Source organism: Reichenbachiella sp. (genome assembly GCF_965223055.1).
Taxonomy (GTDB): Bacteria; Bacteroidota; Bacteroidia; order Cytophagales; family Cyclobacteriaceae; genus Reichenbachiella.
This window is the reverse complement of sequence record NZ_CBDCVM010000006.1, coordinates 345,141-402,811: the sequence shown is the minus strand read 5'-3', so window position 1 is coordinate 402,811 and position 57,671 is coordinate 345,141. Positions and strand designations below refer to the sequence as shown.

The 57,671-nt window shown below is 40.6% G+C and carries 37 protein-coding genes (2 of these 37 cut by a window edge); 19 read left to right on the top strand and 18 right to left on the bottom strand.

Features of this window, described 5'->3' with window-relative positions; all coding sequences use genetic code 11:
- Both ACOQO5_RS06755 and ACOQO5_RS06750 read right to left on the bottom strand, forming a co-directional pair.
- Positions 1-3,363 carry the start of a T9SS type A sorting domain-containing protein gene (locus ACOQO5_RS06755; RefSeq protein ID WP_420580931.1) on the bottom strand. It extends 6,264 nt beyond the left edge of the window, so only the first 3,363 of its 9,627 coding nucleotides appear in the window; its start codon is at positions 3,361-3,363; the stop codon falls past the left edge of the window.
- A 276-nt stretch (positions 3,364-3,639) separates the two neighbouring features.
- Positions 3,640-12,597, bottom strand: a complete 8,958-nt coding sequence (locus ACOQO5_RS06750; protein ID WP_420580930.1) for a T9SS type A sorting domain-containing protein — start codon at positions 12,595-12,597, stop codon at positions 3,640-3,642.
- 979 nt (positions 12,598-13,576) lie between these two features.
- On the opposite strand from ACOQO5_RS06750, the gene ACOQO5_RS06745 reads away from it, so the two are divergent.
- On the top strand, positions 13,577-14,812 hold the full coding sequence (locus ACOQO5_RS06745) for a pyridoxal-dependent decarboxylase (protein WP_420580929.1): 1,236 nt from the start codon (positions 13,577-13,579) through the stop codon (positions 14,810-14,812).
- Complete coding sequence (locus ACOQO5_RS06740) at positions 14,805-15,179, top strand: DUF423 domain-containing protein (protein ID WP_420580928.1); 375 nt, start codon at positions 14,805-14,807, stop codon at positions 15,177-15,179. The genes ACOQO5_RS06745 and ACOQO5_RS06740 overlap by 8 nt, the downstream gene beginning before the upstream one ends.
- A gap of 62 nt (positions 15,180-15,241) precedes the next feature.
- On the opposite strand, the gene gyrB is transcribed toward ACOQO5_RS06740, so the two are convergent.
- Complete coding sequence (gene gyrB, locus ACOQO5_RS06735) at positions 15,242-17,212, bottom strand: DNA topoisomerase (ATP-hydrolyzing) subunit B (RefSeq protein WP_420580927.1); 1,971 nt, start codon at positions 17,210-17,212, stop codon at positions 15,242-15,244.
- Positions 17,213-17,452: 240 nt separating this feature from the next.
- On the opposite strand from gyrB, the gene murB reads away from it, so the two are divergent.
- The 3 genes from murB (at position 17,453) to ACOQO5_RS06720 (ending at position 21,710) form a co-directional block, all read left to right on the top strand.
- Complete coding sequence (murB, locus tag ACOQO5_RS06730; protein ID WP_420580926.1) at positions 17,453-18,472, top strand: UDP-N-acetylmuramate dehydrogenase; 1,020 nt, start codon at positions 17,453-17,455, stop codon at positions 18,470-18,472.
- Positions 18,473-18,494: 22 nt separating this feature from the next.
- Positions 18,495-19,631, top strand: a complete 1,137-nt coding sequence (locus tag ACOQO5_RS06725; protein ID WP_420580925.1) for an MBL fold metallo-hydrolase — start codon at positions 18,495-18,497, stop codon at positions 19,629-19,631.
- A 114-nt stretch (positions 19,632-19,745) separates the two neighbouring features.
- A complete protein-coding gene (locus tag ACOQO5_RS06720; RefSeq protein WP_420580924.1) occupies positions 19,746-21,710 on the top strand; it encodes a tetratricopeptide repeat-containing sensor histidine kinase in 1,965 nt (654 codons plus the stop codon).
- A gap of 12 nt (positions 21,711-21,722) precedes the next feature.
- On the opposite strand, the gene ACOQO5_RS06715 is transcribed toward ACOQO5_RS06720, so the two are convergent.
- From ACOQO5_RS06715 to ACOQO5_RS06705, 3 genes are read right to left on the bottom strand one after another with little or no spacing between them, the layout of a single operon-like run.
- Positions 21,723-22,775: a vWA domain-containing protein gene (locus ACOQO5_RS06715; RefSeq protein WP_420580923.1), complete on the bottom strand. Its 1,053-nt coding sequence runs from the start codon at positions 22,773-22,775 to the stop codon at positions 21,723-21,725.
- Complete coding sequence (locus ACOQO5_RS06710; RefSeq protein WP_420580922.1) at positions 22,768-23,661, bottom strand: hypothetical protein; 894 nt, start codon at positions 23,659-23,661, stop codon at positions 22,768-22,770. Before ACOQO5_RS06710 ends, ACOQO5_RS06715 begins: the two co-directional genes overlap by 8 nt.
- The gene (locus ACOQO5_RS06705; RefSeq protein ID WP_420580921.1) at positions 23,654-24,532 is read right to left on the bottom strand and encodes a DUF58 domain-containing protein; all 879 of its coding nucleotides are present in this window, start codon (positions 24,530-24,532) and stop codon (positions 23,654-23,656) included. Before ACOQO5_RS06705 ends, ACOQO5_RS06710 begins: the two co-directional genes overlap by 8 nt.
- 53 nt (positions 24,533-24,585) lie before the next feature.
- Between ACOQO5_RS06705 and ACOQO5_RS06700 the strand changes: the two genes are divergently transcribed.
- The 3 genes from ACOQO5_RS06700 to ACOQO5_RS06690 are packed head-to-tail and all read left to right on the top strand — an operon-like array spanning position 24,586 to position 27,659.
- Entirely contained in the window at positions 24,586-25,035 is a 450-nt protein-coding gene (locus ACOQO5_RS06700; protein ID WP_420580920.1) for a DUF4296 domain-containing protein, read from the top strand.
- A 3-nt stretch (positions 25,036-25,038) separates the two neighbouring features.
- Positions 25,039-27,426, top strand: coding sequence for an endonuclease MutS2 (locus ACOQO5_RS06695; protein WP_420580919.1), 2,388 nt, complete (start codon positions 25,039-25,041; stop codon positions 27,424-27,426).
- Positions 27,426-27,659 (top strand): cytochrome b5 domain-containing protein, encoded by a 234-nt coding sequence (locus ACOQO5_RS06690; protein WP_420580918.1) that lies wholly within the window; start codon positions 27,426-27,428, stop codon positions 27,657-27,659. The genes ACOQO5_RS06695 and ACOQO5_RS06690 overlap by 1 nt, the downstream gene beginning before the upstream one ends.
- On the opposite strand, the gene ACOQO5_RS06685 is transcribed toward ACOQO5_RS06690, so the two are convergent.
- Positions 27,660-28,223, bottom strand: a complete 564-nt coding sequence (locus tag ACOQO5_RS06685; RefSeq protein WP_420580917.1) for a hypothetical protein — start codon at positions 28,221-28,223, stop codon at positions 27,660-27,662. It abuts the gene before it with no gap.
- A gap of 289 nt (positions 28,224-28,512) precedes the next feature.
- Between ACOQO5_RS06685 and ACOQO5_RS06680 the strand changes: the two genes are divergently transcribed.
- The 3 genes from ACOQO5_RS06680 to ACOQO5_RS06670 all read left to right on the top strand — a co-directional run bounded on the left by ACOQO5_RS06680 (position 28,513) and on the right by ACOQO5_RS06670 (position 30,968).
- Complete coding sequence (locus ACOQO5_RS06680; protein WP_420580916.1) at positions 28,513-29,355, top strand: N-acetylglucosamine kinase; 843 nt, start codon at positions 28,513-28,515, stop codon at positions 29,353-29,355.
- Positions 29,356-29,590: 235 nt separating this feature from the next.
- A complete protein-coding gene (murQ, locus tag ACOQO5_RS06675; RefSeq protein ID WP_420580915.1) occupies positions 29,591-30,406 on the top strand; it encodes an N-acetylmuramic acid 6-phosphate etherase in 816 nt (271 codons plus the stop codon).
- Positions 30,399-30,968: a hypothetical protein gene (locus ACOQO5_RS06670; protein WP_420580914.1), complete on the top strand. Its 570-nt coding sequence runs from the start codon at positions 30,399-30,401 to the stop codon at positions 30,966-30,968. Before murQ ends, ACOQO5_RS06670 begins: the two co-directional genes overlap by 8 nt.
- Before the next feature lie 267 nt (positions 30,969-31,235).
- On the opposite strand, the gene ACOQO5_RS06665 is transcribed toward ACOQO5_RS06670, so the two are convergent.
- Both ACOQO5_RS06665 and ACOQO5_RS06660 read right to left on the bottom strand, forming a co-directional pair.
- On the bottom strand, positions 31,236-31,541 hold the full coding sequence (locus tag ACOQO5_RS06665) for a GIY-YIG nuclease family protein (RefSeq protein ID WP_420580913.1): 306 nt from the start codon (positions 31,539-31,541) through the stop codon (positions 31,236-31,238).
- Positions 31,542-31,827: 286 nt separating this feature from the next.
- Positions 31,828-32,073, bottom strand: a complete 246-nt coding sequence (locus tag ACOQO5_RS06660; protein WP_420580912.1) for a GIY-YIG nuclease family protein — start codon at positions 32,071-32,073, stop codon at positions 31,828-31,830.
- A 284-nt stretch (positions 32,074-32,357) separates the two neighbouring features.
- Here ACOQO5_RS06660 and ACOQO5_RS06655 point away from each other — a divergent pair, with 284 nt between their 5' ends.
- On the top strand, positions 32,358-34,055 hold the full coding sequence (locus ACOQO5_RS06655; protein WP_420580911.1) for a pseudouridine synthase: 1,698 nt from the start codon (positions 32,358-32,360) through the stop codon (positions 34,053-34,055).
- A gap of 5 nt (positions 34,056-34,060) precedes the next feature.
- On the opposite strand, the gene ACOQO5_RS06650 is transcribed toward ACOQO5_RS06655, so the two are convergent.
- From ACOQO5_RS06650 to ACOQO5_RS06635, 4 genes are all read right to left on the bottom strand, one after another.
- On the bottom strand, positions 34,061-34,546 hold the full coding sequence (locus ACOQO5_RS06650; RefSeq protein WP_420580910.1) for a hypothetical protein: 486 nt from the start codon (positions 34,544-34,546) through the stop codon (positions 34,061-34,063).
- A 118-nt stretch (positions 34,547-34,664) separates the two neighbouring features.
- Positions 34,665-35,249 carry a porin family protein gene (locus ACOQO5_RS06645; protein ID WP_420580909.1) on the bottom strand — a complete coding sequence of 195 codons (585 nt, stop codon included), beginning with the start codon at positions 35,247-35,249 and terminating at the stop codon, positions 34,665-34,667.
- Between the two features lie 224 nt (positions 35,250-35,473).
- Positions 35,474-36,661, bottom strand: coding sequence for a phosphoglycerate kinase (locus ACOQO5_RS06640; protein ID WP_420580908.1), 1,188 nt, complete (start codon positions 36,659-36,661; stop codon positions 35,474-35,476).
- 94 nt (positions 36,662-36,755) lie between these two features.
- Complete coding sequence (locus ACOQO5_RS06635) at positions 36,756-37,385, bottom strand: L-threonylcarbamoyladenylate synthase (protein WP_420580907.1); 630 nt, start codon at positions 37,383-37,385, stop codon at positions 36,756-36,758.
- Between the two features lie 211 nt (positions 37,386-37,596).
- Here ACOQO5_RS06635 and ACOQO5_RS06630 point away from each other — a divergent pair, with 211 nt between their 5' ends.
- The 6 genes from ACOQO5_RS06630 (at position 37,597) to ACOQO5_RS06605 (ending at position 51,959) form a co-directional block, all read left to right on the top strand.
- The gene (locus ACOQO5_RS06630; protein ID WP_420580906.1) at positions 37,597-38,196 is read left to right on the top strand and encodes a ribonuclease HII; all 600 of its coding nucleotides are present in this window, start codon (positions 37,597-37,599) and stop codon (positions 38,194-38,196) included.
- Between the two features lie 221 nt (positions 38,197-38,417).
- The gene (locus ACOQO5_RS06625; RefSeq protein ID WP_420580905.1) at positions 38,418-41,636 is read left to right on the top strand and encodes a tail fiber domain-containing protein; all 3,219 of its coding nucleotides are present in this window, start codon (positions 38,418-38,420) and stop codon (positions 41,634-41,636) included.
- A 36-nt stretch (positions 41,637-41,672) separates the two neighbouring features.
- Positions 41,673-45,584 (top strand): Ig-like domain-containing protein, encoded by a 3,912-nt coding sequence (locus tag ACOQO5_RS06620; protein WP_420580904.1) that lies wholly within the window; start codon positions 41,673-41,675, stop codon positions 45,582-45,584.
- A 204-nt stretch (positions 45,585-45,788) separates the two neighbouring features.
- Entirely contained in the window at positions 45,789-48,857 is a 3,069-nt protein-coding gene (locus ACOQO5_RS06615) for an ATP-binding protein (protein WP_420580903.1), read from the top strand.
- 115 nt (positions 48,858-48,972) lie between these two features.
- Positions 48,973-49,323 carry a PadR family transcriptional regulator gene (locus tag ACOQO5_RS06610; RefSeq protein ID WP_420580902.1) on the top strand — a complete coding sequence of 117 codons (351 nt, stop codon included), beginning with the start codon at positions 48,973-48,975 and terminating at the stop codon, positions 49,321-49,323.
- On the top strand, positions 49,311-51,959 hold the full coding sequence (locus ACOQO5_RS06605; protein ID WP_420580901.1) for an ABC transporter permease: 2,649 nt from the start codon (positions 49,311-49,313) through the stop codon (positions 51,957-51,959). The genes ACOQO5_RS06610 and ACOQO5_RS06605 overlap by 13 nt, the downstream gene beginning before the upstream one ends.
- 67 nt (positions 51,960-52,026) lie before the next feature.
- Here ACOQO5_RS06605 and ACOQO5_RS06600 read toward each other — a convergent pair whose 3' ends face one another.
- From ACOQO5_RS06600 to ACOQO5_RS06580, 5 genes are all read right to left on the bottom strand, one after another.
- Positions 52,027-52,806: a helix-turn-helix domain-containing protein gene (locus ACOQO5_RS06600; protein ID WP_420580900.1), complete on the bottom strand. Its 780-nt coding sequence runs from the start codon at positions 52,804-52,806 to the stop codon at positions 52,027-52,029.
- A 99-nt stretch (positions 52,807-52,905) separates the two neighbouring features.
- Complete coding sequence (locus tag ACOQO5_RS06595) at positions 52,906-53,343, bottom strand: hypothetical protein (RefSeq protein WP_420580899.1); 438 nt, start codon at positions 53,341-53,343, stop codon at positions 52,906-52,908.
- A 359-nt stretch (positions 53,344-53,702) separates the two neighbouring features.
- On the bottom strand, positions 53,703-54,377 hold the full coding sequence (locus tag ACOQO5_RS06590; RefSeq protein WP_420580898.1) for a bifunctional 4-hydroxy-2-oxoglutarate aldolase/2-dehydro-3-deoxy-phosphogluconate aldolase: 675 nt from the start codon (positions 54,375-54,377) through the stop codon (positions 53,703-53,705).
- Between the two features lie 4 nt (positions 54,378-54,381).
- Positions 54,382-55,602, bottom strand: a complete 1,221-nt coding sequence (locus tag ACOQO5_RS06585) for a 6-phosphofructokinase (protein WP_420580897.1) — start codon at positions 55,600-55,602, stop codon at positions 54,382-54,384.
- A 94-nt stretch (positions 55,603-55,696) separates the two neighbouring features.
- Positions 55,697-56,743, bottom strand: a complete 1,047-nt coding sequence (locus ACOQO5_RS06580) for a PfkB family carbohydrate kinase (protein WP_420580896.1) — start codon at positions 56,741-56,743, stop codon at positions 55,697-55,699.
- 168 nt (positions 56,744-56,911) lie between these two features.
- Between ACOQO5_RS06580 and ACOQO5_RS06575 the strand changes: the two genes are divergently transcribed.
- A protein-coding gene (locus ACOQO5_RS06575) for a LacI family DNA-binding transcriptional regulator (RefSeq protein ID WP_420580895.1) crosses the window boundary here: on the top strand, positions 56,912-57,671 show its 5' portion. Its footprint extends 275 nt past the window's final position; only the first 760 of its 1,035 coding nucleotides appear in the window; the start codon lies at positions 56,912-56,914; its stop codon lies beyond the right edge, outside the window.

Below are 57,671 nucleotides of genomic sequence, written 5' to 3'. Positions count from 1 at the left end.
TCCTGCTGCATTTGACGGCAACAAATCTTCATCTCCAAAATAATACTGTCCATTGGGTTCAATAGTAAAATGTCTACCAATAGTCACGTCTTGTCCTAAGTGATCAAACCGGACCGGATTCATGCCATCACCGATAGTAAGGTCATTTAGAACAACCAGTGGCTGAGCTGTCATCACTTTGTCGGCTCCTGAGCCATCTCCTGACTGGCCGCCTGCCAAAAAGATAATGTTGTCATCCGTTGTTTGAATATTGACGGTAGTTTGTCCATCGCCATCGCTAATTGCAGCACCACCAGAATTGGTCATGATCACATCGAAGAATGGCGCCTTAGATGTGATTTTGAATGGGACAGTGTTGTCCATATTCATAATTACTGTTCCTCCTGTAACTTCAATGTTTTGTGGGTCGGAATTAATGAAAATTCCACCACCTAAATCGTCGGTTGCATCATTATCGTTGGGTGTACCGGATGAGCTAGTGGTGTTGTAGTTGGAGCGTTGAATCTCCAATGTTCCACCTGACATTCGGAATACGTTTTCTTCTTCTGGTAAACAGAATACAAAATAATCTTGTTGTGTACCAGTAGAAAAGGTACCGCTCGGGCCTGTACCACTACCACCATTCACATATACATGTCCTCCAGTCTGGATGTAACTTCCTATATCGTCCGTGGCTTGGATTGATGTCCGGATTTGATTGGCATAGAGACTGCCTCCGCTTACTTCTATTACACCAGCATCACGGATGGTGATTCCACTTGGTACCAAAAACTCAGCGGTACCTGAAGATATTTTGAAGGTTCCATAAGGTACTAATGCTGAGCCATTGGATTTAATGATTTCTCCTCCATCAACCCATAATTGCGCATTGGATGAAATAGAGTAATTTCCACCTTGATTTAGCGTAAAATTCACGTTGTTTCCTAATTGAGCCGTTCCAGTTACCAATGCAAATGCATTTTGATTGGTACCACCATAGGATAAATCTGAATCAATACTATAATCTGCTCGCCCATAAAGGTTGAAATTACCGTCAGCATTGGCTATGATAGATAGAGTATAAGCTGAGGATTGTTTGTCAATTTTAATTCTATAAAAATTGCCTTGCGCATTACAGTTCAGCACTTGGTCTGCTGCTGTATTTAAAAAGTTGAGATCAATGACACCATCAGTGGCATCGGTAGTTAGGTTTGCACTTGAACGTTGTGTGAAACTAGCTGTACCATTGATGGTAAAATCACCATAGCTATTGAATTGGTGTCTTTGGTTGGCGGTGCCAGTTGTTAGACTGGCAATGGCCGAAACAGTTACATTATTGACTACTTCCAAGGTTAAATCAGTATCTGAAAAGGTGATGTCATTATAGGTCTCGCCGGAATTTCTATGAACTTGCATTTGACCTTGTGTAATATTCAGGTTCCTGGTGAGATACAAGTCTCTTTGGAGAATCACTAGGTCATCTGAATCTCCCATGTTGATCGTCAGATTTCTAGAAACAGCGCCATTTGGATCAGTAGTGACTCCACTGCTTAAATCTTGATTCAAAACTAGAGGTATGTCGTTTGTAGCCGTATTCAATGTAATGGTACCACCCAACAATTGGTCCGCAAATTCTGAATAATCTCCGTCGGGGAGATTCTCGATATAGGCCGTACTTCCTGTATTGGAGTATCCTTGAATAGCCATGACTCCCGAACCAGAAATAAATCCCATGTCATGACCAGTGGAAGTTAATATATTGAGTCTACCTGATGAACGAATCGTTAAATCTTGAACTGTTACGTTGTCTAAAATGGTAGAACCATCTGATTGGTACATATTCAAGGTTCTTCCTGAAGTTATTACTACTAGATCGCCAGATCCCGGAATTTCGTTGTCATCATTGTCCAAGATTGGAGTGGTGGCTCCATCAAGCGTCCATGTAGTTGGGTTACCCCACGATCCAGATTGAAAGGAATACCAGGTTTGTTGAATATCGCCAAGAGGACTTACAGTATTATCCGTAGTCGCTAGCGTATAAAATTCTCCATCAGCAATAGAAATATTAGAAAATGAAATGGTGTTTTCGGTATCGTTAATGGTAGGGACTATGGCTTCAACTGTCCAGGTTCCATTACTGGAAGACGACCTTCTGATTAATTTGTAATTGGAAGCTGTGGATAAAATCACTTCTTGAAAACCGGCCTCGTCCAGATCAAATGTGATATTAGTCGTAAGGGAAGTGGCTGCATCTGTTTGATCAAGATACCACATGCGTTTCATTCTGGCAGGGGCGGTGCCAGTGATCCCATTGATGTCATTGTCAATCAATGCGTTGTTATTAATTCTATGACCAGCGAATAGATAGTCTCCATCATCTAATCCTGTGTTTGCTTCTAGTTGCAGTCCTTGGTTGTTAGCTGTAGTCACAAGTTCGGAAGCGGAGTGCCTGCCAATTCCGAATACTCCTTCCACATGATTTTGGTTGGCATCCAGGTCGCCAGCATAATGATCATTTGGTGTACTCAAGCCATATCTGGCATTGAAATAATTTTGAATAATTATGTATTGTGCACTATCAATTTCTTCACTAAACACAAACATCTCAGCAATTTCTCCATCGTAGAATTGACTAGAGCCATTACTTCCAAGTCTTGATACTTCATTACCAGTATTACCTTGATAGGAGATTTGATTTACTAGTGTAGCTGATTCAATTTCTTCATTATTATTAAATAGCCAAATGTGTTCGGTCGTAGGGTTGAATCCAAAACGTGCTAAATGAAAATTGTTGACTGTGAAAACATTAGGATTAGCTATTTCTGAAGACAATACTGACCAGCCAGGAGCATCCTGTCTCACAAAAAATTGCACATCATCTAATTTGTTGTTGTCAGCAGGCGTATCAGCACCTGCATTAGATACTATAGTTAGGAAAGAACCTCCGCCAGTTGTTCGAGGGAACTGGACTACATATCCTGAATTTGTCAGTGGCTGTTTGAAGACGACGAATATATCTCCAATGTTAGTTGGAGCATTTGAGGAGTTTCCGAATAAGTTTTGTGTAGTTGCTCCTTCTAAGAAAGTACTAGATGCTGAAACAAAATCAACGGTTGGCTGTTCGTTTAATTCAGTCTGTGCAGTATTAAACGATGGTCTATAGTTAGAATTGGATTGAGACATATCTCGGCCATTTCCACTAAGGTCGGACCAAGTTTGTACTTTACCATCAATAGTGGAAATTCCCTGATCAGCTCGGAGCCATAACTCGAGAGTAGAGCTGCCGTCTGTTGAGCCAATACCTGCAGGTCCATTTTGTGCACTTACGCTGCATGCATAACAAATTATTGCCCACAAAAAGGGAATAATTTTCAAATTCTTCATCAAAATAATTTTATCAAGTAAACTTAGGTACAAAGAGATACTACAATTAGTTCGTTTGCATCCGTAATTTGAATGAATTGTAAAAAACATGGAATCCCCTAGTCATATAGGGGGATTTCCTAATAATGGACGTGACTTCGGGTCAACTCATTGGAAATTGTATTATAAAAAGAGTAATTAGCTGTAAACATCATTTGAGTAGGACTATTTTATATAGTCATTCAATTGTACCAAATGATTATATTTTAATTTCTTGAAATTATAATAAAACTGCAGCTATCTAATACTCAATCTTTTGATCTGCTTGTTGTTCCCTTGTTGAACAGCTACAATGTAGATGCCAGCTTGAAGTTCTTCTCGGATATTTAAATGAATGTCCGAAATACCCAGATCAGGAGTGATTTCCTCCATGTGGATCAGATTACCAGATAGATCAAACATGGATACTTGAACCAGTGCATTTTCTTCTGCACTTACAAATCTGATATTTACATTGTTAGAGTGAGTTGGATTAGGAAATACAGACACTTCGATGCTAGATTTAAATCCTTCATTTAAAACAGTTATAGGCGAATGAATATTTCTAGTTCCATCATAGTCTACTTGAATTAATCTGTAATATGACAATCCGTAATATGGGCTGTGGTCTGTGAATGCATAGTTGGTAAACTCGTTGGTCGTTCCGTTCCCATCTATTTCACCAATAGATGAGTAATTTTCTCCATCTGTCGATCTTTGGATTTCAAAGTATTCATTGTTTAATTCTGAAGAAGTGGTCCATTTCAGTTTGACTTGATTTTCTACTAAATCTGCAGTGAATCTTACGAGTTCTACAGGGAGGGCAACAGTAGTTATTCCTCCGAATGAGTAGGTGTTAGAAATAGCAGCTGAGAAGTTTGATGAAGTTTGAGAAGTGATAGAACCATTGGATTCATCACCTGCAGGAGAACCACCTAAGTTTACCCATTCACTAGCAGTAGGTCCATCATAAATGGCCACTCTGACGTCTTCTATTACTTGAACGCCCATTCCGTCAATGACACCCAGTTCGATATTAGCATCGTTCACTCCGCTGGACGTAATGGTCCAAAGGCTAATTGGGCTAATTTCAACCATTGCGCCATATCCGGCATTGGTTGTGATATCAATTGTCTGACCGCTGTTGCCATTACTCCCAGAATATTCTGCCGTCCAGTTGTCTCCGCCATTGGTGACGTTTTCAATTCTTGTGTATCCGAATGTTGAGCTGTTTCCTATTGGGAATGTGAAATTACTACTAGCAGCCACTGCGTTTTTGGTTAAAGGACCATCAACATAGCTCGCTGAACTTCCTCCCGAAATTGATGCGGCAGATGTCAATGTCAATGTATTACTTACATCTGTTTGGATATTTTGTGAAGTAAGTGTCAACACACCATCCACTTCTACAGCATTACCTCCATCGATAATACTGAGGTTACCCGAAGGTTTGTTTACTGCAAGTCTATTGAATGCTTCTGCTCCGGTAAAGTCACCCGAAATGGTTTGATTGCCTGTTCCATCTGCGGTGAACGTTGTGGTAGTTGCGTCTACACTAAAAGTGCCTGAAGTTTTTGTGATGTCCTGTGCAAAATTCACGTTGCTGGAATTGGCTCCGGATACTGTGCTAGTTCCACCGATGGTCAAATCACCTTCAAGGTCAATGCTTCCATTCGTGCCCAAAGCTAACGTGCCTCCGTTGAGGATCAAATCACCGAGAATAATGAGATTATTGTTGCCTAAATCCAATGTGCCGGCTGTGAGTGTAACATTACCATTTACTGTAAATGTGGTATTTGTTCCTAAATTCAATGTACCATTAGTAAGTGTCAAATTTCCAAGGACATCTACATTTACATTAAAATCATTGTTGAGCGTTGTGCCACCTCGAAGTTCCAGATCATTACAAATGGTAATATCTGTATTAGGAAATGATTTTGTTCCAGTGCCGTCTATCAATAGGTTTCGAAGGTTTGCAATTTGATCCGGCAGTGTGTAATCATCGTTGTCATTGAAGGCCAATGTACCACCAGTTGAACAGTTGAAGAAGTCATCATATATTCCGGCGGGCAAGTTGCCACCTCCAGAAATCACTAATGTGCCGGACCCGGATACTCGTCCAAGCCTTGCGTTAGTAGCTGAAGCCGAAACAGTCAAAGTCCCATCGATTACCGTTTTGTAAGCCAATAAGTCTGGACCATCCATGATGATTTCATCACCGGCCAGAATATCTACAATGGCACCTCTCGGGGCAGAATTAGTGTCCCATGAACCATCCGTAGTCCAGTTTCCTGAACCACCGGCTACATTGGAAGTTACAGTCTGCACCTGATTAGGTATAGCTCCATCTACACCTGCTGTATAATCACCACCGATTCCTGAATCTCCGGTAGCGCTGATTACGTCAAAAGAAAGTGTGTTGCTCAAATCTCGAGATTGGTAATTGAAACCTGTCTCCAATTTATTCCAAGTATCTGAAGCATCTGGAAGGAGTCGAGCGGTATTGTAGTCATTCAGGGTAAAGGGAGAAGTGACATAGGCATCCGAACCGAAGTAGGTGAAAGTCAAATTTCCAATAAAATCGGTCATGCCGGATGAAGTTACCTCCCAATAGTATTGAAGTACATTGTCCTGATCCACAAACTCGGGTGAGTCAACATCTTCTTGTACGTTTGGATGAGGCTCATCTGCTGCTCTAATGGCTATGGTAGCGTTGGTTTCACTGTTTTGTGTTAGAGAAACAACAACTGGCGTATACTTGTTTCCAGAACCTATGGGGTAAGTGAAGGCACTAGCGGCTGTCCCGTTGTAGACTTTGATTACCCCTGCATCAGTAAAACTTCTTCTGGTTTGTACCATTTTCGAGGAAGAAAAACCTCCGCCGCTGGCATCGAAGAAAATCGCATCTTCGTTCATCGTCAATTGAAATCCTTGAATATCTAATGATCCTGTGTGTAATCTTACTTGTTCGGTTATGATTACATCATTATTGAGTGTTACATCTGATGAATTTTGAACTTGGATCCTACTGAACGTGCCTGCACCTACTATATCCTGCGGAGAAGATCCAGCCAACACAATTCCACTATTGCTTTTTGTGCCGTTGGTATTTGTGTGTATGGCTGTATTTGTAACAGTGCCAGAAACAGTAATATCGTTGTTGTTGTCGTCTAGTGTTCCTGTAGCAATATTAAGATTGTTTTGGATGGTAAGGTCACTTGATCCTGCTAGCTGAACCGTATTACTACTTGTTTTGTCCAAATTGTAAAATGTTGTAGTTCCAGTAATGACTTGGGTACCAGATCCATTGAAAGTTGTAGTGTTGGAACTCGGAGTGAACGTGCCATTATTGGTAAAATCTCCAGCAATTGTCAGTTCTAAGCCTGAGGCATCCATCGTAGTGTTAGCTTCAATGGTTAGATCATTGGTTATTGTCAATGGAGTGTTTAATAAACTCAATGTAGGATAATCAGATGTTCCTGAAGAATTGTCAACGATGATGTCATTCAAGGCAATAAGACTTTTTATAGATAGTGACTCAGTGCCGGAAGCGGTTGAAACATCACCGAATTGAAGTGAAGTTCCTGTGCCTACTGTAAAGGAGTCTGGATCCAGGTATACAGAAGCAATTGACGCAGTTGAAAGATGATTTGAAATTGTAATCGTTCCGCCTGTAAAGCCAAATGAACTACCAGAGCCGTAGACGGCAAACATCGGCTTCCCTGTGCTAGGTGATCCGCCGGTGTTAGTTCCAATGAGGGCAGTTCCTCCGGATTGAGTATAGTCTAGTATTCCACCAGAAGTATAGATGGACTCTCTGATTTGTGAACCTACCAAAAGCTGAGCAGTACCACTCAGGTCTATGCTGGCAGAGCCTGAACTTGAGTATTGAATATAGTTATTGTTGCCTCCATCCATATCCAGTATTCCTGTACCATCTAAAATTATTGCCCCATCCAAGGTTATACCCAAATCATCACCCAAAAGTGTGATCGTTCCTGCGCTTATTTGCAAGGCTGCCGAAGATGGAATGTTGAAATCCGCATCATTAGTTTCGTTTGTCAATATGATGTCATTCGCATCTCCGATGTTAGTGTCATTTATGACCAATGTCCCGTTTTGCAGCTCAATAGGTTGAATGGTAGCTGTAGGAGTGCTAAGTGTAAAATCGTCATTGAATGTAAAGGAATAGGTTTGATCAGTTCCCTTATTCTGAACAATTCTGTATAGGTCAGGGTTGGAGGTTGAGGTTCTTGAGTAGTTATTATTGCTTTCTCCTTGAAGCTCTAGAATAGCTCTAGGTCTGGCATTGTCTGCATTATAAAGATCAAAACTGTGACCATTTTCAGCGCCATGAATAATGTCCCCTTTAAGAATCAAAGTATGTTCTAGATCTACTGCCGCATCCGCGACAATCAAATCTCGATCCTGTGGATTTGTAAATGGATCTTCGGTGAAATCGATATCTCCATTTACAGTTACAGTTACAGCAGATCCACTATTTGGAAATTGGAATGTTCCACCTACCCAAGTGCCAATTCTTAAATCTTCGCCGATGGTCATATCCTGAGCAGGAATAATTGTTCCGTTTCCTTGTACTACTACATTGGCATTGGTAGTAATGTTTTGATCGATGGTATAAGTAAAAGACTCCACCATGAGGTTGGGTATTGGGGTGGGGATACTATTTAGTGTAGTAGTGGCACCAAAATAGAGATAGTAGGAATCTAGATTGGTCCCAAAATCTCCAAAGTCTCCATTCACTGTTGGGTTATCAGCTGCATCAAAAGAAACCATACCTGTTCCTGAAACCAATCCTACATTAAAGGTACCAGCAACTAAAAATTGCAATCTTGGTAGATCCTCTGAGGCGGCATCGGGGTAGGTAGTATAATCATGATCGAAAATCACGGCGCCCAAGTCGTTGATTGCTGCCTGAACGTTTACTCTATGAGAGTCTCCTGCACCATCAGATTGAATAATTACAACGCTACCTTCAGTAGGCACTTCTTGTGTCCCAGTTCCATCTTGTTCGTTTCTTGACCAAGTAGACGCCGTGTTGAAGTTCCCATCTTGTCTGGAATAATAAATTGTTGGGTTGCTATTGAATCGATTATTATGGCCTGCACTATAAAATGCTTGGTCTAGCGCAGCGGTGGCGTCATCAAAAGTGATTTCATTGGTGCTGGCGTTGTAGTCGTTTTCTGTAGAGCGGGTGAATGGCAGCACTGCTAATCCTTTTCCGCACCTCCAGCTTCCTGTGCCAGAGCCATCCAAATCGACTTCATCATGAATGAAGACTTGAGAACTTACTTGCGGTAAAACTGTAAAGTCTGAATGGTTGACCCGCCAGTAAAAACTCAATATACCACCAGCTCCCGGGTCGTTAGATGGAATTTCATCATCAGCTACACTTACCTGAATATAACCGTCATCAGTTAGAGTAGACACATTTATTCTAGCTGGTGTGTACCTGGAACCGTCGGTTGCATCTTGATTATTAGCATCCGTTCCTATAGGAAAGACCACTATTCCAGTCGCATCTACATACATCTCAATCCCTCCATCGGAAGCATTTCCGTCTGTTTGAACGAACCTGTTAGTGCCATATCCACTGATGGTTGCAGCGGATTCTTGCATACGAAGTTTGCTGCTGTGAATATCGAGTAATTGATCTTGACTAAATGTTAACGTACCAGTAATAGCCTGATCTGCTGTCATATCTACATCATTGGAGGCATCATTCAAATTGACATTGCCGAGTACGCCATTGCCATCTCCATCCAGACTGTAGTTGGCTGAACCTCCGCTAAATTCTAACGCTCCTGTACCTGTGCTTTGGTGAATTCCTGAGTTGGTTATGGTATTTTGAATAATAATGTCCTGATTACCATTGTCAAATGATGCACCAGATTGAATAGTAAGAGAGTTGCTTGCTGTAAGGTCTCCGCTATTGATAGTTTTAAGTCCGGTCCCGGAAGCTACCAAATCGTAAAAATCACCATATGTTCCTGCCAGGGAAATAGTTTGGCTAGCATCTCCTGAGAAAGTCGTTGTATTATTTCCTCCTTGAGTATAGGTCGAACCAGCAGATATATTAAAATTTCGTCCTACTGTCAAATCGTTGCCGTTCATTCTCACTTCGGTACCACTCGATAAGATAAAGTCATTGCTTACTACAATGTCTGATTCAAAATCTACGTATTCATCAAAATCTTCAGTAATTGTTAGGTTATAAAAATTAGGAGTAAATGATATTTCAAAACCTTCTCCAAGGAGCTGATTGGTATCAACATCAATTTCGATAGTCCCTCCGGTAACGCTGTAGTTTCCTTCGGGCACGTTGATATTTATACCATTGATGAATCCGGCGGTGGTTCTTTCATTTATATCTTTAAAAACCATACTTCCACCGGACATTACGAAGACAGCATTGTTAGACTCATAATCAAAAATGCCCAAATCCGTTTCCCAAGTGTTACCCCCTTGAGTAGTACCAGTAAAAGTTAGCACGCCCCCTGTCTGTTTGTAAACAATGTTTGCATTTGCGCCCCCCAGGTTTCTTAGCTGAGGGACATCCATGGTGCCTCCTTCTATGATCATTTCCGGGGATCCGTATTGAGAATAGAAAGTACCCGGGCCATTTCTGGTTTCATAGGTTCCTTCAGTCAATCTGAATTTTCCAATAATGTTGAGCGATTGCTGTTGACCGGTTGGGCCTTGAACCCCTGATATATCTCCAGCAGTCAAATCTGTGTCAATGGCAATGATATCGAGTTCATCGTCGCATGTTCCCCATACGAGCACGTTAGGTCCATTTATCCATAATGCTCCTCCGGCAGGGATGAACCAAGAGCCGTTTCCGCCGCCACCTATATTCGTATTACCTTCAGACATTGAAGGGATGAAAGTTTCTCCTGTTAATTCAAGGGTTCCATTCTTAATGTAAATAGGCTTCCCAATATAATTGCTAGCCTGGGCTGGGGCAGAGCCTGTCTCATTTCTACCAAATACTCTAAAATGACCAACTGCAGTCGGGTTTACTGTGAGTGCATAGGTCTGATCACTCCCCTTGTCTAGAATGAAGTCATAGAAGTTGGTAGTATTATTACAGGTTAAAGTATTGTCAGTTTGGCCAGTAAATCGAACGGTCACAGCATCTCCATTTGTGGGAAAACTATCAAACGCGTAACCAGTCAAGTTTGAAAAATTGACGATGCCATTGTTTGTAAAGTTTCCATATAAATTCAACCTGTGGAATGTGTCGTGGTAATTAATCGAACTCGTCGGCACACCAATATTTCCAGTTCCAACCGATATTTCGCCAGTTGCTGCTACCGCCAAATTTCCATATACATCAATGACCAATCTAGTTGTGCTGGCGTCATTTATTTGAAAATCACCTTGAGTGATGGTCAAGTTGTTATTAATAGCAATATCACTGGTAACAATGAGGTGTTGCGTATTAGAATTGAAATTTAATACCAAATTATAAAAGGATGTAAGGCCTGATGCTGAAGTTAAGTTAACATCACCGGCTCCATAGTACTCAATAGTTCCGGCGCCAGCGCCAGCACTTGTGAATACACTGGCATCAGTGAAGGTAGGAAGAATGTCGTCACTCAAACGAATAGTTCCTGAGCCCTCAAGCGTTGTAACCGTGCCATGGCCTGTACTACTTCCAAAATCTAAAGTTCCATTCACTACAAGTCTGGTCAATGTACCAGACATATCTCCGTTTCCAACAGTTACCGTTTTGCCAGATAGGATGGTTACAATGTCCGTGTCAGCAGTAGGTGAGGTATCTGGTGTAAGCCCATCAGGATTGTTGTAGATGGCACCTGCAGGGTCTAGAGTCCAGGTATTAGCATCTGACCAGTCGCCCGAATTGATGACATACCATTTTTTTGATGTTGAAGGTATTCCTAGCGTAAAATAGGCACTTGCCATTTCTGAATTAGTAAGGGTAAATCGAATTCTGTTGCCATTAAAGACGGGTGAAGTGGCCATTCCAGCCTGAAAAAAGTCTCCAGTAGTACCAAATCGAGCCAAAATGCTAAAGTCAGTAGCTGTGAGTCCACTGACATCTGTAAATAATCCTGATTCCACAACATCAAATTCAATAATAGCTCCGGATGTACCCGTTTTTTCTAAATACCAAATACGATTGTATCGTTCAGTGTCAGAAATGCCCGTTAAGTCAGCGGAAGTTGTGCTTAGGTTGCTGTTGTTGTGTCCAACATAGATATGATCATCATCAGCTAATGGGGCAGCTCCATTTTCTGAAAGGTATACGGAGCCACCTTCTCCGGTGGTGGCATCATGAGCTTCCGTGCTGAGTTGACCAATACCAACAAGATTGTACCTGTAATTTGGCGATGCTCCACTATAATGATCATTGGCTCCAATCGTAATTCCAAACTTTTCTGAATAGTAGTTTTCTACTACTCGATTTTTACCATTATTTAAAACGATATCGTAATAAATAAACTCTCCAAGATATCCATTAAAGTAATTCGAACTGGAAGCGTCACTGCCAATTTTTATCTGAACTGCATTGTGATCGCCTATGGTTGTAGGGATAGAAGTATTGTTGGTATAAACTACACCATCTAACGTAAGTGAAATTTCCGCGGGTCCGGCAGCTCCGTTATAAATACAGTTTACAATATGGCTTTGACCAGCGATAATTGAGGATGCTGGACTTGACACCGTATAGGTTGAAGACCCGTTATTAATCCCGAAAGTCATGCTTCCATTTGCTGCTACATAGACAAATAGGCCATTGGCAGCATCACCCTGCTGATAGACATATTGCAAACTTCCAACTGTAGAAGGTTTGATGACCATCGTCATAGTTCTTGCATTGATAGTAGAAGCTGGACTGATGTTATTGGAAGGATCAGAGAGGTCAAGAAACTCGTTACTGGCTGCAGTAAATAGCACTCCTGGTTCAGCATTTGTGCCGATATTGGCTGTGGCATCAAAGATTGGATTGGATGCTGTACTGTTATTGGTCGCATCATTATTATTCGCTTGATCAGCCCAAGTGGTCACGTTATTGGTACCATCATAGGTTAGGCCTTTATCAGAACGAAGCCAGAAAACAATATTGCTTGCTGGCGAATTGACTCCACCGGGACCGGTCTGCCCATATACGCTGCATGCATAACAAATTAAAAGAATTATTGCTGCAACTACCTTATTCCTGTTCATATCCCTTTTTCCTTTTCGAATAATGTTATTTGCAAAACAAGTTCATGTTTTGACGGAGTACATCAGTAATGATCTCTATTTACAAAAAACAAGTATTCTCTTAAGACCTTAGGTGTATTTCCTATGAATACCTTTAAATTTTCGATGAGTGATATATTAATTGTACTATTCTTAGAATTAATGATGAAATTCAGTCGATTTATTGTGTTTTAAGTGAGTGGCGGTGGAACATGTTTTTTTACTTTAATGTCAACGAAGGGTTTTGGAATACAAAAATTGACAGGCATAAAAAGGGTAAAAAAAAACGAGGAAAACCAAAACCTCGTTTTTTTTATTATGAGAAAAATTACTGATTGAATTTCGTTTAATCCAATCAAGCAATGGCTGCTGATTGATCTCAAATGTTAGCAAAAGAAAAATCAGCAAATTGGATGTTAAATGTTGGACTTCTTAATCTGTAAGACTGCAACGCTCAAAAGCTTGCTTGATATCAAGTCGGATACATTATTTATGTATCAACAAATTGAGAATTTAACCTTTAACACACCCAAAACAGCCTTTGATTCGGAACCCCCTATGCTTTTTATTGACCCTTATTTTATCATAAACATGCCTTTTTGATGATATTTGAATTTTCCCCCATTAAATATTATGACTTCCATAAAAGGCAAAATTTTATTATTGAATTGAAGTAGATTGCCATTCATTTCGGCATTAAATACCGAGAAAAATAAGTGTCTTTATAGCGACAAATTCAAGTTAATTTTTCAAACAAAATATTATTTTGTGAATATATAAGATGGCAACTTTTTGATTTGTTTTAATAGTGGAATTTTCGTCATATCATTGGAGGGTAGAATATAATTCTTCGATTTGCTAGATAATCAATGTATTTTTCTAATTTGAGTGTATTAATTCCAATGGATATTTTGATGATCATCGGGATGTTTAGCTTTGTTGAGAATAAAAAAAGAAGCTTATGTACTGGGAAAAGTATAGTAGACAAAAAATAAGGGATTTGGTTTTTGAGGGTATTGGAAAGAATCTTAATTACCGAGATTCACCACCCATAGGTTTGCCTGCTTCTTATTTAGATCCAAAAGTGTTCTATTCGGATGCACCTTTTCTAAGTGAAGCTCCTTTTATGAGTACTATGGTGGCCAACCCTAATCATATAGGATGTCATACGATGGGTGATTCTGAGCCAGTTTTCAGTGGTACGCAGGCTATCGAAAAAGAGCTTATTGAGATTTGTGCAACACAAATTTTCGGCGCTGAACCAGAAACTGTAGATGGTTATGTTGCTTCTGGAGGTACAGAAGCGAATATTCAGTCATTTTGGGTACTTAGGAATTATTTCATTCAAGAATTGGGAGCGAGCCATGAAGAGATAGGAATGGTTTATTCTTCTGATGCTCACTATTCTATGCCTAAAGGTGTGAATTTGCTTAACATCAAATCCATTTGTGCTCCAGTAGATGAAGAATCCCGTTTGATTGACTTGGATAAACTGGAAAACTCTTTAAACGATGCTACAAAATCAGGAATCAAATATTTTATTCTTGTAATGAATATGTCTACGACCATGTTTGGATCGGTAGATGATATGCATGCGGCTATCGAATTATTTGAATCTTTAAATTTAAATTTTAAGATTCATGTGGATGGAGCCTATGGAGGATTTATATATCCGTTTTCTGCAAAAAATGAATTGTATTCCTTTCAAAACAAGCATGTGTTTTCATTTTCCTTAGATGCGCATAAGATGTTGATGTCTCCGTATGGAACAGGTATTGTGCTAATACGAAAGGGATATATAGAACATGCGATGACGAAAGAGGCGAATTACGTGAAAGGTAAAGACTATACATTAATAGGAAGTCGCTCCGGAGCTAATGCAGTGGCTATTTGGATGATTTTGAGAGCTTATGGATCAGATGGGTGGAAGGCCAAAATTGCAGAGCTTTTGGATCGTTCGGATTGGCTTTGTGAACAGTTGAATAAACGAGGGATATCCTATTTTAGACACCCAAAAATGAACATAATAACCATGAAGCCTGATCTTATTGATCGATCCTTGGCAGAAAAATACTTTTTAGTTCCAGATGATCATGACTCACCTTCTTGGTGGAAAATAGTAGTGATGGATCATGTTAACGAAGGTGTATTAGATCACTTTTTATTGGACTTGGATAAAACTTTAGAAAATGCATAAAAAATCATTATTGATAGGTGCAATTTTTGGGTTGACATCAGTGGCTATTGGAGCCTTTGGAGCTCATGGATTGAAAGATTTGTTGGAAGCGAATGATTGGTTAGATGTTTTTGAAACAGGTGTAAAATATCAATTTTATCATGCGCTAGCATTATTAATTGTAGGCTTGCTTTCTGATAAGTTGAAAGGAAACTGGGTAGTAAAAGTGTTTTATTGCTTTGTGATTGGCGTAATAATTTTTAGTGGCTCTTTATATATATTGAGTTTGACCAATATAGGAATATTTGGTGCTATTACTCCGATTGGTGGAGTGTTGCTGATTCTGGGTTGGATTTTTATGATAACTGGGATTTATAAAGCGGAATGAGACAAAAAAATAGCTCAAGATGACAATCCTGAGCTATTGATTCCTTTGCTAATTAGAATGCATTAAACATCCACCTTCGCATATTTTGCATTCTTCTCAATAAACTCTCTACGTGGTGCTACTTCATCTCCCATAAGTACAGAGAATAAGTGATCTGCCTCAGCGGCAGATTCAATGGTCACTTGTTTCAAGCTTCTACCATCAGGATTCATTGTGGTTGTCCATAGTTGTTCCGGGTTCATCTCTCCAAGACCCTTGTAACGTTGTAGTCCTACAGACTCTTCTTTGCCTTCTCCGGCCATTTCTTTAGTTACTCTTTCTCTGTCGTCCTCAGACCAAGCATATCGCTCTTGTTTTCCTTTTTTTAACAGGTAAAGCGGAGGGAGCGCTATGTACAAGTAACCATTGTCTATTAAATCTCTCATGTATCTAAAGAAGAAAGTCAATATCAGGGTTCTAATGTGACTACCATCGATATCAGCATCCGTCATGATGATGATTTTGTGATATCTCAATTTCTCCATATTCAAAGCCTTAGGGTCTTCTTCAGTTCCGAATTTCACACCCAAGGCGGTGATCATGTTTTTAATTTCTTCGTTTTCGTAGATTCTATGCTCTTGCGCTTTTTCTACGTTTAGAATTTTACCTCTAAGTGGAAGGATGGCTTGAAATTTCCTGTCACGGCCTTGTTTGGCCGATCCTCCTGCAGAATCTCCCTCTACCAGGTAAAGTTCACATTCAGCGGCATCCCTTGAAGAACAATCCGCCAGTTTACCAGGCAAGCCTGATCCTGACATGACGTTCTTACGCTGCACCATCTCACGTGCCTTTCTGGCCGCTTGTCGAGCCTGCGCGGCTAATATTACCTTTTGAACAATGGCTCGAGCTTCTTTAGGATTTTCTTCTAAGTAGTTGTTCAGAATTTCGCTCACACTAGTGTCCACAGCGCCCATGGCTTCTGAATTACCCAGCTTGGTTTTAGTCTGACCTTCAAACTGTGGCTCTTGAACTTTAACCGATATAATAGCAGTCAAACCTTCTCTGAAGTCATCGCCAACAATTTCTACTTTTGCCTTTTCCAGCAAGCCTGATTTATCCGCGTATGACTTTAACGTCCGAGTCAAAGCTCTTCTAAATCCAGCCACGTGAGTACCACCCTCTATAGTATTAATGTTGTTCACGTATGAAACAACATTTTCAGTGTAAGATGTATTGTAGGTCAATGCCACCTGTACCGGAATATCGCCTTTTTCGCCTTCCATATATACTGGCGAAGGAATAAGTTTTTCTCTTGAGCCATCCAGGTAGTTGACAAATTCTACCAATCCACCTTCTGAATAAAATTCTTCACCAATGAAGTTACCCTCTTCGTCCTTTTCTCTTTTGTCTGTGAGTTGGATTCTAATTCCAGCATTTAAGTATGAGAGTTCTCTTAATCTGGAAGCTACGGTTTCATACTTATACTCGCTTACGGTGAAAATTTCGGTATCAGGCAGGAAATGAACAAATGTACCAGTGATATCAGTTTTTCCCGTTTCTTTTACTGAGTATTTAGGGATACCTTGAGAATATTCTTGCTTGAATATTTTACCACCTCTATGTACGGTCACCTCAAGCATTGAAGAAAGCGCATTTACACAAGAAACACCCACACCATGGAGTCCGCCAGAAACTTTATAAGTGTCTTTGTCGAACTTGCCACCGGCATGAAGAACAGTCATTACTACTTCTAGTGCCGAGCGTTTTTCCTTTTCGTGCATGTCGGTAGGAATACCTCGTCCGTTATCCGAAACAGAAATGGAATTATCTTCATTTATTGAAACCGTAATGGTATCACAGTGTCCAGCAAGAGCCTCATCAATGGAGTTGTCTACTACTTCCCATACCATATGGTGAAGTCCTTTGAACCCAACATCACCAATATACATGGCAGGTCGTTTTCTAACTGCTTCTAACCCTTCTAGAACCGTAATATTACTAGCCGAGTAGTCTCCTTTTTGTGCTCCGCTCGCTTGCTTCTTTTCTTCGCTCATTTCACGTATTTATTAATCTTCGTTCGGGTACATAATTTCTTTTATTTGGCTACTTATCCGTAACCTATACATCATCCCAAAACGAGACTTGATTTACCCGAATAAAATCTGCCAAAAATACGAAAATCTAGCTGCCCAAATGGTCGTTTTTTTAACATTTTTAAGATAATGGCAGAGATAATTTTTTTGGTTAGGTAAATTGCGATATATAAACTGATTTCGGCGAAATTAATTCTATTTATGCCCCATATTTTACAGCAAGCTTCACTTAAGAAATACAACACTTTTGGAATAGAAGCAATAGCAGATCAAATCGTTGAAGTTTCTAATAATCAAGAGGTTAAAGATGCCATAAGTCTATCTGGATCACTAGGTGTTTCGCCTTTGATTTTAGGAGGAGGATCTAATGTATTGTTTACTAATGAAAATTACCCGCTAGTTATTGTCAATAAGCTCGAAGGGATAGAAAAAATAAAAGAAGATGATCAGTTTGTTTGGGTTAGATCTGGCGCAGGTGTTGTTTGGCATGAATTGGTTTTACATTGTATTGAACATGGCTGGGGTGGAGTTGAAAACTTGTCTTTAATTCCCGGCACTGTGGGAGCCGCACCTATGCAGAATATAGGCGCTTATGGGGTAGAAATAAAAGAAGTATTTGAGACATTAGATGCAATTAATAAGAACACTTTGCAAGAAAAGGAGTTTAGCTACCAAGAATGTCAATTTGGCTACCGAGAAAGTGTCTTTAAAAAGGAGCTCAAAGGGGAGTATTTTATTACATCTGTTACTTTAAAACTGACCAAAAAGCATAAAGTCAATGTGAGTTATGGGGCGATAAGCGAAGTCTTGGCAGCTCAAGCGATAAAGAATCCCACCATAAAACAGGTGAGTGATGCGGTGATCCAGATCAGAGAATCAAAATTGCCTAACCCAGCAGAAATTGGCAACGCTGGTAGTTTCTTTAAGAATCCAGTAATTAGTTGTGATCAATTTGATGTATTGAAAAGCAATTATTCCACTGTGCCTAGTTATGATCAACCTAATAGCAAGGTGAAGGTTCCCGCCGGTTGGTTGATAGAAAATTGTGGATGGAAAGGGATGCGAGAGGGCAACATTGGTGTGCACAAGAACCAGGCTCTGGTTTTAGTAAACTACGGAAATGGTACTGGGGCTGAAATAAAAGATCTAGCTTTTAGAATCAAAGATTCTGTAAAAGAGAAATTTGATATTGATATCACGCCAGAAGTGAATATCATTTGATAGCTATTGTAGAACTGACACCATGTTTAAAGTATTGAAAATGACTCTACTGACAATTCTTGCCGCGCTAGTCGCTGTCGTAATTTTTGTTGTAATTTTTTTTAATACAGCTCCTCAAATAGGGGATGTTGCAACTGGAAAAAGACTCGAAGAAGTTGAGAGTTCTCCACAATACAAAGAAGGGAAGTTTCACAATTCTGTACTTACAAAAACAGATTTTTCATTTGCAAAGACCATCAAGATAATGTATCAAATGGTTACCAATACCCAAGGTAGAGAACCGAAAGGAAAAATCAAGACTCAAGCTTTTGACCCTGAAAAATGGACGATTAGAAATGAAGATGAAATTATGTTGAGCTGGTTCGGCCATTCTTCAGTTTTAATCAAGATCGATGGAAGGACTATACTGGCTGATCCTGTTTTTGGTGACAGAGCTTCTATGTTTTCATTTATGGGACCAAAAAAGTTTGATTACAGTCATCATATGGATGTTAGTCTATTGCCCGAAATAGACCTAGTGATTATTTCGCATGACCATTATGATCATTTAGATTATCCTACGATCATACAGCTAAAGGACAAGGTGAAGTTGTTTTATGTACCTCTTGGAGTGGCCTCTCATTTAGAGAGTTGGGGAGTGCCAACTGAAAACATTAGAACCTTTGATTGGTGGGACGAGCAAAAGCTTGACGAAAATGTAAAATTGACATTCACACCGACAAGACATTTTTCCGGAAGAGGGTTGACGGATAACTTCAAAACATTGTGGGGTTCGTGGGTCATTGAAGGCAGTAGCCAAAGAATGTTTTTTAGTGGGGATTCAGGTTATTTCCCAGGGTTTAAGGAAATTGGTGAAAAGTTTGGAGAATTTGACCTAGCATTAATTGAATGTGGCGCATACAACAAAGAGAGCTGGCCAGATATACACATGCTCCCTGAGCAATCAGTGCAAGCAGTCATTGATGTTAATGCGAAGATTGGGATGCCTATTCACTGGGGTAAATTTAATTTGGCATTGCATCCATGGAAAGATCCCATCCAAAGATTCAATCATGAGGCCAGATCGAACAATTTACAAACACATACACCGCTAATTGGAGCTGTGATGATGATCCCATCGGAAACTAGCCCCCAAAATTGGTGGGATAAATACAACTAGTCTTTTGTGAGTGGAGTGGTCATTAGCTTTGAAGAAGCAAATGTTCAATTAAGGATTGTTTAGGTTTTACTATTTTTTGAGTAAATTCTTATCAATTGAATTTTAAAATTAGCTATGAAGAGGAGCATTCTGTGTTTGAGTGTATTATTGGTTTTTAACATATATCCTCTTCGTATATATGCAAGTACCCCATCAGATGCTATCATAGCAAAAGCAGATTCCTGTGCCCAAGTGTTGAATTTTGATTGTGCAATTGACTATTATCAGGAGGCATTATTATTCAAGCATGGAGATAGTAGTCTAACAGCATTTCTAAAAATCCATAATCAGATTGGTGATATTTATTACAAACAAGGTTATTTCACAAAAGCTAATCGAAGTTACCAGCTTGTGCTAAGATATGCTGAAGATCACCATATAGTTGAAGAAACAGCCAAAGCTTTAATGGGACAATCACATGTCCTTTGGCGGTACGGGGATAACGTCAATTCTATTCAAAATATATTAAGAAGCATTGAATTTTTTCGATCAGCTAGGGATACTGCAAATTTGGTGAGTGCGTCAAATATATTAGGTGGAATTTATGTGAGTACAGGCGAATTAAGCAAAGCAAGTGAGATCTACGGAGAAACTCTTGAAATAGCTATCAATGGAAAAGATTCCGTGGGAATGGCAAGCTCTTATGAATACAAAGGTGTGATTCGATCATTCAACAAAGAGTTCTCAGAAGCCATTAAATATTATCTAAAATCCTTATCCATCAATCAAAAAATAGGTAATGAATTGGATGCAGGAATCACCAACGCAAATATAGGAGAGGCGTATCTCAACTTGTCTGACTACAAAATTGCGCTTGAATATTTATCAGTTGCCGAGGAGATATTGACTAGGCATAATTTTAACTCGGGGTTGATTTTTGTGAATTATTGCGCAGGAGAATGTCACATGAAATTGGGGCAATTCTCAAGAGCGCACAAGCGATTTGACAAAAGTTTGGAATTGATACAACTCACAGGAGAAATGCGAGAGCAATCAACTGTACTGGGCTTAAAAGCAAAGTGTTTTGAATTGGAAGGTAAATTTAGCCAGGCATACAAGGTTCATAAAGAATATGCCATTGCAAAGGATTCTTTAAATACTTCGAATCAAAACAAGCAACTCATGCAAATTATGGGGCAATTTGAATTCGAAAAGAAAGAGCAAGAAAATTTATACTTGCAACAAGAAAATGCATTGAAAGCTAAAGAAATTGATTCCAAACAAGCTCAAATCAGATTGCAATATGCCATAGTGATAAGCTTATTGATTTTTCTAATGATTGTTGTTTTACTATTCGTAAAACTTTATAAAAACAAAAAGCTATTGGATGAAGCCAATCAAACAAAAAACAAGCTGTTTGGTTTTATTGCACATGACATCAAAGCACCGTTGGGTAATTTGCAAATGCTTGTACACATGTTGGAAGATGGGTTCGCACAAAACCAAAAGGAGCAAGACAAAGTGCTTTCAGAATTGAATAATTGTACTTATTCAGTAGTTCAGTTAACGGATGACCTCATTTCTTGGTCAGTTGCTCAGCAAGATGGTTTGGATTTTCATCCTAAAAATGTAGTGTTAGGAGAAATGGTCAAGGATACTCTGGAATTATTCATGCCTCAAATCGAATTCAAAAACGTCATAATTGAAAACAACATTCAACCCTATTTGCAAGTGTACATTGATCAAAAAGCTTTTTTGTCGATATTAAGAAATGTGATTTCTAATGCGATTAAATTCTCTGAAACAGGAGGAGCTATAGAGCTGAGCGCCAAAGAAATAATAAGTAAAAAAACTGGACGAGCCATGATTGAGTTGAGATGTAAAGATGAAGGCGTTGGAATGTCAAAAGAAAGGGCCGAGTTGTTAGTAAAGACAAACCAAATTCAAACCACTCGTGGCACGGCGAATGAAAAAGGAACTGGATTGGGGCTGAATTTGATAAAAGAATTCGTTCAAAAATCTAATGGTTACATTAAGATAAAGAGTAAAGAAAATATAGGAACGAAATTTTCTGTTTTTCTGCCTGCTACCGCCGAGTGAATTATGAGCTTTTTAGTCCTGCAATATGTTGCTGACGAAAGTAGATTTCAGCATCATCCATAACAAAAAGAAAAGAATGGCCCATTTGAGGTAAATGGGGTAGAAATCAGTAGTGTCCCGGAATCGATTTTCTTTAATTTCGGCTTTTTCGTATTTGTCAATAAGTGCAAATACACTTTCCAGTGCTTTGTTGTCCGATACTCTATAAAACTGGCCACTACCAATTTCAGCGATTTTCCTCAGGGTAGTTTCGTCGAGCGTGTTTTCCACATATCGGGTGCGGCCAAAAAAGTCCTTGCCAAAAGGTACCTTTCCTTCTTTTCCTATCGCAATAGTGTAAATTTTAATGTCATAAGCACTGGCGAGTTCTGCTGCAGTAATAGGGTCGATGTTTCCAGCTGTATTGTCACCGTCACTGAGTAATATCATCACCTTAGACTTGGAATCAGATTCTCTCATTCTGTTGGTCGCCACAGCCAGAGAACTGCCAATGGCAGTCCCACCTTTTTCAATCAGATCAAAAGAAATGCCATCGATATACTCTCCTAATAAATCATAGTCTGATGTGAGTGGAGATCTAGAATATGCCTCCCCAGAAAATACAACCAACCCAATTCTGTCCTGGAATCTGCCGGCGATAAACTTTCGGGCCACATCTTTCGCTGCTTCTAGCCGATTGGGCTTGAAGTCTTCTATTTGCATAGATTCCGATATGTCAATGACAAGCATAATGTCTATACCTTCTGTCCACTGCTCCACCTTCTCGTTTGTTTTTTGTGGTCTAGCCAATGAAACTATAATTAGAGAAACGAAGATTAAAAAAACAACACTAGGTATATGTCTAAGTAATGAGGAGGCGCTCCATTTTATATCTTTTCTGATCAGTGCTATGGCCAGATTCTTTTTTTTGCTCAAGCTCCAGACCCACCAGACCAGCACGAAAATGGGAATCAATAGAAATGCATAAAACAGGATTGGGTTTTCCCATTGAAAATTAGAAAAAGTGACTGGTTTGAACCATTCTATAGAAAACCAATTCGCAGTGTTGCCCTGTTGTTCACCCATGCTTCACCTCCTTGATTTTATGCTGATATCTTTCCAAAGTAAAATCCTCTAAAGCCTCAAAATTTTTGTGCATTTCGTCGTCGTCGATGGCCCCATAAATAGCTCGATCAATGGTTTGGAGGACAACTTTCAACTCTTTTTCAAATCCAACTTTCAATATCTCTTTAGATGTGTATTTGGTGAAAGGTCGGTCTTCGATTTTTTCCATATACTTTTTCCAAGAAACTAGAATTTGCTCGATCAAATCTGCATTCGTCTCGCTTTGTTTAATTCTAATAATACCGCGTTCAAACTCCATGGAGAATTTTTCATAGGCTTTTCTCATTCGGTAAAGTTTCACCTTTTTACGGATGCTATGACCAAATAAGAAGTAGGTTCCTATTAGCAGAATCAACAAAACCCCAAGTCCAATCATCAAGTAGGGATAGTTGAAAGCGTATTCAACGGTTTGATAAGATACGTTTTCTTTGAATTTCAACGAATCTGGCATCATTGTCACGAGCTCTTTCAAAAAGAGAGAGTCCGTGTTGGATAAAATGATGGTACTGTCATTACTGTTTAATAAATAAACGGGTAGTTGAAGTTTTTGAACTAAATCAACTTCAAAAGAGGCCAATGTATAAACAGCACTATCAAAAGCATGCGTACTATCTGTACGGGTAGGGAAGTAGCTTTTGGCATAATATTCAAAAGGTTCGAAATCGTGTGTTGAATCAGGAAACACTACTTGCCAATCCAGTGGATATTTCACAGAAAGAGAATACTGTACTTCTTCACCCACCATTACACTGTCTTGTAGGAATTTTCCAAAGGGAGAAATTTCCTGAGCGTAATTGAATGAAAATACTAAGCTGAATAATATGCCTGCAGCAATTTTTTTACCCACTTTTCCTCATTTTATTTCTGACTTTGAACAATCGGATGAGCTTTGGTACATAGTCCTCATCAGTGCGGATATTGGTGTAGTTGGCTTGATTTCTTAAGCAAAATTTCTCTAAATCCTGTTGCCTATCTCCATAAGTCTTGTCTAGTAGTTTTCTGAAAGCACCTGACGAGGTGTTTTTCCAGACCGTTTTACCACTTTCCTGGTCGTGCAATGGTACAATTCCTAGGTTTGGAAATGTAGTTTCCCTTTTGTCAGATATTTGGATGACCACCAGATCATGTCTTCTGGCTAAGGCCTTAAGGTCATGCTCATAGTTCTCGTCTACGAAATCTGATATGAGAATAACGACGCTTTTGCGCTTGAGTAAATTTAGGGTGAAATGAATTCCCTTGGCTAAATCTGTTTGTTTAGACTTTGGTTTCAGATTAAACACGTTGGATACAATATTAAATGAGTGCTTCAATCCTTTGCCAGGCTTAACGTATTTTTCTTTTTGATCAGAAAAACAAATAAGACCAACTTGACTATTTTCTTTTATGGCCGAAATAGAAAGCAAAGCGCAAATCTCTTTACCAATGTCTAGTTTTTGCTGTCCTTCTTTTCCAATATTCTGGGAAGCACTAACATCCAGGATGAAGAATACGTTTTGCTCTTTCTCCTCTTTAAATGTCTTTACAAAAGTTCCATGACCTTTGGCGGAAACATTCCAGTCAATCGACCGTACATCATCTCCATATTGATAGGAACGAACATCATCAAATTCTAGCCCAGACCCTTTGAAAATAGAATGAAAGTCTCCTTGCATCTGGGAGTTGATAGCCTTCCGGATCCTAATTTCGTATTTTCTAAGCTTCTTGAGGATGTCCTTCATTCATTGTACTTTTGAGGCGCTAAAATTAAGCCATTACTTAATACTTTGGGTTTGTGAAAAAATATTTTTTGTTAATAAATGTTATCGTGGGATTCGGATGTAATCAGACGGTTAATGATGTAGAGGTAATACCACCTTCGAAGATGATTGAGTTGCTTATTGATATTCATATTCTGGAGGCTCGAGTGGATAAGCTTCGGATCACTAATGATTCATCCTTTGCCGTTTTCAATACATTGGAGAAAGAAATATTTGATTTGAATGATATCACAAAAGAAGAATATGAAAGAAGTTTTCAACACTATTTAGCCAGACCGAGAGAATTAGACCAGATTTATTCTGTAGTTGTTGATAGTTTGAATTTGATCCAAAAAAGAGGGTATCAAAAAGAAAGCGAATTGGCTCAGGTGGCTGATTTCAAACCCAGTTTAGACTCTTTGGCAGTCAACAATAGAATGATGAATTCTCCTTCCATATCCAAAGATTCGCTATTTAAAAAATAGAAATTGAACTATTACCCTAAAGATATTGAGGTCAAATTAGGTTTTGACAAAGTGAGGCAATTGGTCAAAGACCGCTGTTTAAGCACGCTTGGGGAGGACTTTGTAGATCGTTTAACCCTGTCTACGAATACACCCAAGATAAATGAATGGATGGATCAGACGCGAGAGTTTATTCAAATACTCACTAGCGGATCTTCATTTCCACAAGCCAACTATACGGACATATCTCCAGCACTGAAACGATCTGAAGTGCCTGGTAGTTTTCTCGATGAAGAGGATTTCTTTGAAGTTAAATTGGTACTGGAAACGCTGCTCAAAATGTTGAAATTTTTCAAGGAGCATCAAGAGGACTATCCTGTTTTGGCTTCCAGGGTGGAACACATAGAATTGGACGATGCTTTGTATTTAGCATTGGACAAGAAAATTGACGAAAAAGGACAACTGAAGGACGACGCCAGTCACGAGCTGATGTCGATTCGAAGTGCAATATCAAAAAGTCAGGTACGAGCACGAACGGCCGTCAATAAGATATTGAAGGAAGCTAATAAGCACGGCTATTGTCCGGAGTCACCGGCTTTGACCATCCGAGAGGGTAGAATGGTGATCCCTGTTTTAGCCGAACATAAGCGACACATCAAGGGATTCGTACATGATGAATCGGCCACTGGTCAAACGGTGTATTTGGAACCAGCTGAAGCGCTGGAAATCAATAATGAAATCAGAGAACTCAGATATGCTGAAAGACGAGAAATCGTACGTATACTGACGGTGCTAACTGATGAATTGCGTGAGAATTTACCAGAAGTACGCAAAGGGATAAAAGTGATCGGTGTAATGGATTTCATCCGAGCCAAAGCAAAGTTTGGGATTGACTTTGATTGTACTTGCCCCGAGTTGTCAAAACAGCAAAAAATCAATTGGCAGTTGGCCCGCCACCCCATCTTGGAAGCCGCGCTAAATGAGCAAAAAAAGCAGATTGTGCCGTTAAACTTGGCCTTGTCTAGGGAGAAAAGGATCATGCTGATTTCAGGCCCAAATGCCGGAGGTAAATCTGTCTGCATAAAAACGATTGGCCTTTTGCAATATATGGCGCAGTGCGGAATGCCAGTTTCGGTTTCAGAAAGTTCGGAGTTCGGGACATTTTCATCCGTTTTTATAGATATAGGCGACGAACAGTCTATTGAAAATGACTTGAGTACATATAGTTCGCATTTGACTAACATGAAGCATTTTCTGGAGCAGTCTACTAGAAATACTCTTTTTCTTATTGATGAATTTGGTACCGGTACGGAACCACAATTTGGAGGAGCAATTGCCGAAGTAGTACTATTGGAATTAAACAAATCCCAGGCTTTTGGTGCTATTACCACGCATTATGGCAATTTGAAGAAAGTGGCAGATAAAGAAAAGGGAATAGTGAATGCCGCTATGAAATTTGATGTCAAGAGGCTAGAGCCGATGTATGAATTGGAAATCGGCAAGCCCGGTAGCTCATTTGCTTTGGAGATCGCTGGAAAAATTGGATTAAACCACGAAATGCTCAATAGGGCAAAGAAAAAGGCAGGTGTATCCCATGTACAATTTGATCGATTGCTGAGCGAATTAGAATCTGAGAAAAATCAAATTGCAAAAGACAAAAAGGCATTAGACAGCAAAAATAAAAGATTGACAGAGGCCATCAAGGATTATGATGATCTAAAGAAGTATCTGGAGAAGGAAAAGGCTAAAGTACTGAAAGATGCCAAAGCTGAGGCAGCCAGGGTCATTGAGTCTTCAAACAAAAAAGTAGAGGCCACAATCAAGGCGATTAAAGAATCCAAAGCGGATAAAAAGCGGACTGCACAAGCTCGTGAAGCGCTCAAGGATCATGCAAACAAAGTAGTAAGGGGCAAGGAAAAAGTTGAACCTCAAAAAGTGATCGACACTAGTCCGATCGCGGTAGGTGATAAGGTACAATTGAAATCTGGTGCTGTGGGTGAGGTTGAAAGTATTAAAGGCAAGCAGGTCGAACTATTGTTGGGAGGATTAAAATCAAGAGTGAAGCTGGCTGACCTTGTGAAAATATCGTCAAAGGAATTCAAGAAATCGGCCGAAAAGCGTGTGCAGCAAATGACGGGCATCAATCTAAATGATAAAATGGCGAGCTTCAGTGCTACCTTGGATATTCGCGGTGTCAGAGCCGAAGAGGCTATCGGCAAGGTGGAGTATTATGTGGATGAAGCACTGCTCCTTGGTCATGCAGAAGTGAAAATATTGCATGGTAAAGGACATGGCATACTTCGCGAGTTAGTAAGAAATGTGCTGAAAGAGAATCATAAAGTCATTAGTGCTAAAGACGAACATGTGGAGCATGGTGGGGCTGGCATCACTGTTGTTACACTTGATAACTAATGAGCATACCCACATACTCTCGCCAACAACTTGCACTCCGAAACGGTCAGGATCGTGACGAAATCTGGGTAGCGTACAAAGGAAAAATCTATGATGTCACTGCTTCAAGAATGTGGAGAGATGGAAAACATTATGAACATTGGGCCGGGCAAGATTTGACTCCAGAGCTGGTTGATGCTCCACATACAGAAAAAGTGTTTGATAAGTTTGATGTAATTGGAAAATTGGGTTAGTCACTCTATTCGACGAAGTACATATTCAAAAGTCTTCGGCCAATACCCTTCTGGATCTGTAGATAGATGATTATACTCTGTGCCCCGAATTTCATTCCCGTCTTCTGAGATCACCCATTCTACTTTTTCTTCTGCCGGAACCCCACCACGCGCGATAAATGTATCATAGCCCTTAAAAGTTCGTGTTTCTTTGTCGAATGACAGTGGATAGTCCACTCTTCCCGGCCAATTGTCATACAAATACAATACTTGAAAGCTGTCTTTGCGCACGTGATAGTTAAGTAACTCCAATAGCTCTCTAGTGCTTCCATTTTTTTGCTTCCAGGTAGAACTTATTTCGACATAAGTGCCCTTGAGTATTTTTTTTCCAACAGCTTGGATGGTTTCGAATCTGGTTGCTCGGGAGCTATCTCGAGGAAAATAAGCGGTAGCATTACCCGTCCATTCTCCGATGAAAGTATGTAGAATAGGCAAAGGATCGAATGAATCAATCGATTGTTGTCCATGCACTGAACTAAAAGTGAATAGTAGTAGGACTAGAGTTTTATTGAGTTTGAATTTCATAGCTTTATTTGTTCTGCAATTAGGATAGTAATACTCAAATGACGACGATTGGTTACCTGTTTGCAAATGGAACCCCAGTATTGTGAACCAATAACTACTCTAAGACGACAAACAACCATTTTGCTATCATTCGAAAAGTGCCATTCTATAGCGTTAACCGAAATGAAAGGGATAAGACAGAGGTTTCAAAAAATATTCAATTATTGTCGACAAGCTCAATGAATCTTCTAGAATTTGTTATTTTCGAATCTGATGTTCAACTAACGGTGCATCGATCCTTAAGAACGGTATGATTCTAATAGCAGAAAGTGGCTCCACCAAAACGGAATGGAGGATCATTGATTCCAAACAAAACGTATTTCACGCTCGCTCGGGCGGGATCAATCCATATTACTTGGATGCTGCAGGTATCTTAGAAGTTATGCGTATGGGGCTGATCGAGTATATCGATGCCCCATTTAGCGAAGTCTACTTTTATGGTGCAGGATGTTCGTCAGCTAGGAATAAGCAGACGATCAGGGATTGTTTTATGCAGTTGTTTCCTAATGCTAAAATTGAAATCAACCATGATATGCTAGCTGCAGCTAGATCACTTTGTGGTATAGAAGAGGGGATAGCCTGTATTTTAGGCACAGGTTCAAACTCTTGCTTATACGATGGAATTGGTATTGTAGAAAACGTTAGGTCTCTTGGCTATATTCTAGGCGATGAGGGTAGTGGGAATTATTTGGGTAAACAGTTTCTGAAGCATTACTTTAAAAAAGAATTACCCAAAGAGGTGTGTAACCAGTTCGATGAAGAATTTGGACTAGAAGCCCCGGATATTTTGAATAATATCTATCATCATCACATGCCCATTTTATACTTATCTAGCTTTTCTAAGTTCATTCACAAGCATCTGCAAGATTCAATGATTTATCAGATGGTGTACGATGCATTCAAAAGATTCTTGGAATTGAATGTGATGAAATACACTAATTTCAAGAATACACCAGTTCATTTTACTGGTTCTGTGGCTTTCTATTATGAAGACGTTTTAAGAAAGGTTGGGACTGATTTAGGTATCAATATCAAAGATATTGTGGTAGGTCCAATTGACGGTCTGACGCAGTACCATCAGCCAAAGAAGTAAGAATCTTCATTCTCCCCAACCCTCTTCACCAAGAGGGAGATTTCGCGCACTTGTTGCGCGATCTATCTGATTCAGCAACAGCTGTTCAAGAAGCAGATGCCGCAACTGGTGCGGCAAGTAATATCCCCTTAGAAAAAGGGGGCTAGGGGGATTTGACGGTGCAGTTATTGTTTCTATCAAACAATAAAAATGAGAATCTCTTCTCTTTCCCAATCGATTGCCTCAATTTTGAAGAATGAGCAGTACCACGGAATCTCCATCTAATTACAATAACCTGCAGCACATGTCGGTCTCAGAATTGTTGACCAATATCAACAAGGAAGATCAAACAGTGCCTCTAGCTGTTGAAAAAGTCATTCCAGCCATTGAAGCACTTGTAGCTCAGATTGTGAAGAAAATGTCGGAAGGTGGTCGTTTGTTTTACATCGGGGCTGGAACCAGCGGTCGACTAGGTGTAGTAGACGCATCAGAGATTCCTCCCACGTATGGGTTGCCTCATGGCCATGTGGTAGGCGTGATTGCAGGAGGGGATGGAGCCATACGAAAGTCTGTAGAGAATGCCGAAGATGATCCTGATCAGGCTTGGAATGATCTTCTGGAATTTGAAATCTCTGATAGGGATGTACTTATTGGTATTGCAGCGTCTGGACGAACTCCTTATGTGATCGGAGGATTGAAGAAAGCCAATGAGGAGGGTCTTGTGACGGGGTGCATCACCTGTAACCAAGGCAGTAAGCTAGCCGAAACTGCTCAGTTTCCCATAGAAGTAATTGTAGGACCAGAGTTTGTGACAGGAAGTACACGAATGAAAGCCGGAACAGCACAGAAGTTAGTTCTCAATATGGTCTCTACTGCAGTAATGATTCGGTTGGGGCATGTACAAGGAAACAAAATGGTGGACATGCAACTGAGTAATGATAAGTTAGTGGATCGTGCCATTCGCATGGTAATGGAAGAAACAGGTCTGAACCGAACAAGGTCGGAGGAACTCGTTAATTCACAAGGCTCTGTTCGAAAGGCTATTGATCATCACAACCATCTGGATGCATAACATCGAGCCCTATAGCGGTTGGTTAAAGTATTATGAATCGGCCAATGATACGTTGTCTCCCTTTCATGGCAAAGAATATAATTATGACTTGTATTCGGAAACAATCTATGGCTACTATATAGATCCGGGGTGGGATTATCTCGGTTCTGAAACCTTGTACGTAAAGATGTTATTTGTCGACTACGAGCAAGGCTATGCCGTGCTAGAGTTTATTGGCGAATGGAACGATGCAGTAAACAACGACATTATGCATCTCAAAAGAAATATCATAGACGAATTTCAACTCGAAGGTATCAATAAATACATCCTCATAGGAGAGAATGTGCTCAACTTCCATGGCTCAGACGATAGCTATTACGAAGAGTGGCTCGAAGATGTGGAAGACGGTTGGATCGTAGGTATGGGCTTCCGCGACTTTGTGATTGAAGAGATGAACAACTACAACGTAGACGGATACATCAACTTCGGTGGCCCACTAGAAATCACCAATTGGCGTACACTCAAACCGCTTACGCTATGCCAAAGAATAGATGAATTGGTGATGCGAAGGTTGGGGATGTGACGTTAAGTATAAACGTCCATTTTTGGTGAAAAAGATGTTTCGTTATCCAAAAAAGTCAATTTTCCGATATGGGATTGAATTTTAATAGTGCCCCCTTTTTTCCTTCGACCAATCTCAGCGGACAAGGGTTGAGGGTGCCACTTGTCGCCCTTTGAGGCCCGGGCGGCGATCCGCTCAGGGTGACAAAATATAAATCACATAATCAACTTGTCGTGTTGAGGTTCTCAAACTTGTCATCCTGAGGTCCTCGAAGACGGCATTCCGCACCTATTTTTCTTTAGAGTATCTCTTTGAAAGCCCCGGCAATCTTTCCCACTGGCCATTGATTAGTGCTTCCTTTTTCTCCCTGCGCCAGCCTTTGACTTGCTTTTCAATGCTGATGGCTTGATTGATATCTCCAAAATGTTCTTGGAATACGAGTTGAATAGGTCTTTTGTGATAGGTATAACTCGTTGGATGAAAACCGGTTTCATGTTCCCAAATTCTGCGCTCAATGTCGCTAGTTACTCCCGGGTAGTAGCTGTTGTTTGCACATTTCAAGATGTAGACGGTGTAAGGTTGGTTGGTAGTCATGTAGCTAATATACTCAAGAAGAACCATGAGGGTTAGCTGTTTAATATGATTAATTCGAGAGTGCCAACTGTAAGTCTTCGAGTGCCTCAGACTGACAAAAGTTCGGGTGTGCCTCTTGTCGCCCTTCGACCTTGCTCAGGGTGACAAAATAAAATGCACCATCTGTTTTGTCATCCTGAGGTTCTCGAAGCTGTCAGTCTGAGGTCCTCGAAGACGGCATTCCGCACCTATTTTTCTTTAGTGTATCTCTTAGAAAGCTCAGGCAGTCTTTCCCACTGGCCATTGATTAGTGCTTCCTTTTTCTCCCTGCGCCAGCCTTTGACTTGCTTTTCAAAGCTGATGGCTTGATTGATATCTCCAAAATGTCTTGAAATACGAGTTGAATAGGTCTTTTGTGATAGGTATAACTCGTCGGATGAAAACCGGTTTCATGTTCCCAAATTCTGCGCTCAATGTCACTAGTTACTCCCGTGTAGTAGCTGTTGTTCGCACATTTCAAGATGTAGACGGTGTAAGGTTGGTTGGTAGTCATGTAGCTAAGATAATCAAGAAGAACCATGAGGGTTAGCTGTTTAATATGATTAATTTCGATAGTACCAATTGTAAGTCTTCGAGTGCCTCAGACTGACAAAAGTTCGGGTGTGCCACTTGTCGCCCTTCGACCCTGCTCAGGGTGACAAAGTTTATGAATACATTTAGTATTGTCAGTCTGAGCGGTTCACCGCCCAGGTCCTCGATTTTGTCATCCAGAGGTCCTCGAAGGAGGACATTCTTAAAATGAACATTTTTAACCCATTCCGCCTACCTTTGCCATCCATGAGTCAAACAGCGACAAAGAAGGGCATACAATTCACGAGATTTAACAAGAATATTGCAGGCATTCCTTTGCCTGAGCAGTTCACGTATCCCTTCTTTTATGAGCCACATCCTTTGTGCAAGCTTGCAGCCGAACAACTTCAGGAAACTTTGAAAACGCAAACCGATTGGCAACATGATTTTGGTATTGATCATTGGGTCGATGGAGTAAACGTAGGAAAGATGTTCGGTGTGTTATTGGTGCAAAATGAGGCGAGCGAGATTGGTTTTTTGTCTGCCTTCTCAGGTAAATTGGCCGATGCACATCATCTGCCTGGCTTTGTTCCACCGGTGGTAGACTATCTGGCTGTGGATAGCCATTATCGTAAAGGTGAAAAAGCCATTGAAGCAGTCAATCAAGAGCTGTTTAGATTATTGGAGTCGCCCGAGTATCAGCTAGTTAATGCCGAATGGGAGGCAGCTCAAAATGCATCAACCGCTGAATTATCTGAATCAAAAAAAAGACAGAAAGAAGCGAAGAAGCTAAGAGGCCATAAACGAGAAGAAGGAAGGCAAAAGCTGACTAATGAGGCGTTCAAAAGTCTGGATGAAGAGTTGAAAGCTGAGAGCATGCAAATGCACTACCAAAGCAAGGATTTGATTAGGAAATGGAAGGTAGAGCTGGCTGAAAAGGAAGCAGCGTTTCTGGTTTGGGAGGAGAAGGCAAGAACTTTGAAAAAGAAAAGACGTCAGATGTCCAATGATTTGCAGCATTGGATATTTGATCAATATCAGTTCTTGAACGTCGATAGAAAGACCAAAGGCTTGGCTGATATATTTGCGGAAACGGACTTTAAAATTCCACCATCAGGTGCAGGAGAATGTGCGCTACCTAAGTTGCTTCATTATGCCTTTCTGAACGAACTAAAACCCTTGGCAATGGCGGAGTTTTGGTGGGGGCAGTCGCCAAAATCTGAAGTAAGAAAACATGGATATTTCTACCCGTCTTGCAAAGGCAAGTGTGAGCCGATCCTGGCGCACATGTTGGAGGGCTTGGATGTAGAAGAAAGTCCCATGACAAGTGTTTCCACTGAAGGTAAAAAATTGGAAACTGTCTTTGAGGATGATTATATTTTAGTAGTCAATAAACCCCACGAATTTTTAAGTGTGCCGGGAAAGACCAATGCTGATTCTGTGTTGGCAAGAATGGAAAAACAATACCCAGAGGCCACTGGTCCATTGTTAGTTCATCGCTTGGATAGAGCGACATCTGGTCTCTTGCTTGTGGCAAAAACCAAAGAAGCCCACAAAAATTTGCAGGCTCAATTTTTGGCCAAGACAATCAAAAAGCGATATGTAGCCTTACTTGAAGGAGAGATCAAAGAAGAAGCGGGTTCCATATCCTTGCCGCTTCGGCCAGACATAGAAGATCGCCCCAGACAGCTGGTGTGTTTTGAACATGGCAAACCAGCTACAACAAAATGGAAGGTTATTAAAAGAGAAAACGGCCGAACACTTGTACACCTTTGGCCTTTAACCGGACGAACACATCAGTTGCGCGTTCATGTGGCTCATCAAGATGGTCTTAATACTCCTATGGTAGGAGATGATTTGTATGGTAAACCAGATTGTCGTTTGCATTTGCAAGCGGCAGAGCTATCATTTGTGCATCCAGTCACGAAAGAAGAAATGACTTTCAGACTAGATCCTGAATTTTAGACTTCTTAGTTTTCTAGTGCTTTATTGGAAAGTTCAATCGCTATTTCATTGATTTTATCGGCAGTCATAGAACTAGATTTTTCAGCACTTTTGCTATAAAAATTACTGTATCTGATCGATCGCCAAACGTCTTTGCCCAGCTGTGTGTCAGGAATAACGGAAATAAAACTGTCCCCTTCGTACGAAAGCATGTAGTAGCCAAAACTGTTGTAGAAAACCGGGGCACCAAGCGTTTCGCTAGGCGCGGGTTGATAGGAGAATACCATGGGTGTACATCCGTCTTCACAGGCAGCAGCTACCAGCATTTTTTGCCCATTTCGTTCTACATACTGTACTAGCATCTCTTGGGTAGTACCACCTTTTGGAGATCGCTCAGGATTCATCAAGAAATATTTACCATCAAGATCAGTGGTTGGGGTAGGTGATTGAGCTTGAACCTCCTGGAGTGTGAAAAAAGCAGGAACAAACAGTAAGGTTAAAATCCACTTCATAGTTTCGGCGTTTGGTATTAAGAGTTGTAAAATAAAGAATCGGGTTGAGCTATCAAGGAGATGTAAACAAAAAAGCCTTTCTGAGATTATCAGAAAGGCTTTTTACTGTATTGATTAGTTAGAATGAAATGACTCCTCCTAAGTTGAAGCTTCCCGCTGCATTGTACCAAGATGGGTCATCAGTTTTCAGAATTTTAGTAATTCCGACTAATCCTTGCCAATCAATTAGAAAGCTGAAATTTTCAGAAACTCCAATTTTATAACCAATGCCATAAGTTATACCAAGTTGCATTGATTCAAAACTCTCTTTAACATCCTGACTATCAAGGTTTGCTCCAATAAGAAACCCAGGTGTAAGGCCAAAGTTCAAATTCCACCTTCTTGTTTTCCCAAAGTGCCAATTTGCATTTATTGGAATGTTAATGTAGTTTATTTTTAATTCTTCGAAACTATCTTTAGCTCCAAGACTCATGTAAGAAAGGCCAGTTCTAATACTCCATCTGTCATTAAAGTAATAGTCGCCAATAATACCTCCTCGTACTGTTCCTCTTCGGTCTGAGCTTGATACATTTTCACCATTAAGATAGGAAGAAGTATAACCGATATTAGGAATAATCTCAAGATCTCCTGAATCATGAACTTGAGAATAAGAGTGAGAGTTGAATGCTAAAATAGCACAAAGAAGAAATAATCCTTTTTTCATTTGATTGATTTTTAATAATTAATATAATTTGTTGTTGTGCATTCTGATAATCTTTATCAGTTGCGATTATGCTCGCAATCTATATATTTATATTGTATATAGTATCGAGTTATTGTTTATATATTTTTTGTAATAAAACGGGAGTTTTAATTTCCACATTCTGATACAAAAAAAAGCCTTCCTGAACAATCAGAAAGGCTTTGCTTAATTCGTTTATTTTGGAATTAATCTTCCAACGCGGCCACGCCAGGCAATACTTTGCCTTCCATGTATTCAAGGAGGGCTCCACCACCAGTAGATACATAAGAAACCTTGTCACCGTAGCCCAGATTGTTGATCGCAGAGGCAGAGTCTCCACCTCCGATCAATGAGAAGCCATTGTTTTCAGTAGCTACTACCACAGCCTCAGCAATAGACTCTGTGCCGTTCGCAAAATTTGGAAATTCAAAAACGCCCATTGGGCCATTCCAAAGTACCGTTTTAGAATTGGCTACAACTTCGCTAAATATTTTAACCGTTTCAGGACCGATGTCAAGCCCCATCCATCCGTCAGGAATTTTGTCTGCATCTACGATGTCAGATTTTGCATCATTATTGAAATCGTCAGCGATTTTGTTGTCTACAGGTAGATACAAATTCACACCTTTCTCTTTGGCTTTAGCTTCCAGCTCTTTAGTCAACTCCAGCTTGTCATCTTCACAAAGTGAATTCCCAATTTGGCCACCTTTGGCTTTGGTGAAAGTATAGGACATACCTCCGCCGATGATCAAGTTGTCTACTTTGTCCAATAATTTTTCAATGATTAATATCTTATCAGAAACTTTCGCTCCGCCCATAATGGCTGTAAATGGTCTGTCCGGGTTGTTCAATACTTTTTCAGCGTTGTCCAATTCTGCCTGCATCACATAGCCACAAACTTTGTCGGTGAAAAATTTAGCCACAATAGTAGTAGAGGCATGTGCTCTGTGGGCAGTACCAAAGGCATCATTGACATACACATCTCCCAGCTTAGATAGCTTTTCAGCGAAAGCTTCATCGCCTTTAGTTTCTTCTTTGTAGAACCTCAGGTTGTTGAGCAAAAGCACTTCACCTGCTTGTAAGCCAGCTGCCAAATCTGTAGCTTCCTGACCTATACAGTCATCTGCGAATTTGACGGTAGTACCAAATCTTTCAGATAGTGTAGCTACCAGGTGCTTCAAAGAGAATTTTTCTTCCGGTCCACTTTTCGGTCTCCCCAAGTGACTCATCAAAATGGCAGATCCGCCATCTGCCAATATTTTTTTGATGGTAGGTGTGGCCGCCTTAATTCTGGTGTCATCAGTGATTTCAAATTCGCCATTCAAAGGCACGTTGAAATCTACACGCACCAAGGCTTTTTTGCCTTCAAAGTTGAATTGATCAAGTGTGTTCATTGTAATTCGTGTTTATTATCTAATAAATTTTATAGCAATCATGACAGTGAAGCTGTCTCTTGGGTCATGCGGTTATTTATTATTAATGTTCATTTTAATTCTCTTTCTGACTCAAATTTAAATTGAGCGTTGCCAAAATCTCTTCTTTCGAAATTGCCCCTTTTCGGAAGATTACAGGCATTTTATTTTCAAACCCTACAATCGTAGATTCCAATCCAATCTCACTAGGCCCACCATCCAGAATATATTCGATGCTATCACCAATTTGTTCGTCTACCTCCTCGGCTGTAGTGGGACTCTCATGTCCACTTAGGTTAGCACTTGTGACAGCAAGCGGAAAATCCAATTGCCCTAGTAGCTCCAATGTCATTGCGTGATCAGGAACCCTGAGCCCCATGGTGGTACCTCCGGACACCATGATCGGCGATACGTTTTCGTTTGCCTCAAATATTAATGTAAGTGCCCCAGGCCAATATTTTTCTGCTAATATGCGAGCATCATTCGGTATGTTTTTCACAAAACTCGCTGCCTTTTCTAAATGATCTACTTGTGCAATCAAGGGTTTGTCTTGTGGGCGTTTTTTGACCAAAAAAATCTCCTGAAGTGTCTCCGTTTTTTGTGCGTGTCCAGCCAGTCCATAGACCGTATCGGTAGGTACGGCTACTAGCTTTCCAGCCTTGAGCAATGCGGCGGCATGCGATATGTCAGTTCCTATTTTTGCCATTTTGAATAAACGAAATGCGAAGGTACAGAATACATTGAAAATAGGAGTTTTTATCTAATGATATACTTCTGATTTTTTGAACGAATGGAGGTTGTCTTAGTAGTGAAGTCTATTATGAAAGTCTCCTCTAGGGAGGAGATTTAAGGTTGGCTGGAATTAAAAAAGTAACAAGTTGTAGGGTGGTCATTGGCAAGATTCCTATTTTTGAAGTATGCCATTATTTCCTTTCTTTAAAGAAAACGCGATAGAAGCTGGATGTGATGAGGCGGGACGTGGCTGTCTGGCCGGGCCTGTAGTTGCAGCAGCAGTGATTCTTCCAGTTGATTACAAGCACAAAGTCTTGAACGATTCCAAAAAACTTAGCCTAAAGCAGCGCAATGACATTAAGGAAGAGATTAAATCTGATGCGATTGCCTGGGCGATTGGTGTAGTGTCTCACACTGAAATTGATGAAATCAATATTTTGAATGCTTCCTTTCTCGCGATGCATCGTGCGGTGGATCAGTTAAACACCAGACCTGAATTGCTTCTGATTGATGGTAATCGGTTTAAAACTTACACCGACATTCCACACGAAACCATTATTAAAGGAGATGGGAAGTACTATTCGATTGCGGCTGCTTCTGTGCTGGCGAAGACGTATCGGGATGAATTGATGATCGATCTGCACAATCAATTTCCTCAATATGGGTGGCGGTCGAATGCCGGCTATCCAACCAAGGCCCATCGTCAAGCGATTCGTGATTTTGGTGTGACTCCTCATCATCGAATGAGTTTTCGGCTATTGCCAGAGCAACTTGAATTATTTTAATCCATCAGTGGAATAATTTATGTTTTTAGAAGTAAAAGTTGTACTATACTAATTTTGATGACTATAAATACTCATTTCTGAGTATTTCAATTTGTTCACTGATTCTGCTTTTTTGTTGATCAAAGAATTAATGTCTAGCAACACTTAAAACCAGAATTATGAAGCAATTTTTCAACATAGGTTTAGCAATGTTATGTCTAACATTGTTATCAATTTCAAATTTGTCAGCACAAAATCAGAGGATTCCTTTCCAGGGAACATTATACCAAAGTGGTACTGCAGTCCAAGGTACTGTGAATATCACCTTTACAATTGCTGACCCCGTTTGGACAGAAACTCATGAAAACGTAAGCGTCACGCAAGGTGTGTACGCAGTAGTTTTAGGGGAAACAACACCATTTCCAGATGATATGTTCACCACTGGTGAGACACCTCAAGTGGTTGTCAATATAGGCGGAACCGACGTGGCTATCGTGGATTTGCATGCTCCCTACATTAGTGAGGCCATCGTAGGTAAGAACATCCCAGGACAAATCGAAAGAACATTTGATGAGGATGGCACGGAGTTCAATGGATTGACTATAGTGGTTGATGGTGCTGGAGATGCTCAAACTGCTGCTTTTGAAGGAGTAGCTCAGTCTTTAACCCAAAATACGGGCGTAGAAGGTTTTGCTGTTTCTGGTGCAGGTAATGTGGATACCCAAAATGGTCTATATGGACAAGCTGCCGGAGATGGTACTGGTAATCACCGCGGAGTCATGGGTTATGGTGCCGGAGCAGGCAAATACAACCACGGTTTGAAAGGATATGCAGCGGGAGCTGGCAATGGTGATACAGGTCAAGGCTATGGAGAAGGCTCCATCAACTTTGGTGTAGAAGGTAATGCCACGGGAAATGCTTGGAACAACACAGGTGTGGAAGGGTCGAACTTTGGCACAGAGGGAGTTTGGAATTTTGGTGTACACGGCATATCTAATGCTGGTACAGGAACTGAAGTTGAAAATACTGGTGTGGCAGGAAAAGCGTTTGGTTCAGGAATTAATTATGGTGTTTATGGACTTGCCGATGGGGGTGAAGAAAACTGGGCAGGTTATTTTGATGGTGATGTTAAAGTAACAGGAACATTTTCTGCAGAAGGCAGCTTAGAGCAATCGAGTACGTCGGAGTCTGGACAAACAGATGATCAGGTGACTATGTCATCCGTCGTATCTGGCGATGGCTCTGGGAGACATTACGGTATGATAATAGATGCCTCTTCTGCAGCAGGTAGACAAAACAATGGTATTAGAGCGGACGCTCATGGTCCTGGAAGACCAGAAGGAGAGGGCTATTCGGCCAATCGTGGAGGTGATTTTTGGGGATACGGAAATCAACAGGACAATATTGGCGTACAAGGTATTGCGAATGGCGATGCAGGAAATAATAACTATGGAGGATTTTTTAATGCCTATGCTACTACAGGAACAAACTATGGTATTCGTGCTTCAGCTAGTGGAGGAGTAGAAAATTGGGCAGGCTATTTTGATGGTGATGTGAATGTTGATGGAGAGTTGATGGTTAATGGTGAGTCTCTGACTTCTTTGACGACCCTGCCAGACACTCTAAATTCGGTAAATGAAAGTACTGAACCTGGAAGACACTCGGCTGTTGAAGGTATTTCTAAAACTACTGGCTGGAACTCAGGAGTCGAAGGTTATGCAGAGTCACTAACTGGTAACGGAGAGCATCAAACAGGGGTTTACGGCGTGGCAACTGGTACAGGTGAAGGAAAACATAGAGGTGTTGTAGGAGTCAGCCAAGGAGGCGGTAAATACAATCATGGGATTTTTGGTAATGCCACCGGAGCAGGAAATGGTGATACAGGCCAAGGTTATGGAGAAGGTTCAATCAACTTTGGTGTTGAAGGAAGTTCTTCAGGAAATGCCTGGAACAACACAGGTGTAGAAGGGTCCAACTATGGGACAGAAGGCGTGTGGAATTTTGGTGTACACGGAATATCTAATGCTGGTACAGGAACTGAAGTTGAAAATACTGGTGTAGCAGGAAAAGCTTTTGGTTCAGGTATTAATTATGGTGTTTATGGTCTAGCCGATGGTGGAGAAGAAAACTACGCTGGCTATTTCGAAGGAGATTTAGTAGTGAATAATGGTAGATTTAGTATAAATAATGCCAATGGAGACCAATCAATCCGCATGGGTGATTTCAGTGGAGGGTCGATGTATGCCTATAATGATGTAGGAGCAAATACAGGATGGTTTGGTAATACTGGAAATAATGGCTTCATGCAATTGGTTGATTATGATGATACTGGAGCTGACGGTGAAGGAGCTATTCTTGCTGGTTTCTGGGCAGGTCGTCCTGAATTTTATATGGAATTGGCTAATGGTGAGCATTTAGTTGACCTGGGAATTCAGGATGAGAAGGGATATTTCTGGCTGAGAGGATTAGATGGTTCAGAACTAAGTATGGATTCACATGGAATTCATGGCCTTAGCGAAGGTGTTTTTGGAAGCAATGGACACGATTATGTTAACATAGGTGCCCAAACTTGGGAAGGGAATAACGGAGATCAAAGAGGATTTGTTCATCTATCAGGCACTGATGATGGATTGTCGACTGGAGATAAACAACGAGCCTATTTCGAAGTAAAAGATTATGGCAGCGGTAGTTTTGGTATCCTTGGTCTTAAAAATTCTACAGATGACGGTGAAGGAAACGGTCTGACAACCGTCTTTTTGAATGGTGAGAATGGCGATGCTTCGTTCAATGGAAACGTGCATGCAGGTAGTTTTGAGTCAAACGGTGACAATGATAGTAGAATGGGGATTGGTGCTGGAGGTATCAATATGGGACAAAATGCCTATTCTAATGGAATTGTGATGAATTACGACAACATGGGAGGAGGTGTTTTCGAAATGTATTCAGGAGATACACAGCAGGTGTTTCTCAACGGAAACAATGGCGATGCTTCTTTTCAGGGAACTGCTTGGGCTAATTTTTTCGAGTCGCCTAATGGTTTTAATTCATCCTCCGACGCTCGCTTCAAGAAAAACGTAAAATCTATCGACGGAGCTTTAGCGAAAACACAGCAGCTGAACGGCTACACGTACAACTGGAACAAGCTGGCCGCCAAGCAAAAAGGCATCACCAATAAAGAAGAGCAAGTAGGCGTACTGGCTCAAGAACTGGAAGCGGTATTCCCTCAACTGGTAAAAACCGATGACGAAGGCTACAAGTCTGTGAACTACGCGGCCTTGACAGCTGTATTGATCGAAGCGGTGAAGGAGCTATCCGAGCAAGTGACAAATCTACAAGGTGAAAATGCAGAATTGAAGGCAGAACTCACCAAAGTAGACGAGCTTGAAATCAAAATTGATTTAATACAAAAATTATTAGCGAAGCAAACTATGGAGGCTAGCCAAGCCACTGTCTCTCGATAATTGATTGTTTGATTGTTTAACTAAAACACAAAAGACATGAAAACAATAAAATATTATCTGACAAGCTTGTTGCTGATGATAGTGTACGTTGTGGTAGGCCAGCCGGACACCTCACTGGTTAATAGTACCCGTCATCTCGGCACTGGCTGGGGAAGCAACGGTGGCTATACCACATTTGGAATGGCAGGACATTATGTGCAGGGGAAAATCGCTGGAGGAGACTACACTGGAAAAATTGGTTATTTGCTGGGTGATCTTGCTGAGCCAGAGGTAAATGAACCACCGGTAGCCATTTCTACCTCTGTGCAATTCTATTACGAACTGGGTGATATTCTTGAGCTCGATGGTTATGATCCCGAAGGGCAGCAGGTTGAGTTTGAGATTACGCGAGAGCCACAGTATGGCACGCTTTCTCTGGCTGATGGAGTGACTACAAATCAGCTGCTGCTGACGCCAAATGCAAACTTGCTTCCTGATGTCATCTATGAGGATACGCTTGAGTTTCAGGTGAATGAGGTGAATAGCTCTTTGTCATCTAATGTGGCTCAAGTGGTGTTTAAGTTCTTCTTGCAAGACACACCTCATGAGGTGACTGGGCTGGACAAGACTTCCAACACTTTTGCACTGTCGTTTGCAGATACTGTATTCAATGCAGAATATGGTATAGACATCAATTATTACAATCTGTCTGATCCATTGAATGCATTTTTTGTGAATGTGGAAAATACTACAGTGACGTCTGAGGATTTGGATTACGGTGCCTTGTCGGCATCCTATTCATTTGAGGTGGATGAAAGTACACATAGTTATTTGTTTACCACAGATCAAGTACTGGTTACTGCTCTAGTCACTGCACCCAATGGTTATTCATCCTTCAACTCCTTTATCGTAGATAATGCTGCTGGAGGTCGAATATTAGCTAGCGAAGATGGGGACTATTTTGTGGTAGGAAGTGATATGTCAGTACCCGAAAACAAATCTGTAGCAGTCAAATTGGTAGCTGTAGATTTTGCTGGGTTTGACGCGGAGCCCACGGTGGAATGGACGAAAAATCCCGATCAAGGTGTACTTGGCTCGTTGACCTTAGTAGAATCGTCTAACAATATCCGTATCTGGGAAACGACTTATACCGCTACCGCTGAGGTCGGAGGAGATGATGACTTTACTTTTAGAGTATTTAATCCCATACGCAATAGCTACGAATCTGGAGAGGTGACGATGGCCATTCAGGAAGTAAATGATGTACCACAGTTGGCAGATATTCCAGATCAGCAATGGGCCGAGGATGACTCAAAATCAGTTACACTTACTTATGCAGATTCCGACAATGCGTTGGTTTTTGATACAGAATCAGATAACCCAGATATTATGGCTGAAGTCGTAGATGGTGTGCTAGTACTTAGCTCAACAGCTGGGTACTTTGGTCAGGCAACTATCAATGTATGGGTACAAGAAGTAGGCACTGTCGAGGAATACCTGGTCTTGAAACAATTGGATGTGGAAGTCACACCAGTGAATGATGCACCGATATTGGAAGCAATAAGTGATCAGTTTGGTACTGAGGATATGACGCTTACAGTTGATTTGGAGCCCACAGACGATGATGGAGATGTGATCTTGTTTACTTTTTATGGTTCAATTAGTGATCCATCTTTGGCTACTCTTCAATTTTCAGGAAACTCTTTGAATATCATTCCAAGGGAAAATTCAAATGGCGGCCCGGTTACAGTAACGGTCGTAGCTGATGACGGATCAGGAGCTAGTAATGCTTTGTCGAATACCGTGTCGTTTGAAGTGACATTTGATGCCGTGAATGACGCTCCTGTCTTTGTGCAGACCATTCCAAATCAGACAATGCTCAATAACGGTGTGCCTTATGATTTAGACATGGGTCTGTATGTGAGTGATGTTGAGACAGCGTATGCTAATTTAATTTACAGTACGGGAATTTCGAGTAATCAAACTATAACCTTCAGTAATGGTATAGCTACAATTACTCCTACAAGTACAGGGACAGGTTATGTTAGATTTTATGTTGAAGATCCAGATGGAGTAGAAATTAATCAGGAAGTCAGATTTCAAGTGAATGCTTTGGGTGCAGATTTGATCGTGGCTAATGCGCTTACTATTCCTGTATTAGACGAGGATTTTGGAATCTACAATGTAGACCTCTCTGATGTCTTTGAGGATGTTAATGATGCAGATGCAGTATTTACATATGACCTGCTTGGAGAAACCCTCCTCAATGCTAACATTAGCGGGAGTGAGTTGATTTTGACAAGTTTGGAAAATGCTAATGGATCCAATGACGTAGTACTTGTAGGAACTACTGGTGGAGAGTCAATCATTCAGAATCTTACGATTACAATCAGTGATGTGAATGATGTTCCGGTTATTTCGGGAGTTAGTAATCAAACCGTTAAGGAAGATGGTGTATTAGAGCTAATACTAGAAATAGTAGACCCCGAAGGAGATCCATTTACTTATACCGTTGAATCCTCAGATCAGTCGGTATTAGCGAATGCCAACATTGTAGAGACTAATAGTCTAGGGGATTTCTATTTTATAGAAATGACTCCAGAGGCGGACCAGAATGGAATTATTACGATTACAATAACTGCTGATGATGGCGATACTTCAGAGGAGACCTTTGCATTGAATGTTTCGGGCGTAAACGACCTGCCCTATGTCAACGGCATTTTGTCAGATTTGAATCAGGAAGGTTCTTTCAATACTGATATCACTACATTATTTGATGACATAGATAGTGAGACTTTAACCTATGAAGTGGAAAGCAAGCCTGAATGGATGTCACTGACTGGCGATATACTAAGTGGCTCTCCAACTAACGAAAATGTAGGCATTGATCAGGTTACCATTCTCGCTTCCGACGCCGGAGGGTCTATTAGAGCCACCTTTGAGTTTGAGATTATAAACATAAATGATGCACCGGAGACAATTCAAGCCGCAGGAATAAGGTCTGTGTTTACTGGTGAAGCTTTCAGCTTTGAGTTTCCAGAAGGAAATTTCAAGGACATTGATGAAGGTGATGCACTAACCTTTACGGTGGAAAGTAAACCTGATTGGCTGGCCAACATCGGAGGAACGGTTTCTGGTACACCCACCTTAGCTGATGTTGGTCAGAGTCAGGTGGTATACAGAGCAACTGATGGATCTGGTGCTTATGCAGAGGATATACTTACACTCAATATATCTGAATTGACTTATGATGTTACGTTGTCTTTTACTCAGTCTAAAAGTTGCTTAGGGGGAACCTCATCCGTTTCTGCGAGTGGAGCTTTCGACTATAAATGGTATGATGACAACGATGAGTTGCTTCAGGATGGAGGAAGCACCTTTGAGTCTACAACAGCAACTACGTTATTTGTTGTTGGGGTAGATGGTCAGTCCACAGAAACGAATGATAGGTTTGAAACAAGCATCGACTTTAACCCATTGCCAGAAGCTACACTTACTCAAGAAGAAGATTTGTTGAAGGTGGCTGATGTGGAAGGTTATACCTATACCTGGTCATTGGATGAGTCTAATATAAGCGAAGCTACAGGTGCTACTTACGAACCTACTGAAAGTGGGTCATACCAGGTAGTCGTAGTTTCAGACTTGGGTTGTTCGTCTACTTCGAATGCCTTAGATGTGACCATAGTAATACCAGAAGAACAAGAGGAAGTGCTTGGTTTAGGCAATTCTAAAGCAGAAGTGGCACTCTTTCCGGTACCGGCCCATGAGTCTTTGACTCTTCGAGTACCGAATATCTGGCAAAACGCTCAGCTAACTGTAGTGAACTTGCAGGGGCAAGAAGTCTTTTTTCGGAGTCAATTGAATAGCTCTGAAATCAAAATTGACCTTGCTGATTACGAAAGTGGAATCTACTTTATGAATCTGCGGATTGATTCTCAACAGTTAAACTTGAAATTCATTAAAGAATAAATTCGATACCACAACAATACATTAAGAGACCAATCAAGTGATTGGTCTCTTTTTTTAAATGTCGGGGGTAATCAAGTTTGTTCAATTATATACTCATTTTATAGTATATTCTCTTTTTATTGGGTGTCTGGCTAGGTTTAGTTCTTTAGATTCCGTTTATTTATAGCCCATATCCGCCTGTCTTTAATTTAATTAAAACCTTCGATGAGTTTTATAAAGTCAGCTTTACTGTGTTTAACCTTCCTACCATTTCTTATCAATGTTTCATTGGCGCAATCCAGTGAAAAAGGGCTACCATTTATAGACTACTATGCACCTTCGGATTATCGAGCGGGTAGTTTCAATTTTAATGTGATCCGTGATTCATTAGGAATATATTATTTCTCAAATGATGATGGCGTGTTGGTATATAATGGGGTGGATTGGAACCTTATAAAAATCACCAAGGAAAAGTCTGTTTTTTGGTTACAGCAAGATACTCAAGGTGTAATCTATGTAGGTTCGGACGGTGAGTTTGGTTATCTCACTGCCTCCGCTAATGGGAAACTCAACTACGTCTCTCTTATGGATAAGATTGATTCAAAGTATCATGATTTTGGCACTGTTTGGGAGGTTGCCTGTTCTAGCAAGGAGGTAGTTTTCAGATCAAAAAAATACATTTTTAGGCTGAGAGATGAACAGGTCAAGGTTTTTCATGCTGGAGATCAGGAGTTCGACGTCGCCTTTACGGTTAGAGATACTATTTATACTCGTCAGGTTGGCGAGGGATTGATGTATTTGAAAGGTGATGAATTAATTCCGAAGAAAGGAGGAGAGTACTTTACTAACATGAAGGTCAACGTGTTTTTACCCTATGAGGATAAGCTGCTTGTAGCCAGTCGGTACAATGGTTTGTTCCTTCTAGATCAAGACGGAAGTGTTGAGGTTTTCAAGACAGAAGCCGACGACTTTTTAAAAACCTATAAAATTTATCATGGCTGTATTACATATGATGGTTATTACGCCATGGCAGCCTACACCAAGGGAGTCGCAATAATTGACAAAAATGGAAAATTGGTGGACATGCTGGATGAAAATTCTGGTTTGATAGATTTTCAGTATCTGTTCGTAGGCATGTTTGACCCAAACAACTTGTGGATAGCCAATGGGGTAGGGACAAGCAAGGTTAAGATCCAATCGCCTCTTTCATATTTTGATGAACGTCGCGGGTTAAAAGATGTTGGTACTGACGTCATTCGATATAAGGGAAATGTATATGCAACTACGCTCCGAGGGCTGTATAAAATGGAACTAATGGAGTTTGGGGCGCATTTTGTTCCGTTCAATCCAGAAGACTATAACGAGGTATTTTCGTTAGGCGAGATAGATGATAAAATGCTAATTGGAACGCAAAAAGGGTTGGTGACTTATGACAACAAAATATTTGAATTTCTAGATACAGAAAGATTGCATTATGCCGAGGTATCCAAAGATGAATCTGAAATTTTCGTTGGATTAGGTGAAGTGGGGATGGGTGTTTATTACAAAGATAATGATCAATTCGAGCTCACCCGTTTGGAGGGGTTTACCGAGCCTATCAAAAAAATAGAGCAGATTGGAGACAAAATTGTGTTCATATCAAAGTATGGAACTTTGGGAGTAGTGTCGCACCGAGTAACGTCCAATACGCACTATTTGAAACTCGAAGAATCGTACGAAGTTGGCAATGCTTCAATTATTGCTTGTGGTGATAAAATATTAGTTGTCTGCCGCGAGAAGTGGTATTATTTGGACAATTCCGGAGAGCTTTCCAAACCCCAGCCACTGGCTTTGTCGAATCCGGCTTCGAAAATTCTTCAAGCTGTATTGATTGCTGATGAGAAGATGTGGATAAGCTATCAAAACCATCAAAGAATCAACTACAACGAATTGGTGGAAATAAACAATGGAACTATGGAGACTACAGGTATCGCCTTTGGCTCGAGTTTTCATGTCAATGCATCATTTGCTGACAAAGACAGTGTATTGTGGTTTGTCGGAGATGAAGGTGTTGTACGATACGATCAGAAAATACCTGTCACAGGAGAAGTAGGGCAATTCAAATGCCATATCGGAGAAATGATTTGGGGGAAAGATTCTTTGATTTTTGAAAATGGTTTTAATGTTGATCCAGTCGAATTACCCTATGATCAGACTGATATTCGTTTCTCTTTTTTTACCGATGAAGTAAATGCCAACGAAGAACGAAATTTTCAATATTACCTTGTAGGACGTGATGACGGTTGGTCTGAATGGACACATGAAACTAAAAAAGACTATACAGGACTGTCTGCAGGAGAATACATTTTTCATGTACGATCTAAAAATGCCGTCAATCAAATAAGTGAAGCAGACGCCTATCATTTTTATGTCAACCGGCCATGGTACCGGTCCAAGTTCGCAGTTATTGCTTACGTTGCTGGTATTCTGGTTTTGATTTATGTGTTGTTTAGAATTAGGACAGCTAGCCTGGAGCAGGCTAAACAAAAACTAGAGTATTTGGTTTCAAAAAGAACAGCTGAGGTAGAAGAACAAAAAAGAGATTTGGAGACACAGAGGCTCATCTTGCAAAATGCCAACGATACCAAGAATCAACTGTTTTCTATCATTGGGCACGATTTGAGAAGTCCGTTAAATTCACTTCAAGGTCTAACTGATCTCATCCAGCATTATCAGGAAGAGGAAGAAACGCAAATGGTGGATGAAATGGTAGAACATATGGCCGAATCTGTAAAAAGATTGAGACACCTACTCGATAATTTGCTGACCTGGGCATTAAATCAGTCCGGAAATTTCAAAGTAAATCCAGAGCTAATCAAGGTCGATTATTTCCTGAATGAGATTATTTCCATACTTAAGGAGTCTGCCAAGACAAAGAATATAGATTTGAAATTGACGGGGGCATCTGGATGTTTGATTAATGCAGATAAGAATTCTTTGTCCACCGTTATTAGAAACCTGATCAATAACGCGATCAAATTTTCCAATGAAAATTCTGAAATAGACGTCAATTATTCCTGCGATCATGAAAAAACAACCATTCTAATCTCTGATCAGGGCGTGGGCATTCCTAAAGATAAATTGGATGAGATATTTGAATTGACACATTCTACCTATGGGACGAACAATGAGAAGGGTACAGGCTTAGGTCTGGTCTTGGTGAGCGAATTTGTTGCCCTAAACGATGGTGTCATTGATGTAACCAGTGAACCTGGCAAGGGCACTACTTTTACACTTACTTTTCCTAATAAATAGTCGTTTGGCAATTGAAATTGACCGTTTGTCTAAACTGTGATTATTTCATTTGCAATTAGGAAACTAATCCTCATACTTCGCGTATTAGAATCCTAAATGTAGAATATATCTAATTATGAAAGGAACATATCTCGGAGAGTTTGAAGAACTCGTGCTTTTGGTCATAGGTGTATTAAATGAAAATGCCTACAGCATTTCTATCAAGGAGGAACTGAAGGAGCGTACAGGTCGAAATCCTAGCATTGGTGCCTTGCACTCAGCGCTCAATCGATTGACAGAAAAGGGGTTTATTAGTTCGCAGGAAGGAGGAGCTACCAAAGCAAGAGGAGGAAGGAGAAAGCGGTTTTATACCATCACTTCAGCCGGAAGAGCAGCGGCCAGAGAAGCACATGATCTACGAACTGGTCTGTATCAGGCCATGCCGAGTCTTTCCTTCAAAGGATTGTCACTGGTATGGATGAGCTAAATCCTCCGAAATGGGTCATACGATTGCTAGACGTTTTTTGTAAGGAAGAACATCTGGAAATGCTCAAAGGAGACTTGTATGAACTCTATGCGGATAGGTTTCAAAAGAAGGGCAGTATGTATGCCAAGCTCTTCGTTTGGATTGATGCTTTCGATTTGCTCAGGCCATTTTTACTCAAAAAAAACTCAATAACACATAACAACACTATAGCCATGTTTAAAAATTTTCTCAAAATAGCTTATCGAAATTTCATGCGTCAGCGTGTGTATAGTTTGATCAATACGGCGGGACTGGCCATTGGCGTGGCTTGCTTTCTACTAATTTTTCTGTACATCCATGATGAACTGAGCTACGATGCTTTTCATTCTAAATCTGATCGTACCTATCGGATTTTGGAGCACTTCGAAAGTGATGGTGTAGGAGAGCACTCAGCGAGTCAGCCATTTCCTGTTGGACCTGCGCTGGTCAATGACTATCCCGGGCAGATCGATCACATGACCAGATTGTTTGATTTTCAGTCACCCTTTCTTAGTCTGGCCAACAGAAAGCTGGAAAGGAGTTTCAACGAACCAAATGTCTTTTTTGTGGATTCCACTTTCTTCGATGTCTTCGACTTTGAAATGATTGTGGGGGATAAAGGCACTGCACTAGATGAGCCAAACTCGATTCTCATTACCGAAACCATGGCCACAAAGTACTTTAGTGAAGAAAATCCCTTAGGTCAAAACCTGGAATTTCAAGGCGAAAGAAATTTGGTGGTGAAGGGCATATTGGCGGACGCTCCACACAATGCCCACTTTCAATTCGACTTTCTGGTTTCTTTTTCTACTTTGAGAGCGCACTATAAAGAACGCAACCAAGAGCGGACCATGAATGGATGGTACTGGAATCCTTGCTGGACCTATCTGGTACTCAATGAAAATACGAATCCTGAGATTTTGTCTGACATGTTGCCTGATTTTGTGCAGAAGTATTTCCAGGAGAATATTAGGGATGATATTACCATGGAGTTGCAACCTCTGACGGATATTCATCTCAAGTCGAAGTTGGACTACGAGATTCAAGCCAATAGCAATGAAAGCAATATTTATGTGTTTTCAGCTGTGGCCGTCTTTGTTCTATTGATCGCAGTGATCAATTTTATCAACCTATCTACGGCAAGAGCAACTAAGCGAGCCAAAGAAGTAGGCATTAGAAAGGCACTAGGTAGCCTCAAAAAGCAGCTAATTTATCAGTTCATTTTTGAATCGATTCTGCAGACTATTTTGGCCTTGATTATCGCTATTATAGGAATAGTATTTATCCTGCCGAGCTTCAATGCATTGACAGAAAAGTCAATAACACTCATGACTTTTTGGTCTGTCGAATACTTGAGCGCCGTGGCAGGACTGACTTTGTTTGTTGGATTGATTGCTGGATTTTACCCTGCATTTGTATTGTCCTCTTTCAAAACTACGGAAGTGATCAAAGGAGGTAAACTAAATAATCATGGAATGAATTTCCGAAAGGTGTTGGTCATTCTTCAGTTTACTATATCCATGGTGCTCATTGTAGGTACTATCATGGCCATCAAACAACTTCAATTTTTGCAAGACGACGATTTAGGCTTCAACAAAGAGGCGGTAATTATGGTCCCAGTGATAGGTACGCCCATTGCCAATCATTACGAAAGTATGAAAAGCGAGATGCTATCCAATTCATCCATCAAATCGGTAACTGCTCTGGAGGAAGTACTCGGCGCAAAGCATCAGGTGATGAACTATACTTTTGAAGGTGTCGAAAAATCTAAACCTTATCCAAGGCTCTTCATGAGACATGATTTTCTGAAAACCTTTGACATTCCATTGCTCGCTGGGCGTACTTACGATGAGTCTCATGTCACGGATGATAGTTTGGCTTTAGTGATCAATCATACCATGGTCAAGCAACTTGGATATGGTTCTCCAGAAGCGGCCATCGGAAAGGGCGTGGAGTTGATGAGAAGAAGAAAAGGAAAAATCATAGGCGTGGTCGAGGACTTTAACTTTACTTCCAAGCACCACCCCATGTCACCTATAGCGCTGGATCTATGGACGCAGCCTTTCACATTCAATCTTTTTATGAAATACATGGCTGTAAAAGTGGATGCGAACAACTTGCAGGAATCCATAGCTATAGTTGAATCCAACTGGCAGAAATTTATTCCGAGCCGGCCATTTGAGTTCTTCTTCTTAGAGGATCGATTGAATGAGTCTTATAAAGCGGAAAGTAAATTGAGTATGATTACTACCGTGTTTTCCGGCTTGGCTATTTTGGTGGCTTGTTTGGGACTCTTTGGTCTGGCTACATTCACTATGGAGCAACGAACCAAAGAAATTGGAATCAGAAAAGTACTCGGTATTCAGACCAAAGAGATAGTTCTTTTACTTTCTAAAGATTTTATGCTATTGGTAGGTGTATCATTTGTGATCGCTGCTCCGATTGCTTATTTGATGATCGATTGGTGGTTGGCAAGTTTCGCTTACCGCATTGATCTTTTGCTATGGCCATTTGCTGTAGCAGGTTTGGCTACATTTTTAGTGGCCATGATTACGGTAGGTGCGCATTCACTTAAAGCGGCCACGATCAATCCTGTGAAGACATTGAAATACGAATAATTTTTGATCTAAGCCGACGAGGTGAGGTTTGATTACAAAGCTCACCTCGTCGGAATTTTGGATGATTTCATTCCGTTTTCAAGCGGTCATACATTTTATATAGAATGATTATTTCTAGAATAGTCGCAGGCAATAGAATGAACAATCCAATGAAGCCCAGGATGAATGTCAAGAAGCAAAGTCCAGCGCCTATTTGTAGCAAACCAGTGATTTTGCCTACATCTCCCAAGTCTTTAGATAGTTTGAATAGCGCAATACCAAACGCAATATCAATACCGGCGAACGCTACGCCTTCTAGACCTTTGACAAACAAGAATTCTTCATCGGTGAAATTCGAGAAGAGAGTGATGATGTCGTAGATTTCCATGATAGACATGGAGCCAATCATTAGAAAGGCACTGATTTTCAATAATGAACTTTTGAAGTGTGTGCCTACTTCCACAAAGCCATACATGAAAACGATGTAGGTGGTCAATATGATCATTTTGGAACACGTGTAGACCCAGCTAAAGTAAACCGGCAAATTAGGTTCGAACCGATAATAATCCAGTAAGGTTTCGGCTATACCTGCCAGAAAATATATGGAGCCAAGAATCCAAGCCATGTTGAGGATTTCGATACGCTGCTTGAATTGCACCTTGTGGAAGGCCTTATCAAAATCATAATCGAGCGATGCTAAGATGATCCTTAGTGTCGAATCTCTTGGCGTTACTTCACCAGCCTCTATTCTTTGGATTGTGCGTACACTTACATTACATCGATCCACCAATTCTTCTTGCGTGATGTTCTTTTCTTGTCTTAGTGCGAGGATGGTTTGACCGAGCTGTGGTTGTTTTAGAGTTGCCATTTTTCTTGTCGTTTTTTGCAAGCTTAACCGACGCCCAATAATAGTTCAAATTTTGGAATTGAATCTAGCCCGTCATTTACCCGACATTTGTAAATATGTCTATTTCAATAGCCGAGATAGGCTTTTTATCAAATGGATATCTATCATCAATAGCCAAAAAAGTACAGCGAATTCTAACCCTACCATCACGTACCACTCGAAGGGATAGGTGAGTGCTCGCGTATCAAAGCCGAAACTTAAATAGATCAGAACAGCAGACCCTAGCGTTACCAACACAAAGATGATGGTAAAAACAAATGAGAGTTGAGGAGTTTTTTGAGCTACAAATCGCATAAGCATATAGCTGTGACGAAAAGCAATCAGCGAACCACCGAGATAAAAAATAGCTGTTAGAGGATTGGTGATGATGGTGAAAAATTCCAACGGTGGATCAAATCGGGATAGATAATTGAAGTCGAACAGATAACCGATAAACAGGATAGAAAATAGTGCAAAACCTATGTTCCAATAACGTTCTCCCTTTTCTATTTTAATCACTCTAATGCTTGTTTCAAATGCAAGCTCAAAAATGCTAATAACGGGGGAATTATGAAAAGGATATTCTAATTACTAAACCTCATAGGTTTCAAAAAATTAACGCTTTAGTTCGTGTCCTCAGGAACTCATTGAATCTATACGAAAAAAGACCCTCCTTGAAGGGTCTTTTCATTGATGCATAATCCATCGGGCAATGGACTATATCGTAATAAACACACTAATCGTTTTTCTTTGTGCAATCAGATGGTGACAACACCAACTGAGGCTTTTGGCCATGTTTCGTGCCTTAGCCATGGTTCGTGTCCTCACGAACCATTTGCTTTACTTGCCCTTGCTGGTGTTGTCACCAGCAAGCATTCTTAATTTCCTCTCAGCTTCTGGATCAAAGCCAATGTAGCTTTCACCTTAGCTGTCAAGCCTGCGTAGTCGTATTCTCCTTCAGAGTTTTTCACGAACAATTTCGATCCCATACCTACACAGTGTACACCAGCATTGATCCAACCTTTCAAATTGTCTTCGGTTGGCTCTACACCACCAGTTGGCATGATACTACTCCATGGGAATGGACCTTTTACAGCTGCTACAAATGATGGACCACCTACTTGCGAACCAGGGAAGATTTTCACTACTTCAGCACCTAGCTCTTCTGCGTATGAAATTTCGGTCAATGACCCACACCCTGGTGACCAGGCGATTTTTCTTCGGTTACAAACCTTAGCCATGTCTGCATTCAAGATAGGAGATACCACAAAGTTGGCACCGTTTTGAATGTAGAGCGAAGTTGTTCCCGCGTCTACTACAGAACCAATCCCCAAGATCAATTCTGGGGTTTCTTTGGCCGCCCATTTGTTCAATTCAGTAAAAACCTCATGAGCAAAGTCGCCTCTGTTTACAAATTCAAAAACTCGTACTCCGCCTTCATAACAGGCTTTTAATATCTTTTTGCAGACCTCAATGTCTTTGTGATAAAACACAGGCACCATACCGGTGGCCCCCATCTGCTGCGCTACTTCTATTCTTGTAAATCGTGCCATATTCTTATGTCCAGTTTAATATTGTATTAAAATTATACGGTTCAGGGTTGGCTACTAATTGTTTTGCTTTAGAGTAATCATTTTTTTCAATGAAATGCAAGTTGTGCAAACTCAATTTGTAAATTTCAGCTTCTGTGTCTACCAGACGTGGAGGAATCACACCGTCACTGTTTTCAAATTCAGATAAAAACATGGGTTTGATATCACCTCGAGAATTGGTGGTCACTATGCATCCACTAGTTCCTTCATCAAATAGTTTTTTCACGCCCGTGCCTAGAAGCGTACAAAGTGTCAAATCATAACCAATCGGTCTGCAACACCTCAGTTCATAACCCAACTCGACCGGTCGACTCTTGATTTGAATGTCTAGTTTCTTTAGTTTCTCTTGTACCAATACATTGAAAATATTGGACTTACTCACATTGCCTAGTTCTGGATGGCCGTGCGCGTCGTAAGTAAATAGAATGCCGGAATCTCTAAGTTCTTGTTCGTCTATATCATGAAATACACCCTCACTCACGAGGGCTACACCGTAGTTGATGCCTTCGAGTTTTCTCTTGATCATCGAGGAGATAATCAGGTCCACTACCTTGTCGAGTGTGACTTTGGTCTTGTTGAACATCTCAGGGATAATCAACATGGGAAAGTGACAGGCCGAGGCGATCCCGAAAGCCAGATGTCCTGCCGACCTTCCCATGGCTGACATGATAAACCAGTTTTGACTTGTGATGGCATCCTCGTAGATCGTATTACCGATCTTCACACCTTCGTCCTTTGCCGAATGAAAACCGAAAGTCGGGTTTCGATCGGGTAGGGGCAAGTCATTATCTATTGTTTTTGGTACGTGAATGTTCTTCACGTCCAAATCACTTTTCTTTAAAAATTTGGCTAAACGGTTGGCTGTGCTGGCGGTATCATCACCACCGATAGTCACCAAGAGCTTTACATTGAACTTGGTGAAAAATTGGGTATTGAAGTCAGCATCTTTGGGTTTGAATCTGCTCATCACCAAAGAAGAGCCTCCTCGACTGAAAATTCGGTCTGCGTAAGCAAAATCGAAGTCAGTAGTCTGAGGGTCGTCTGATAAAATGCCTTGATATCCACCATGTACGCCGATCACGCGATAGCCGTCCTTTAAAAAGGTTTTGGCTACAGTGCTCACTACTGTATTGATGCCCGGTGCCGGGCCTCCTCCGCAAATGATTGCTATGGATGGTTTGGACATTAGTTTATTAGTTTTGGTAATTGGGAAAAAGAAGGGCAGTCCCGGTTTAAATATTCTAGGAAAAAATATAGACTGCCCGTTCTTCTGAATCTTGCTATCTGGCTACTCTACCTGATGCGTCTCCGCCCATCAGCTTTTCAACTTCTGCTACCGTTACCAGATTAGCATCCCCTTTAATAGTATGTTTTAGACAAGAAGCCGCTACTGCGAAATCCAAGGCGTTTTGGTCATCCTCTGGGAATTTCAACAATCCGTAGATCAATCCGCCCATGAATGAGTCACCACCACCCACTCTGTCTACAATATCTGTGATTTGGTACTGACGAGTTTCGAATAGCTTGTTGCCATCGTACAATACACCAGCCCACGTGTTGTGCGAAGCAGATATACTTCCTCTCAAGGTTGTAATTACTTTCTTCGCTTTAGGGAATTTCTTCATCATCTGCTTACACACAGACAAGAAAGCTTCACCTTTCACATTATGACCTTCAGTCTGTACTGAGATGCCTTCTGGCTTGATGCCAAAGTGCATTTCAGCATCTTCTTCGTTGCCCAACACGATGTCGCAGTACGAAGTCAACTCAGTCATGATTTCTTCTCTTTTCTTGGCGTCGCAGTATTTCCAAAGCTTCGCTCTATAGTTCAAATCGGTAGAAACAGTTACACCCATTTCTGAAGCTACTTTTACAGCTTCCAGACAAGCGTCGGCTGCACTTTGAGAGATGGCCGGCGTGATACCTGTCCAGTGAAAGAAACCAGCTTCTTTGAAAACTTCTTTCCAATCTACCATGCCTGGCTCGATTTCGCACATAGCAGAATGTGCTCTGTCATATACTACTTTAGACCCTCTACTCACAGCACCAGTTTCCAAAAAGTAAATACCTAATCTATCGCCACCATAGATGATGTTGTCGGTATTGACACCTCTTTTTCTCATCTCCATCATGGCGCACTCGCCGATGTCATTCTTTGGTAGTCGTGTCACGAAGTCAACGTCCACACCATAGTTAGCCAATGAAACGGCTACGTTAGACTCGCCTCCTCCGTATACTACGTCGAAGTTGTTGGCCTGAGAAAATCTTAAAAATCCCTGTGGAGCCAATCTTAGCATGATTTCTCCGAATGTTACTACCTTTTTCATAATCGTATAATATTTTTAGCTTTTACCGTGTTCGTTAACGGAATCTTAGAAAAATAAATCCCTCAATTGAAGGATTTTTTATCCGTGTTCGTTAACGACGATTACAAATGTAGTATATTGCTGCTAATTACAAAATCAATCAATGATTTTTTTTATTATTGGCTTCGCATGAAACGAATTACGATTAAGGAAATAGCAAAAAAGGCAGGCGTATCCGTTGGGACGGTAGACCGAGTCTTACATAACCGAGGAGAAGTAGCAGAAAAAACCAAAAAATTGGTCAAGCAAATCGCCAAGGAGGGTAACTATTCTACCAATGTATTTGCTAGAAATTTGAAATTAAACAAAATACATCGTTTTGCCATTATACTTCCTCAAGACAATGAGTATTGGAAGACCCAGCGAGTAGGAATAGAATCTGCAGCTGCTGAGTATGCATCCCTAGGCGTGCAATTGGATTTCTATACTTTCGATCGTCAAAATCAAGATTCTTTTGTTACACAATCGGAGTTGGCACTTCAATCGGCGCCAGATGCTGTGGTGATGGCCCCGCTTCTGGAAAAAGAAGCCTCTGTTATTTGTAAACAAATGGATGAAGCCAAGACTCCTTATGTGTTTGTAGATTCAAACTTGGAGAGTGCTATGCCATTGGCATTTATAGGGCAGGACTCTATTCAAAGTGGATATCTTGCAGCAAAGCTGCTTAATATAGGTCACCCAGAAAACTGTCAATCCTTAATTATTAAGTTTCGTGATTATGATAGTATTAATAAGACAATCGACGAGCGAATTGAAGGGTTTAGGAAATATTATCAAGAAAAGGGATTGGACATCACTCAAATCAAAGAAGTTGAAATTGGGTTAGACGAGAAGGCCTTGAAGGAATGGTTAAGTGCTAGGAAGCAAAAAGAAGCCTTGATCTTTGTTC

Coding starts and splice junctions, on each gene's coding strand:
- ACOQO5_RS06750 (WP_420580930.1), bottom strand. CDS start 12,597: ATGAACAGGAATAAGGTAGTTGCAGCAATAATTCTTTTAATTTGTTAT.
- ACOQO5_RS06745 (WP_420580929.1), top strand. CDS start 13,577: ATGTACTGGGAAAAGTATAGTAGACAAAAAATAAGGGATTTGGTTTTT.
- ACOQO5_RS06740 (WP_420580928.1), top strand. CDS start 14,805: ATGCATAAAAAATCATTATTGATAGGTGCAATTTTTGGGTTGACATCA.
- gyrB (WP_420580927.1), bottom strand. CDS start 17,212: ATGAGCGAAGAAAAGAAGCAAGCGAGCGGAGCACAAAAAGGAGACTAC.
- murB (WP_420580926.1), top strand. CDS start 17,453: ATGCCCCATATTTTACAGCAAGCTTCACTTAAGAAATACAACACTTTT.
- ACOQO5_RS06725 (WP_420580925.1), top strand. CDS start 18,495: ATGTTTAAAGTATTGAAAATGACTCTACTGACAATTCTTGCCGCGCTA.
- ACOQO5_RS06720 (WP_420580924.1), top strand. CDS start 19,746: ATGAAGAGGAGCATTCTGTGTTTGAGTGTATTATTGGTTTTTAACATA.
- ACOQO5_RS06715 (WP_420580923.1), bottom strand. CDS start 22,775: ATGGGTGAACAACAGGGCAACACTGCGAATTGGTTTTCTATAGAATGG.
- ACOQO5_RS06705 (WP_420580921.1), bottom strand. CDS start 24,532: ATGAAGGACATCCTCAAGAAGCTTAGAAAATACGAAATTAGGATCCGG.
- ACOQO5_RS06690 (WP_420580918.1), top strand. CDS start 27,426: ATGAGCATACCCACATACTCTCGCCAACAACTTGCACTCCGAAACGGT.
- ACOQO5_RS06685 (WP_420580917.1), bottom strand. CDS start 28,223: ATGAAATTCAAACTCAATAAAACTCTAGTCCTACTACTATTCACTTTT.
- ACOQO5_RS06680 (WP_420580916.1), top strand. CDS start 28,513: ATGATTCTAATAGCAGAAAGTGGCTCCACCAAAACGGAATGGAGGATC.
- murQ (WP_420580915.1), top strand. CDS start 29,591: ATGAGCAGTACCACGGAATCTCCATCTAATTACAATAACCTGCAGCAC.
- ACOQO5_RS06670 (WP_420580914.1), top strand. CDS start 30,399: ATGCATAACATCGAGCCCTATAGCGGTTGGTTAAAGTATTATGAATCG.
- ACOQO5_RS06665 (WP_420580913.1), bottom strand. CDS start 31,541: ATGACTACCAACCAACCTTACACCGTCTACATCTTGAAATGTGCAAAC.
- ACOQO5_RS06660 (WP_420580912.1), bottom strand. CDS start 32,073: ATGACTACCAACCAACCTTACACCGTCTACATCTTGAAATGTGCGAAC.
- ACOQO5_RS06655 (WP_420580911.1), top strand. CDS start 32,358: ATGAGTCAAACAGCGACAAAGAAGGGCATACAATTCACGAGATTTAAC.
- ACOQO5_RS06650 (WP_420580910.1), bottom strand. CDS start 34,546: ATGAAGTGGATTTTAACCTTACTGTTTGTTCCTGCTTTTTTCACACTC.
- ACOQO5_RS06645 (WP_420580909.1), bottom strand. CDS start 35,249: ATGAAAAAAGGATTATTTCTTCTTTGTGCTATTTTAGCATTCAACTCT.
- ACOQO5_RS06640 (WP_420580908.1), bottom strand. CDS start 36,661: ATGAACACACTTGATCAATTCAACTTTGAAGGCAAAAAAGCCTTGGTG.
- ACOQO5_RS06635 (WP_420580907.1), bottom strand. CDS start 37,385: ATGGCAAAAATAGGAACTGACATATCGCATGCCGCCGCATTGCTCAAG.
- ACOQO5_RS06630 (WP_420580906.1), top strand. CDS start 37,597: ATGCCATTATTTCCTTTCTTTAAAGAAAACGCGATAGAAGCTGGATGT.
- ACOQO5_RS06620 (WP_420580904.1), top strand. CDS start 41,673: ATGAAAACAATAAAATATTATCTGACAAGCTTGTTGCTGATGATAGTG.
- ACOQO5_RS06615 (WP_420580903.1), top strand. CDS start 45,789: ATGAGTTTTATAAAGTCAGCTTTACTGTGTTTAACCTTCCTACCATTT.
- ACOQO5_RS06610 (WP_420580902.1), top strand. CDS start 48,973: ATGAAAGGAACATATCTCGGAGAGTTTGAAGAACTCGTGCTTTTGGTC.
- ACOQO5_RS06605 (WP_420580901.1), top strand. CDS start 49,311: ATGGATGAGCTAAATCCTCCGAAATGGGTCATACGATTGCTAGACGTT.
- ACOQO5_RS06600 (WP_420580900.1), bottom strand. CDS start 52,806: ATGGCAACTCTAAAACAACCACAGCTCGGTCAAACCATCCTCGCACTA.
- ACOQO5_RS06590 (WP_420580898.1), bottom strand. CDS start 54,377: ATGGCACGATTTACAAGAATAGAAGTAGCGCAGCAGATGGGGGCCACC.
- ACOQO5_RS06585 (WP_420580897.1), bottom strand. CDS start 55,602: ATGTCCAAACCATCCATAGCAATCATTTGCGGAGGAGGCCCGGCACCG.
- ACOQO5_RS06580 (WP_420580896.1), bottom strand. CDS start 56,743: ATGAAAAAGGTAGTAACATTCGGAGAAATCATGCTAAGATTGGCTCCA.